Source organism: Flavobacterium sp. Arc3, assembly GCF_041431375.1.
Classification (GTDB): domain Bacteria; phylum Bacteroidota; class Bacteroidia; order Flavobacteriales; family Flavobacteriaceae; genus Flavobacterium.
On record NZ_JASMRI010000006.1, the window covers coordinates 121,490 to 179,160 of the forward strand.

Annotated in this window: 52 protein-coding genes (2 of these 52 running past the window's edge); 23 read left to right on the plus strand and 29 right to left on the minus strand. The window is 35.3% G+C overall.

The window, feature by feature from the left end; genetic code table 11:
* Positions 1-143, plus strand: partial view of a DUF6503 family protein gene (locus QO200_RS05990; protein WP_371537645.1) — the 3' end only. 610 nt of this gene lie to the left of the window's left edge; 143 of the gene's 753 nt are visible here — the last part of the coding sequence; its start codon lies off the left edge, out of view; it ends in the stop codon at positions 141-143.
* Positions 144-265: 122 nt separating this feature from the next.
* Here the strand turns inward: QO200_RS05990 and QO200_RS05995 are convergent, their stop codons facing one another.
* The 3 genes from QO200_RS05995 to QO200_RS06005 form a co-directional block, all read right to left on the minus strand.
* Positions 266-673: a hypothetical protein gene (locus QO200_RS05995; protein ID WP_371537648.1), complete on the minus strand. Its 408-nt coding sequence runs from the start codon at positions 671-673 to the stop codon at positions 266-268.
* Between the two features lie 156 nt (positions 674-829).
* Positions 830-1,849, minus strand: a complete 1,020-nt coding sequence (gene pheS, locus QO200_RS06000) for a phenylalanine--tRNA ligase subunit alpha (RefSeq protein ID WP_371537651.1) — start codon at positions 1,847-1,849, stop codon at positions 830-832.
* Positions 1,850-1,962: 113 nt separating this feature from the next.
* A complete protein-coding gene (locus QO200_RS06005) occupies positions 1,963-2,319 on the minus strand; it encodes a hypothetical protein (RefSeq protein ID WP_371537653.1) in 357 nt (118 codons plus the stop codon).
* A gap of 227 nt (positions 2,320-2,546) precedes the next feature.
* On the opposite strand from QO200_RS06005, the gene QO200_RS06010 reads away from it, so the two are divergent.
* Positions 2,547-3,062: a CvpA family protein gene (locus tag QO200_RS06010; protein ID WP_371537656.1), complete on the plus strand. Its 516-nt coding sequence runs from the start codon at positions 2,547-2,549 to the stop codon at positions 3,060-3,062.
* A gap of 36 nt (positions 3,063-3,098) precedes the next feature.
* Here the strand turns inward: QO200_RS06010 and QO200_RS06015 are convergent, their stop codons facing one another.
* From QO200_RS06015 to QO200_RS06055, 9 genes are all read right to left on the minus strand, one after another.
* Positions 3,099-3,842, minus strand: coding sequence for a tetratricopeptide repeat protein (locus QO200_RS06015; RefSeq protein ID WP_371537659.1), 744 nt, complete (start codon positions 3,840-3,842; stop codon positions 3,099-3,101).
* Positions 3,843-3,880: 38 nt separating this feature from the next.
* Positions 3,881-5,629: a BatD family protein gene (locus QO200_RS06020; protein ID WP_371537661.1), complete on the minus strand. Its 1,749-nt coding sequence runs from the start codon at positions 5,627-5,629 to the stop codon at positions 3,881-3,883.
* 87 nt (positions 5,630-5,716) lie between these two features.
* Positions 5,717-6,490, minus strand: a complete 774-nt coding sequence (locus tag QO200_RS06025) for a tetratricopeptide repeat protein (protein WP_371537663.1) — start codon at positions 6,488-6,490, stop codon at positions 5,717-5,719.
* Between the two features lie 53 nt (positions 6,491-6,543).
* The gene (locus tag QO200_RS06030) at positions 6,544-7,578 is read right to left on the minus strand and encodes a VWA domain-containing protein (protein WP_371537666.1); all 1,035 of its coding nucleotides are present in this window, start codon (positions 7,576-7,578) and stop codon (positions 6,544-6,546) included.
* Between the two features lie 112 nt (positions 7,579-7,690).
* Positions 7,691-8,692 (minus strand): VWA domain-containing protein, encoded by a 1,002-nt coding sequence (locus QO200_RS06035; protein ID WP_371537668.1) that lies wholly within the window; start codon positions 8,690-8,692, stop codon positions 7,691-7,693.
* A complete protein-coding gene (locus QO200_RS06040) occupies positions 8,692-10,320 on the minus strand; it encodes a hypothetical protein (protein WP_371537671.1) in 1,629 nt (542 codons plus the stop codon). The genes QO200_RS06035 and QO200_RS06040 overlap by 1 nt, the downstream gene beginning before the upstream one ends.
* A 22-nt stretch (positions 10,321-10,342) precedes the next feature.
* Positions 10,343-10,486: a four helix bundle protein gene (locus tag QO200_RS06045; RefSeq protein ID WP_371537674.1), complete on the minus strand. Its 144-nt coding sequence runs from the start codon at positions 10,484-10,486 to the stop codon at positions 10,343-10,345.
* A 59-nt stretch (positions 10,487-10,545) separates the two neighbouring features.
* Positions 10,546-11,409 carry a DUF58 domain-containing protein gene (locus tag QO200_RS06050; RefSeq protein WP_371537677.1) on the minus strand — a complete coding sequence of 288 codons (864 nt, stop codon included), beginning with the start codon at positions 11,407-11,409 and terminating at the stop codon, positions 10,546-10,548.
* An 82-nt stretch (positions 11,410-11,491) separates the two neighbouring features.
* Complete coding sequence (locus QO200_RS06055; protein ID WP_371537680.1) at positions 11,492-12,496, minus strand: AAA family ATPase; 1,005 nt, start codon at positions 12,494-12,496, stop codon at positions 11,492-11,494.
* 212 nt (positions 12,497-12,708) lie between these two features.
* Here QO200_RS06055 and QO200_RS06060 point away from each other — a divergent pair, with 212 nt between their 5' ends.
* The 5 genes from QO200_RS06060 (at position 12,709) to QO200_RS06080 (ending at position 17,622) form a co-directional block, all read left to right on the plus strand.
* Complete coding sequence (locus tag QO200_RS06060) at positions 12,709-13,581, plus strand: aldo/keto reductase family oxidoreductase (protein WP_371537683.1); 873 nt, start codon at positions 12,709-12,711, stop codon at positions 13,579-13,581.
* 73 nt (positions 13,582-13,654) lie between these two features.
* The gene (locus QO200_RS06065) at positions 13,655-14,407 is read left to right on the plus strand and encodes an SDR family NAD(P)-dependent oxidoreductase (protein WP_371537686.1); all 753 of its coding nucleotides are present in this window, start codon (positions 13,655-13,657) and stop codon (positions 14,405-14,407) included.
* Between the two features lie 74 nt (positions 14,408-14,481).
* Positions 14,482-15,621, plus strand: a complete 1,140-nt coding sequence (locus QO200_RS06070) for an ATP-binding protein (RefSeq protein WP_371537688.1) — start codon at positions 14,482-14,484, stop codon at positions 15,619-15,621.
* A gap of 729 nt (positions 15,622-16,350) precedes the next feature.
* The gene (locus QO200_RS06075) at positions 16,351-17,076 is read left to right on the plus strand and encodes a metallophosphoesterase family protein (protein ID WP_371537690.1); all 726 of its coding nucleotides are present in this window, start codon (positions 16,351-16,353) and stop codon (positions 17,074-17,076) included.
* A 48-nt stretch (positions 17,077-17,124) separates the two neighbouring features.
* Positions 17,125-17,622 (plus strand): DUF6646 family protein, encoded by a 498-nt coding sequence (locus QO200_RS06080; protein ID WP_371537692.1) that lies wholly within the window; start codon positions 17,125-17,127, stop codon positions 17,620-17,622.
* Between the two features lie 90 nt (positions 17,623-17,712).
* On the opposite strand, the gene QO200_RS06085 is transcribed toward QO200_RS06080, so the two are convergent.
* From QO200_RS06085 to QO200_RS06095, 3 genes are all read right to left on the minus strand, one after another.
* Positions 17,713-19,266 carry an aldehyde dehydrogenase family protein gene (locus tag QO200_RS06085; protein WP_091091289.1) on the minus strand — a complete coding sequence of 518 codons (1,554 nt, stop codon included), beginning with the start codon at positions 19,264-19,266 and terminating at the stop codon, positions 17,713-17,715.
* Positions 19,267-19,572: 306 nt separating this feature from the next.
* Complete coding sequence (locus QO200_RS06090) at positions 19,573-20,112, minus strand: 3-hydroxyanthranilate 3,4-dioxygenase (protein WP_371537694.1); 540 nt, start codon at positions 20,110-20,112, stop codon at positions 19,573-19,575.
* 177 nt (positions 20,113-20,289) lie between these two features.
* Entirely contained in the window at positions 20,290-21,399 is a 1,110-nt protein-coding gene (locus QO200_RS06095; RefSeq protein ID WP_371537696.1) for an endonuclease/exonuclease/phosphatase family protein, read from the minus strand.
* A gap of 166 nt (positions 21,400-21,565) precedes the next feature.
* Here QO200_RS06095 and QO200_RS06100 point away from each other — a divergent pair, with 166 nt between their 5' ends.
* The 3 genes from QO200_RS06100 to QO200_RS06110 all read left to right on the plus strand — a co-directional run bounded on the left by QO200_RS06100 (position 21,566) and on the right by QO200_RS06110 (position 23,738).
* Positions 21,566-22,567: an LD-carboxypeptidase gene (locus QO200_RS06100; protein WP_371537698.1), complete on the plus strand. Its 1,002-nt coding sequence runs from the start codon at positions 21,566-21,568 to the stop codon at positions 22,565-22,567.
* A 35-nt stretch (positions 22,568-22,602) separates the two neighbouring features.
* Entirely contained in the window at positions 22,603-22,962 is a 360-nt protein-coding gene (locus tag QO200_RS06105) for a YraN family protein (RefSeq protein WP_371537701.1), read from the plus strand.
* A 119-nt stretch (positions 22,963-23,081) separates the two neighbouring features.
* Positions 23,082-23,738, plus strand: coding sequence for an aspartate kinase (locus tag QO200_RS06110; RefSeq protein ID WP_371537704.1), 657 nt, complete (start codon positions 23,082-23,084; stop codon positions 23,736-23,738).
* A gap of 205 nt (positions 23,739-23,943) precedes the next feature.
* On the opposite strand, the gene mfd is transcribed toward QO200_RS06110, so the two are convergent.
* Positions 23,944-27,315 (minus strand): transcription-repair coupling factor, encoded by a 3,372-nt coding sequence (gene mfd / locus QO200_RS06115; RefSeq protein WP_371537706.1) that lies wholly within the window; start codon positions 27,313-27,315, stop codon positions 23,944-23,946.
* A complete protein-coding gene (locus QO200_RS06120) occupies positions 27,308-27,919 on the minus strand; it encodes a hypothetical protein (protein WP_371537710.1) in 612 nt (203 codons plus the stop codon). The genes mfd and QO200_RS06120 overlap by 8 nt, the downstream gene beginning before the upstream one ends.
* Positions 27,920-28,233: 314 nt before the next feature.
* Between QO200_RS06120 and QO200_RS06125 the strand changes: the two genes are divergently transcribed.
* Positions 28,234-29,172 carry an L-threonine 3-dehydrogenase gene (locus tag QO200_RS06125; protein WP_371537712.1) on the plus strand — a complete coding sequence of 313 codons (939 nt, stop codon included), beginning with the start codon at positions 28,234-28,236 and terminating at the stop codon, positions 29,170-29,172.
* Positions 29,173-29,974: 802 nt separating this feature from the next.
* Here the strand turns inward: QO200_RS06125 and QO200_RS06130 are convergent.
* The 5 genes from QO200_RS06130 to QO200_RS06150 all read right to left on the minus strand — a co-directional run bounded on the left by QO200_RS06130 (position 29,975) and on the right by QO200_RS06150 (position 36,714).
* Positions 29,975-31,228, minus strand: a complete 1,254-nt coding sequence (locus QO200_RS06130) for an NAD(P)/FAD-dependent oxidoreductase (RefSeq protein WP_371537714.1) — start codon at positions 31,226-31,228, stop codon at positions 29,975-29,977.
* Between the two features lie 116 nt (positions 31,229-31,344).
* Complete coding sequence (locus QO200_RS06135; RefSeq protein WP_371537716.1) at positions 31,345-31,743, minus strand: hypothetical protein; 399 nt, start codon at positions 31,741-31,743, stop codon at positions 31,345-31,347.
* A 29-nt stretch (positions 31,744-31,772) separates the two neighbouring features.
* Positions 31,773-33,644 (minus strand): M1 family metallopeptidase, encoded by a 1,872-nt coding sequence (locus tag QO200_RS06140; protein ID WP_371537719.1) that lies wholly within the window; start codon positions 33,642-33,644, stop codon positions 31,773-31,775.
* A gap of 60 nt (positions 33,645-33,704) precedes the next feature.
* Complete coding sequence (locus tag QO200_RS06145; protein ID WP_371537721.1) at positions 33,705-35,330, minus strand: S8 family peptidase; 1,626 nt, start codon at positions 35,328-35,330, stop codon at positions 33,705-33,707.
* A 526-nt stretch (positions 35,331-35,856) separates the two neighbouring features.
* A complete protein-coding gene (locus QO200_RS06150; protein ID WP_371537724.1) occupies positions 35,857-36,714 on the minus strand; it encodes an MBL fold metallo-hydrolase in 858 nt (285 codons plus the stop codon).
* A gap of 260 nt (positions 36,715-36,974) precedes the next feature.
* On the opposite strand from QO200_RS06150, the gene QO200_RS06155 reads away from it, so the two are divergent.
* The 4 genes from QO200_RS06155 to sufD all read left to right on the plus strand — a co-directional run bounded on the left by QO200_RS06155 (position 36,975) and on the right by sufD (position 41,082).
* Entirely contained in the window at positions 36,975-37,304 is a 330-nt protein-coding gene (locus tag QO200_RS06155) for an iron-sulfur cluster assembly accessory protein (protein WP_339919192.1), read from the plus strand.
* 113 nt (positions 37,305-37,417) lie between these two features.
* Positions 37,418-38,866: a Fe-S cluster assembly protein SufB gene (sufB, locus tag QO200_RS06160; RefSeq protein ID WP_371537726.1), complete on the plus strand. Its 1,449-nt coding sequence runs from the start codon at positions 37,418-37,420 to the stop codon at positions 38,864-38,866.
* A 64-nt stretch (positions 38,867-38,930) separates the two neighbouring features.
* Positions 38,931-39,683 (plus strand): Fe-S cluster assembly ATPase SufC, encoded by a 753-nt coding sequence (sufC, locus tag QO200_RS06165; protein WP_371537728.1) that lies wholly within the window; start codon positions 38,931-38,933, stop codon positions 39,681-39,683.
* An 82-nt stretch (positions 39,684-39,765) separates the two neighbouring features.
* The gene (gene sufD, locus QO200_RS06170; protein ID WP_371537731.1) at positions 39,766-41,082 is read left to right on the plus strand and encodes a Fe-S cluster assembly protein SufD; all 1,317 of its coding nucleotides are present in this window, start codon (positions 39,766-39,768) and stop codon (positions 41,080-41,082) included.
* 232 nt (positions 41,083-41,314) lie between these two features.
* On the opposite strand, the gene QO200_RS06175 is transcribed toward sufD, so the two are convergent.
* Entirely contained in the window at positions 41,315-42,661 is a 1,347-nt protein-coding gene (locus QO200_RS06175) for a serine hydrolase domain-containing protein (RefSeq protein ID WP_371537734.1), read from the minus strand.
* Positions 42,662-42,818: 157 nt separating this feature from the next.
* Between QO200_RS06175 and QO200_RS06180 the strand changes: the two genes are divergently transcribed.
* The 6 genes from QO200_RS06180 (at position 42,819) to QO200_RS06205 (ending at position 46,759) form a co-directional block, all read left to right on the plus strand.
* Positions 42,819-44,033 carry an aminotransferase class V-fold PLP-dependent enzyme gene (locus tag QO200_RS06180; protein ID WP_371537737.1) on the plus strand — a complete coding sequence of 405 codons (1,215 nt, stop codon included), beginning with the start codon at positions 42,819-42,821 and terminating at the stop codon, positions 44,031-44,033.
* Between the two features lie 11 nt (positions 44,034-44,044).
* Entirely contained in the window at positions 44,045-44,488 is a 444-nt protein-coding gene (locus QO200_RS06185) for a hypothetical protein (protein WP_371537741.1), read from the plus strand.
* Positions 44,478-44,897, plus strand: a complete 420-nt coding sequence (locus tag QO200_RS06190) for a SufE family protein (RefSeq protein WP_371537744.1) — start codon at positions 44,478-44,480, stop codon at positions 44,895-44,897. The genes QO200_RS06185 and QO200_RS06190 overlap by 11 nt, the downstream gene beginning before the upstream one ends.
* 79 nt (positions 44,898-44,976) lie before the next feature.
* Complete coding sequence (locus QO200_RS06195) at positions 44,977-45,300, plus strand: SUF system Fe-S cluster assembly protein (RefSeq protein ID WP_339919201.1); 324 nt, start codon at positions 44,977-44,979, stop codon at positions 45,298-45,300.
* 81 nt (positions 45,301-45,381) lie between these two features.
* On the plus strand, positions 45,382-45,888 hold the full coding sequence (locus QO200_RS06200; RefSeq protein WP_371537747.1) for a DUF2480 family protein: 507 nt from the start codon (positions 45,382-45,384) through the stop codon (positions 45,886-45,888).
* Positions 45,889-45,910: 22 nt separating this feature from the next.
* Positions 45,911-46,759: a DUF3078 domain-containing protein gene (locus QO200_RS06205; protein ID WP_371537750.1), complete on the plus strand. Its 849-nt coding sequence runs from the start codon at positions 45,911-45,913 to the stop codon at positions 46,757-46,759.
* A 197-nt stretch (positions 46,760-46,956) separates the two neighbouring features.
* Here QO200_RS06205 and QO200_RS06210 read toward each other — a convergent pair whose 3' ends face one another.
* The 6 genes from QO200_RS06210 to hflX form a co-directional block, all read right to left on the minus strand.
* The gene (locus QO200_RS06210; protein WP_371537753.1) at positions 46,957-47,847 is read right to left on the minus strand and encodes an SDR family oxidoreductase; all 891 of its coding nucleotides are present in this window, start codon (positions 47,845-47,847) and stop codon (positions 46,957-46,959) included.
* A gap of 487 nt (positions 47,848-48,334) precedes the next feature.
* Entirely contained in the window at positions 48,335-49,294 is a 960-nt protein-coding gene (locus QO200_RS06215) for a Fic family protein (RefSeq protein WP_371537755.1), read from the minus strand.
* Positions 49,295-49,785: 491 nt separating this feature from the next.
* Positions 49,786-52,482: a fibronectin type III domain-containing protein gene (locus QO200_RS06220; protein WP_371537757.1), complete on the minus strand. Its 2,697-nt coding sequence runs from the start codon at positions 52,480-52,482 to the stop codon at positions 49,786-49,788.
* Positions 52,483-52,528: 46 nt separating this feature from the next.
* The gene (locus QO200_RS06225; protein ID WP_371537759.1) at positions 52,529-53,155 is read right to left on the minus strand and encodes an outer membrane protein; all 627 of its coding nucleotides are present in this window, start codon (positions 53,153-53,155) and stop codon (positions 52,529-52,531) included.
* Positions 53,156-53,232: 77 nt separating this feature from the next.
* Positions 53,233-53,754 (minus strand): T9SS type A sorting domain-containing protein, encoded by a 522-nt coding sequence (locus QO200_RS06230; protein ID WP_371537762.1) that lies wholly within the window; start codon positions 53,752-53,754, stop codon positions 53,233-53,235.
* Between the two features lie 353 nt (positions 53,755-54,107).
* Positions 54,108-55,367: a GTPase HflX gene (gene hflX / locus QO200_RS06235; RefSeq protein WP_371537766.1), complete on the minus strand. Its 1,260-nt coding sequence runs from the start codon at positions 55,365-55,367 to the stop codon at positions 54,108-54,110.
* 256 nt (positions 55,368-55,623) lie between these two features.
* Here hflX and QO200_RS06240 point away from each other — a divergent pair, with 256 nt between their 5' ends.
* Together QO200_RS06240 and QO200_RS06245 are read left to right on the plus strand one after the other, a co-directional pair.
* Positions 55,624-57,270 (plus strand): DUF6377 domain-containing protein, encoded by a 1,647-nt coding sequence (locus QO200_RS06240; protein ID WP_371537769.1) that lies wholly within the window; start codon positions 55,624-55,626, stop codon positions 57,268-57,270.
* A 270-nt stretch (positions 57,271-57,540) separates the two neighbouring features.
* Positions 57,541-57,671 carry the start of a glycoside hydrolase family 97 protein gene (locus QO200_RS06245; RefSeq protein WP_371537772.1) on the plus strand. Its footprint extends 1,984 nt past the window's final position, so only the first 131 of its 2,115 coding nucleotides appear in the window; the start codon lies at positions 57,541-57,543; the stop codon falls past the right edge of the window.

The window sequence follows — 57,671 nt, forward strand, 5'->3', positions numbered from 1 at the left end:
CTAAAAAGGACGGAGAATATATTCTACTAAGTGATGAAGAGGAATTTTCTGGAATCAAAATCCCTAAAGTTAGGGCTTGGTATCTTAACAAAGACGGAAGCTATTTAGCAACAGATACCTTAACAAAGGTTAGTAAATTATAAAAAATTGAGCTGCTATTTTTACTAGTACAGCTTTTATAGGTATTAATTTTTCAAAACTAAAAAGCAGCTATCTCCTTTAAACAAGGGCATAGCTGCTTTTTTTATTGACGTTTGAGAAATACTTACCTCACAATAACACCATCTACAAATAAAAGAGGAACTTCTTCCACATCCTTTTCATTAATAGAATTGGCTTTAAATATAAATTTCTTGTCGTACAATTTATTCCCAATGAAAAAAGTTACCATGAACTCATTATTTAGTACTAAAACACTTTTTTCTAGCATTTCAATTTTCACCACCGAAACCGGAGGGACTTCCACAAAAGCATGACGCAACAATGATGTTTTTTTCATTTCGCCATCGATAGTTCCAAATGCTTTAGAAACGACCATAACACTTTCGATAAGAAAGTCACTGTCATTTACTAAATAAGCATACCAAACCTTTTCCATAAAGTCGTCACTCCATTCTTGGACTGCGGCCACGAAAACGTTCTCTACTTCAGGGATTATAATGTCTTTTTTCATTGCTTATTTTTTACGTCGATATCTCGAAGCACTTATATTGTATAATTCACTATTCCTAGCCCAGATAGAAGTGAAAATCATTTTCTTGTTTTTCTTTAAAACAAGAAAAGATTGTAACGAATAGCTGGAAATAGCTCCAAATTTTTCTTTTAATTTTTAAATAGTGGCTTTAAATTGCTCTAAGAAACGTACGTCATTTTCATAAAACATGCGAATATCACCTATTTGATAGTTCAACATAGCGATTCTTTCAATTCCCATTCCAAAAGCGAAACCAGTGTACTCTTCTGGATCAATACCGCAATTTTTAAGAACATTAGGATCTACCATACCACAACCACCAATTTCTAACCAACCAGTTCCTTTGGTAATTCTATAATCCGTTTCGGTTTTTAGACCCCAATAAATATCAATTTCGGCGCTAGGTTCCGTAAACGGAAAATAAGACGGACGCAAGCGTATTTTTGATTTCCCAAACATCTCTTTAGTGAAATGCAATAAAGTTTGTTTCAAGTCGGCAAAAGAAACATCTTTATCGATGTACAAACCTTCTACTTGGTGAAAAATACAGTGAGAGCGAGATGAAACTGCCTCGTTACGAAAAACTCTTCCTGGAGAAATCGTTCTAATAGGCGGTTTGTTTTCTTCCATGTAACGTACCTGTACAGACGACGTATGCGTACGCAACAAAATATCTGGATCAGTCTGAATGAAAAAAGTATCTTGCATGTCACGTGCCGGATGGTATTCTGGAAGGTTTAATGCAGTAAAATTATGCCAGTCATCTTCAATTTCAGGTCCTTCAGAAACATTGAAACCAATATTAGAAAAAATATCAATAATCTGGTTTTTTACCAATGAAATAGGGTGACGGGAACCAATAGTTATCGGTTCAGCCGAACGCGTTAAATCACCATAAAAACCTTTAGTTTCCTCTTTACTTTCGAATGCTTCCTGAATGCTTTTTACTTTTTCTTCTGCGGAAGTTTTAAGTAAATTGATTACTTGTCCAAATTCCTTTTTTTGGTCATTAGGAACATTCTTGAACTCAGCAAAAAGCTCTTTCAACAGTCCTTTGCTTCCAAGAAATTTAATTCTAAATGTCTCTAATTCTGCTTTATCTTGTGTTGAGAATGCTTGCGCTTCCCCAATATATTCTTTTATCTTATCTATCATTTTCATCCAATAATTGAGAGTGCAAATTTACAAAAATTTGTTTCAGGTTTAAAGTTTAAATTTCAAAGTTTAGCCAGTAGCCTATTAATTCATGAGTGTTTACCGAAAAATGATTATTCAATCAACTCTCTTTCGATAAAATAATTCACAATAGCTTCTTTCATTAAAACGGATTGTTCCCCTGCTTTAAGCGTTGGCAACTCCTCTTTAACGCGATAATGCGGCCAGCCTTCTTCATCGAAGAATTCAAATTCATAGAATCCGTAAGGTTCTAATAAACGGCAAATCGCAATATGCATCAGGTTTAATTTTTCGTCTTTCTTATATTCACGGTGTACTTTCCCGAGTTCTTGAACCCCAATCAGGTATATGATGGCATCTAAATCTAGGTCTTCTCCTTGTGAAAATTGATTGGAAAGTATATCTACAAGCTGTTCCCAGCGTTCTTTAAGTTGGTTGTCTCTTGACATTTTTTTAGAAAATAAAATAAAGAATAAAGACAAAAGTCCTCATTCTTTGCGTTTGAAAAAATTGATTTTGGCAAAGATAGGAACTACGTTTTTGACTTCGGTATTTTCTATTCTCTATTTTTCTTTATTCTTTTAATGACTTTTCTCTTTTGCTTTCTTTTCTCTCTGTTCTTCCCTCTATTTTCTTTATTCTTCTATCTTTGTTCTAATCTCTTTATTCTTAAACTATGAGTTTTTTAGATATTGTTTTGGGTGCATTACTTCTATATGCTTTATTCAAAGGCATGAAAAATGGGCTTTTTATTGAACTGGCTTCCTTGATTTCACTTATTCTAGGAATCTATATGGCTATAAAATTCTCTTACATGATAAGAGCAATGCTTGCCAATCACGTTTCCTGGTCTCCAAAATATATCGAAATAATCGCTTTTGGGCTCACGTTTATCGGAGTAGCTTTGGCCGTTCATATATTAGCAAAAGTACTAACGGGAATTATGGACTTTGCCTTCTTAGGAATATTCAATAAACTGGCAGGAGGTGTTTTTAGTGTTCTAAAAACCATTTTGCTTTTAAGCGTTGTAATTAATCTTTTTCAGAAAATCAATATAAACAATATGATTGCAAAAGAAGAGACACTTAATAAATCCATGTTTTACAACCCCATTCAAGAAGTTTCAAAATATATTTATCCTTCCTTAGAAAAGTGGTATACTGATTTTAGAGAAACCAAGAAAACAGAATAATGTTTGATTTCACAGTGTTTGAGTAGTGAAGAAAAACTACTTCACTTCCTTGATAGCACTGTTTTCGATCCAACCTTCTGTACCGTCCGTTAATTGGACTTTTTTCCAACTGTCTACTTCTTCTTCAACATAGACTTTTGTCCCTTCATGAAGCACAAAAATAACGGCACTTCCTTTTTGCGGCTCGCTTCTTACCTCTGCAATTTCTACAAAAACAATAGCTGGTTTTTCATTATCGTAATGGCTTTTTTCAAAGACGGCAGCTGCAATTACAATAAATATGGAAATAATAAGTGCAAACATGACAAAAAACGAAATCCTTTTGACTACTGTGGTTTCTGAAAAGTAATACCCTAAAAAAGCCAGTAAAAATGAAACTGCTAATCCTACGGCAATCCATGCCCAAGTATTGTAATGGTAAATTGCGGTGAAATCACGAAGCAACTTGGCAAACCCAACTTTAGGAACTACTTTTACTTCATCAATGGTACGTTTTTGGGCAAACTTAAGGTTATTTGCGGCCTCACGGTCATTTGGACTCAACACTAAGGCCTTTTCGTAGCTATAAATAGCTGGTGCCACTTTATTTAACTTATAATAGCAATTCCCAAGGTTAAAATACAATTCTGCAGATTGCTTGTTTGATTTCAACACAGTTCCATAAGCATCAATCGCTTCGTCGTACTTTCCTGCTTTATACAAATCATTTCCCGTTTCAAAGCCATTTTGAGCAAAGAAAACTTGAGTTGTCAGTAATAATATATAAAAAATATTCTTCATTTTTCGGATGGTCAATTATAAATTATTTATTGTCAATTTTAGATTTGTTTTTCCAAATCAGAAATTATCGACACTGCTTTATCATAATCTTTTTGGATGGTCGCACTAGATGAAGGAGCGTATCTCGCAACTTCACAATTCTCAGTTAGCGCAATAAAGTCATCTACTGCCACAGGATTTGCATTCCTGGTCAACAAAAGTTCTTTGATATTATCTTTACTCATCTCTGAAGTTTCAATATGCAATTTAGCTTTCAAAAAGTTATGCATTGCTTTCTCAAGGGCAACATAAAACGGCTCTTTATTATTAATCTGCTTTTTGGCTTGCGATAAATATTTCTTTGCCAGTTTATTATTTCTTCTTATCCTATTCCCTATTACATCTCCATCAATCGCTTCTTTTTTCTTCTTCAGCAACACTATTATTGGCAGCAACAAAAAAGGAAAAAACAATAAACCATAGAACAATTTGGAACCAAAGAAATCATCTTTATTAATCGCCACAAAATTTGTTTTCAATTTGATAAATTTGAACTGCTCTGTAGCAGAAATTTTATTTTTACCATTTCCTGAATTGGAAGCTACTGCATCAGAAGCAGTGGGACCATCTAAAATAGTAATCATTATCTCAGGAGAGCTTATCGTTTTGTATTTACCTGATCCAGGGTCAAAATAAGAGAATTGCATTGGTTTTACAGGATAATTACCTTTGTATTGTGGTATTATTGTATAACTGTCTGAAATTTTCCCTGACATTCCTGCTAACGACGTATTCACATCTTCACCGTGAACCGCATCATACATTTCTAAAGCATTAGGAACAACCGGCTTTGGTAAATTGAATAACTTCATATTCCCTTTTCCGGTAACACTCACTACCAAGTCAAGGCTTTCCCCGTTTTTCAAACTCGTTTTTGTAGGCGTCACTTTGAAACCAAAATTTCCTACAGCACCTGAAAAATCATCTGGTTTTCCTGCTTCAGGAAGTGGTTTTACATTGATCGTTTTCGCACCTGCAGATACTCTTTTACTATCATCAGCTATAACAACACGACCAAAAACGTCCCTACGGTTTGTGGGCAATTGCACATCGATATCCAATGACAGTGGCTCAATAGTTAAATTACCTGATTTTTGTGGGTATAAAACTGCTTTTTTAAGTACGATATAACGATAACGTTCCCCTTTGAACATTCCTTCTTCGGCAACTAATTGTTTAATCTCAATGTTTTGACTCCAAAAATCATTGTATTTTGGCTTATTGAGTTCTTTAAAATTGCTTATCCCAATATTATTACTGAAATACAATTTGTAAACAACCGTTATAGGTTCATTTACATAAGGATTTGTCTTAGAAATATCAGCAATTAAATACAAATTATTGTCTGCAGAAATACTGGTATCATTAGGATCTCTAGGTTGTTCAACCGCGGCGGTTACATTTATTTTTACCGGACTAGTTTTATAAACCTGCCCATTGTATTCAATAGTCGCCTGCTTGATTGTTAGATTCCCTTTTTGGTTGGGTAGAAGGTAGTAAGAGTACACTTTTTCAAAAGTACTACGTCCATTTATCCAAGACTGACTCACTTGTTGACTTGGTCCTGCAATAACTCTAAATCCGTCAAAAGAAGGCTCAGTAAAATTATCCCCATCGATGTTCATCGCAAAATCAACTCGCAACCTTTCGTTTAGTCCGAGCGTGGTTTTACTCACTTTAGTCTCAAATTGTACCTGAGCCAAAAGTCCTTGAAAACTTAACAGTATTAAAATTAAATATCTTTTCATCTTTTATTCAACACTTATCTTTCCTTTCGGATTTATTTTGTTCTCTGTTTTAGCACTTTGTTTTATTCTTCCCGCAAAAAATCTCAATTACCAATCTTTTTCTGTTTTTGTTGGTTTTCCTTTTACTTTAGTGGCGTTTACTTTATCTTGAATTTTCTTTTCTTCATTGTTTACAGCATCCAAAAGATTTTCTAATCGTTGTTTCGAAATTCCACCAGGTTGTGGTTTCGGTTTCTCTTGATCTTTGGGTTTATCATCCTTGTTCTTCCCATCTTTTTTATCCTTATCCTTGTCATCGCCCTTATCGTCCTTCTTATCTTTGTCTTTGTCTTTCTTGTCCTGATCTTTCTTGTCCTGATCTTTTTTGTCTTTGTCCTTTTTATCCTTGTCTTTTTTGTCTTTGTCGTCTTTAGGCGGATTTTCTTTTAGCATCTTTTTTGCCAATGCATAATTGTACCTTGTTTCCTCATCAGTAGGGTCATTGCGTAACGCATTTTTATATGCTTCAACGGCCTCTGTGTAATTTTTTTCCTTCATAAACACATTCCCTAAGTTATGAAAGCCCTTGTGCTTCTCAGATCTTGATTTAGTGCTTTTAATTGCTTTGGCGTAAGCAAACTTAGCCTCAGAAGCTTGATTTTGTTTGTAGATCGCATTTCCCAAATTATAAGGAGCAGCAGTTCCATTTGGAAATTTTGAACTTGAAATCCTATAATCAGCTTCTGCATCAACAAATTTATTGTCTGCATATTCCTCATTTGCTTTAGGCAAACTTTTATTTTTCTCTTGTGCCAATACTCCCCCCAGCCCTAAAAAAAGAAGCGCGAAAGTCGTAAATATGTATTTTTTAAAATTCTTCATTTTTCTTAAATTATGCTATTCCTTAGAAGCTAAACCTCTTAAAGAATAGACATTTATTTTTCTTCGTTAAATAAATTCAACTTCTTCACCCAGTTTGTTTTCTTTTCCAGCAAAAATAGATCCAAAAACAACAACACAAAAGCGAATCCTAGGAACCATTGAAACTGTGATTGAAAGTCGGCCATTTGCGTAGATTCAAATTCGGTTTTTTGAATTTTATCTAATGTATTCTTAATGTACGCCACGACTTCTTTAGTATTATTCCCATCGATATAGCCACCTTTGGTCGCTTTAGCAATCGTCTCTAAACTAGCACGGTTTAATTTTGTAACAACAACTTCATCATTGTTGTCTCTTTGATAACTTTCTACAACACCATTTTTCTTTAAAGGAATCGTTCCTCCTTTTTCGGTTCCTAACCCTATCGTAATAATTCTCATTCCCTGCTTATTCGCTTCTTCTGCGGCAGCTTGAGCACCGTCAGAATGATCTTCTCCATCAGAAATCAAAATAAGCAACTTCGAAGTTTTACTCTTATCGTCAAAATAAGTGGAAGATAGCTTTATGGCTTCATCTAACGACGTTCCTTGCGATGATACCATTTCGGTATTCATGCTTTGCAGAAACATTTTTGCCACACTGTAATCTGAAGTAATGGGCAATACCGGAAAAGCACTACCTGCATAGGCCAAAATCCCTATTCTATCACTTCCTAATTCATTGATAATTTGGGAAACAATCTGCTTACTTTTTTCTAATCGACTTGGAGCAACATCTTCGGCCAACATACTTTTGGATACATCCATCGCAAAAACGATATCAATTCCTTCTCGTTTTACTGTTTCCATTTTAGTTCCAATTTTTGGATTTACCAACCCAAAAATCAATCCCGTCAAAGCTAAAACAATGACAACAAGTTTAAAAACAGGCTTAAAAACAGAAGATTCTGGACTCAATTTTTTTACTAATTCCAGATCACCAAATTCCTTTTTCTTTTTTCTTTTCCAATATAAATTGTATAGGAATAGTACCACCACTGCTGGCAGTATAAAAAGTAAGTATAAATATTTTATTTCGTCTAATTCCATAATTTTCTAAATTCCAATCCCGAATAATCGGGACAAATTCCAAATTCCAAAAGTCAAATCCCATTTTTCACGTCCAATTTCCACATCCTTCGTAGGAGCTGGGCGAAGGATTCTATATAAAGCTTTTGTAAACCGTATTTCTTAATCCTATCTCAGCTAATAATAAGAAACCGGCAAGCCAAACAAAAGGCCTGTATTTCTCATCATAATCATAGAATTTTAATTCTTCAATTTCAGTCGTTTCCAGTTTATTGATTTCGCCATAAATTTCAGCCAATTTGCTGTTACTTGTTGCTCTAAAATAGCGTCCATCAGTTTTTGTGGCAATACTTTTCATTAGCTTTTCATCAATTTCGACTTTCATCATTTTGAATAAAAAATCACCGTTGGCAGCTACCGCGTATGGAAATTCTGCCATACCGTTTGTTCCAATCCCGATTGTATATACTTTAATCCCATATTGTTTTGCGATGTCTGCCGCCGTTTCCGGTTCAATAAAACCCGCATTGTTCACACCGTCTGTTAAAAGGATAATCACTTTACTCTTGGCTTTACTATCTTTTAAACGATTTACAGCCGTTGCTAATCCCATTCCTATTCCAGTTCCATCCTGTAAAACATTATCATATTTTATACTCTTGATGGCCTCCAGAACAACGGCTTTATCGCTGGTAACTGGAGTTTTCGTATAAGCTTCAGAAGCATAAACCACAAGTCCTATTCTGTCATTAGGTCTTTCATCTGCAAAATCAGCGGCTACTCTTTTTAAAGCTTCCATTCTATTCGGCTTCAAATCTTTGGCGAGCATACTTCCTGACACATCGACTGCCATAACGATGTCTATCCCTTTTGTCGTTTTTGTTTTATTACTGATGTCGACCGTTCTAGGTCTAGCCATAGCTACAATCAAAGAACTTAATGCAGCTAATCTTAATACGCTCAAATAAGGCTTTAGCTTCGCCAATAAAGATTCTGAAGATTTAAATCCCTTAATTGAACTTATTTTTAAAGTTGCTGACTGATCGTTTCTCTTCACAAATAGCCACACTATGGCTATTGGAATCAAAAGAAACAACCAGAAAAACTCAGGATTTAAAAATGTGATATTTCCCATTATTTACTTACTTGTATTAATTCGACAGAGCTCAAGACTCGGTCTGATATTTCATTGGCGTACGAATCCCCTTCTTCATGGAAAATCATGATTTGTTGCAATCCGCCTTCTTGACTAAATAGCACTATTTCATAATACAGCTTTTCGCTGCTATTAGAATCGACATTGAATCTTGAAAACGTTCCATATGATTTTAAACCACTAGCCCCTTCTTTAGTGTCAAAATCTTCTTGTTTCACTATCATATTTTGTGCTCCCTGAGATTCTAATGTCTGTAAGGTAACTTCCATCGATTTCTTCAAATCAATTTCGGCTTCTTGCTTGTATTTAATTGTAGAAACCATCAAGTAAAAATTATCACCAAAACTACCATAGGCAAAAGATTGCATTTCTTTAACTAGCTGCAAACCATTTTTTGGAAGCGATTTTGTTAAATCAATTCTTCGTAGCACTTTTGGCGTTTCAATAGCAACTCCCGGGTTTCCGTACGTACTTCTTATCCATTCTCCTTCAAGCAATTCTTTGGTAGGATGCCCGATAATTGTATCTTTTACATAATCAAATCCTTTAGTAGCGATAAAATAAGTGGTAGTTGCTAACAATAAGAAAACAACCGAAGCTACTGCAATTAGTATGCGTTTGCTTCTCTTTTTCTTTAATTGAATTTGGATCTGTTTTTGTTTTTGTGCTTCATTCAATAAAGTATCCTCTTCAATTTCGACTTCTACAGGAATAGAACTGTCTAGTGTAAGAATTGCTTTTTGTATTTTATTACGATCCTCGGTAATTTCGTACTCTACTGGTTTAGATTTGGCAAATTTAACCAAATCGGCTTGTTTTAAAACACGTTCCAAGTTCTCTATTGTCTCTTGCGAAACTGTCATTTTCTTTCTTACAGAAGCAGCTCTAAGACCCAAAATCAACTCTGAAGTTGTGCTTTCCATAGCTGGAATATCAATTGCTTCTTCAATATAATTACGAGCAATATCTGTCAATTCACTATAATAAGCTTTCACTTCTCCTTTTTGCCAAAGTTCTTTTTGCTCTAAGGTATTCAGTAAGCTGGTTGCTTTTTCTATTGGTGTTTTGTACACCTCTTCTTCAATCTTTTTCTTTTGTTGTCTTTTAACAATCCAATAAACTAATGCTCCTATCCCAAGAATTAAAGCTATAATCAATAAGTATTTCCACCAGTCACCTATCGAACTCTTTGCCGGAACAATGTCTTTAATATCATACATCTTCTGTTTTAAAGTATCCACCTCAACATTTGCCACGTCAACAGAAATCGAGTCCGTTAAATATGGTTTACTGTTAATAAGAATCTTTATACTTGGAATCGTATATTTCCCAGAATCAAACTGTGTTAACCCATATTTTTTGATTAATTCATAACGGTCATTATTTTTAATCGTGTCTATAGGATAAGACCGAATTACTTCGAGAGCTCCGATATTTTTAAGTTTTGGAAAATCAACTTTAGATAAAGTATCCACTGACGCTTTTACCGTCAATTTAAACTCGGCGCCAATTTTGTTCTTAGTCGTATCTATACTGGTTACCACTCGTTTTTGCTGGGCAAAAATAGCAGTGGAAAAAAGCAGTACTAGTAGGTAAAATTTATTCATTTTTTATGTTCAATTTGAGGCACTAATTTTTGATTGACGATGTTCCTGAACGAATTATTTGGCCTGCAAGGTGATTTCCTGCATAATTTTCCTCAAAATTATTGGCAACATTAATAATTAAAGCTGCAAAATCTATCAATCGGTCTTCTAAAATCTGTTTGTTCATCTTTTAAACATTCTATTAAAATCTTAGATCAAAAATCGTTAATCTTCAATCGTTAATCATTACCTCGATTTAAAATAGCCTAATAATTTGGTCACATAACTTTCATCAACCCTAGTATTTACTACACCAGCGCCTGACTTACTGAATGTTTCCTTGAAATAAATTAATTGGTCATTATAATATTTCTCATAATTGAATCGAACTGTCTTCGAACTAGTGTCAACTAATTGTGTTTCTCCTGTTTCGGCATCAGTCATTGGCACCATACCTATATTTGGCATTTTTTGTTCTCTAATATCGTACACCCTAATTCCCGTGATGTCATGTTTCTTAGACGCGATTTTCAACGGATGCTCATAATTTTCAGACATGAAATCAGAAATAACAAATACTATCGCTTTCTTTTTCTGAGTGCTGGATAAAAATTTTAATGCTTGACCTATATCTGTTTTATGGCTTTTGGGTTCAAACTCTATCAATTCACGAATGATACGCAAGACGTGTGACCTTCCTTTTTTTGGCGGAATGTATAATTCAATTTGGTCAGAAAATAAAATCAACCCAATTTTGTCATTATTCTGTGTTGCCGAAAAAGCCATGGTTGCAGCAATTTCCGTAACAATGTCTTTTTTGAATTGGTTTTTAGAACCAAAACTTTCCGATCCTGAGATATCAACCATCAACATCATCGTTAATTCACGCTCCTCTTCAAAGACTTTTACGTGAGCTTCATTGTAACGCGCTGTAACATTCCAGTCAATCGCACGAATGTCATCCCCATATTGGTACTGACGTACTTCACTGAAAGTCATTCCGCGCCCCTTGAATGAAGTGTGGTATTCCCCCGAAAAGATATGATCGCTCAATCTACGGGTTTTAATCTCTATTTTTCGTACTTTTTTTAAAAGCTCTTTTGTATCCATTCTATAATTTGTTTAAAGTTTAAAAGTTTAATGTTTCAAAGTTGCCATTTAACAACCTGAAAATTTAAACATTAAACAAACTTTAAGGTACTTCAACTTCGTTTATAATTTTATTGATAATATCAACAGAGGTAACGTTTTCAGCTTCTGCTTCATAAGTAACCCCAATTCTATGACGCAATACATCATGAACAACGGCACGAACGTCTTCTGGAATTACATAACCACGACGTTTTATAAAAGCATAACATTTGGCTGCATTAGCTAAATTGATACTTCCACGCGGCGAAGCTCCAAAACTGATTAATGGTTTCAAGTCAGCTAGTTTGTATTTCTCTGGATAACGAGTAGCAAAAATAATATCAAGAATATATTTTTCGATTTTTTCGTCCATATACACTTCGCGTACCGCTTCTTGTGCACGTAGAATTTGTTCTACAGAAACAACTTGGTTCACTTTCTCGTAACTTCCTTTTAAGTTTTGACGAACAACCATACGCTCTTCATCCATTTTAGGATAGTCAATAACCGTTTTTAACATAAAACGATCGACTTGCGCTTCTGGAAGTTGGTATGTTCCTTCTTGTTCAATTGGGTTTTGAGTTGCCAATACCAAGAAAGGTCTGTCCAATTTAAAAGTAGTGTCTCCAATGGTCACTTGCTTTTCCTGCATCGCTTCTAATAATGCCGATTGCACTTTAGCTGGCGCACGATTAATCTCATCTGCTAAAACGAAATTAGCAAAAATAGGTCCTTTTTTTATAGAGAATTCATTTTGCTTAATGTTGTATATCATTGTTCCCACAACATCTGCCGGCAATAAATCCGGTGTAAACTGTATCCTGCTAAAAGATCCGTGTACCGCTTGGGAAAGGGTGTTTATAGCTAACGTTTTTGCTAATCCAGGAACACCTTCTAATAAAATATGTCCCTGACCCAAAAGTCCGATTAATAATCTTTCAATCATGTGCTTTTGACCCACAATCACTTTATTCATTTCCATTGTCAAGAGGTCGATAAATGCGCTCTCTCTTTCGATTTTTTCATTGATTGCTCTAATGTCTAAAGTCGATGTATTTTCTTCCATATTGATGTATTTAAAACCTTGAATTTAATGCCTTATATTTGAGAGTGCAAATTGAATTATTTTTTAGAGGTAAGATGTTAAAAAATGGTTAAAACTTCGAATAAAGTCCTAATTTTAAGGACTAATTATGATACAATTTTTATATTTTTAAGAACTTTGAAAAATATACTTTGAATTACAAAAATTACGGGTTTCAGTAAAAAATAAAAACCATGAGCAAAACGATATTATCGCCTATTATAGCAGGCACAATGAATTGGGGGATTTGGGATAAAAACCTAACTCCAAAGGAAATGGAAAACATGATCCATGTCTGTTTAGAAAACAAAATTACCACCTTTGACCATGCCGATATTTATGGTTCTTACACTACCGAAGCTGCCTTCGGAAAAGCATTTACTTCAAGCAAAGTAGCGAGAGAAAAAATGCAGCTGATTTCTAAATGTGGAATCCAAATGCTGGCTGAAAACCGGGACAACAAAATCAAACATTACGACTACTCTAAGTCACACATTATCTGGTCAGTTGAACAATCGTTAAAGAATTTACAAACTGATTATTTAGATGTATTTTTGCTGCACAGACCCAGTCCGTTGATGCAAGCAGATGATATTGCCGAAGCCGTAGAAAAACTAAAATCTGAAGGAAAAATACTTAACTTCGGACTTTCTAATTTTACTAGTTCTCAAACCGAATTAATTCGTCAAAAAACAGAAGTTAGCTACAATCAGGTACAATTCTCGGCAACAAATTTTGAACCTATGGTTGACGGAAGTTTTGATTACATGCAATTGAACAACATTCGTCCGATGTCTTGGAACCCGTTAGGATTTGTTTTTAGAAACGATATCCCGCAAACGCATCGACTGAAAAAAATATTGGCTAAATTGGTCTCAAAATACCATCTTGGTGCTGATACACTTTTACTTGCTTGGGTTTTAAAACACCCAGCCAAAGTTCTTCCTATTGCCGGAACGGTAAATGTCGCCAGAATACAATCGTTAATGAAAGCGGTCGAATTAGACCTTGAAAAAGAAGATTGGTTTGCCATCTGGGCAGAAAGCATGGGGGAAGATGTCTTATAATTCATCGCAGATTTTCCATCTAAAAAAATAAAAATAACTTCAACAATAGTGATTTCAATAGAAATAATAAACCATGAGTAAAACAGCCTTAATAACCGGTGCAACTAGCGGAATTGGTAAAGCAACCGCACAAATATTAGCAAAAAACAATTATAAAATTATCCTATGCGGCAGGCGCGAGGACCGAATGGCCGAACTTGAAAAAGAACTTTCAAAACTGACAGCGGTACATACTTTACTATTTGATGTACGCGATAAAAAAGCCGTATCAGAAAGCATCGCTTCTTTACCCGCTGACTTTTCTACCATCGACATTCTTATTAATAATGCCGGTAACGCACACGGATTAGATCCTATTCAAACAGGTAATTTAGACGATTGGGATGCCATGATCGATATAAATGTAAAAGGGTTATTATATGTTTCGAAAGCCATAATTCCCCAAATGATTGAAAGAAAATCAGGTCATATTATCAATATTGGTTCTACTGCCGCCAAAGAAGTATATCCAAACGGGAACGTATATTGTGCCACAAAACATGCAGTTGATGCACTAAATCAAGGCATGCGAATGGATTTAAATCCATTTGGAATACGAGTGGGTGCTATTCACCCCGGAATGGTGCAAACTGAATTCAGTGAAGTGCGTTTTAAAGGAGATACAGATAGAGCCGAAAAAGTGTACCAAGGATTCACACCCTTACAACCAGAAGATATTGCTGATATTATTCACTTTGTTGTATCTAGACCGTACCATGTTAATATTGCCGATTTAGTAGTGATGAGTACTGCACAAGCTTCTTCAACAATCGTAAAAAAGGATTAAAGCAAAACGCTAAAGGCACTCAGTTTTTTAAATATTTTTATCCAACGGAGTAATCAACAATAATGGTAATCTAAATGATCAACAAGCGCCTTTTAATTAAAAACCTGCTCGCCCAAAATGACGAGAGTAGCTTTTATGACAAAAAGCGCCAATTGAACCTGCACACTCGTGAAGGAAAAGCAAAGTTTTTAAAACATATTTGCGCTTTATCTAATTCCAACCCTGCAAACAATTCTTATATTGTGGTAGGCGTCGAAGATCAAGATAATGAAATCGTAGGGGTGGATTTTTTTGATGACAGCCACATTCAAAATTTAGTGAATGCTTATTTAGAAAACCCTCCTAAGATTCAATATGAAAATGTCCCTTTCCCGAATTTACCAAAAGACAAAGTGATTGGTTTAGTGACCGTAAAACCAAAAAACAACACCTCTTATTTTAAAAAAGGAATCCATACTATTCTAGTCAATAGTGTCTTTATCAGACACGGCAGCAACACGATGCCAACGGAAGAAAAAATAAAAAAGAATTTTCAAAACTCGGAAACCGTAATCGGAATTGAGAATAATGCCAGAAACAATATCGAATATACTTTAGACGGCGTATTTGATTTTATGAGTTTTCGCCACAAAGACATGGCGCCTAAATACAAAGTATTCAAAGAATTATTTGTGATTTGCTGGGCTGGAATTCCAAAAAGAGTGCGTGACAAAACGTTTTTGTCCCGCGTTGATATAGAGCTGATAAATGAGCAAATTAAATTGTTTTATTCTGCTCAAGATGTGGTTACGATCACTTATGATGACGATACTTTTACAATCATTGAATACCTTTCTTTGGGCCTGAATGATAAAACGAGTTATTATCCCTTAGAGAAACAAACCATCTATTTTTATGAAAATGGTTATTACAAAATAGAAAATAAAATGCTCTTCCAACCTCCAGAATTCAGCCGGAAAATGCTTTATCACATTTACAATTCTAATCTTGCTGTGTTAGAAAAACTAAAAAAGGGAGTCACATTAACCGCAAGTGAGCGCAAAGACCTGGAAAATTTACCCTCTACCTTCATGATTTGTTACCTCAACGGATTTGATGATGCTAAAGAAAAACTAGAAGAAGCAAAGTCTCTTTTAAAACCTTTCCCCCACATCTATCTGTCTTTTAAAGAAGCGATGCGAATTTTGAGAAAGATGAAGTACGATGTGAAATAAAAAAATTAAGTCACTATAAGAAAACTAATATACGAAATGCTGTTTAGAAACTTGCAACCTCAATTTATTAGTGCTTTAAGTTTCTGACAAAATTTACAAAAATTTAGACAAGGGTTTGTGAGAAAGCATCTGCAGTGGCGATACTTCCTTTAAAAAAAATTATTTTCTACTAATAGCTCTTAAAAGTGACAAGCAGCAGTAAAAAGGTCATTAATGAAATTGGCGACCATTCGAATAATTAAAAGCGATAAGACGATAAGTGTATTCATTACAGAAAGTTTTTTTGTAAAGTTACTTCAAAATACCACAGTAAACAATCACCAAAAATAGTGATATTTTGGTAGTTGAAAAATAGGAGTTTTATTTCATAATCAACACATTAAATAAAAAAAAATTTAAATATCCACCTATGACCGCAATCTAATTCGCACAAAATTTCAATTATCCTACTTTCCCCAATCTAACCTTCCTTCCTAACAATTAGTATATAGTTTGCCAGAATTAATGATCGGGTCTTTCTCATAGAAGTTGAATTACTAATGTTCAAAAAAACTACTTTAAACACAATCGGACTGCTTTTACTTGGTATGCTATTTTTGGTTCCATTTTCTTTTTAGATAAAAAAAAAGCATAAAAATTCTCACTTCCCAACTCTTTTCCTTAATTTTATAGATTAGAAAAAAAAACATTATTGTTGTTTTTTTATAATCGCGATTGACCAAACACAAAATGAGAACATTAGTTATAGGAGATATACACGGAGGCTTACGTGCACTACACCAAATCATGGAAAGAGCCAAGGTTACTAAGGAAGATTCTTTGATTTTTTTAGGAGATTATGTAGATGGCTGGAGCCAATCTCCACAAGTCCTCGATTACTTAATTGAATTGAATACTACAAACAACTGCATCTTTATTCGGGGTAATCATGACGAATTATTATTGCATTGGCTAAAAGACAGCAAAGACAACCTTATGTGGTACAAGCATGGTGGCGAGGCAACTGTACTTGCTTATGAAAAAGTAGATGTTAGTACAAAACAATTACATGTTGACTTTTTACTTTCGTTAAAGGACTATTATCTTGATGATAAGAAACGCCTTTTTGTTCATGCCGGATTTACAAATATGAATGGGGTTACTTATGAATTTTACCCAAAATTATTTTATTGGGATAGAACCTTGTGGGAAACGGCCTTGTCATTAGACCGAAGTATTAAACCCAATGATTTGACTTATCCAAAACGATTGACACTTTATGACGAAATCTACATAGGACATACCCCCGTCACCCGCATCGGTAAAACGGAACCTACACAAATGGCTTGTGTCTGGAATGTAGACACGGGAGCCGCTTTTAAAGGCCCTTTGACTATAATGGATATCGACACTAAAGAATTCTGGCAAAGTGAACCCTTGAACACTTTGTATTTTGATGAAAAGGGACGAAATTAAATTATAAAAGGTTAATTTTGTAGCGATTTTATTAAAAAAAACACAATTATGAAAAAGGTAATTACATTATTATTGCTATGTACCGTAGGTCTTATTAACGCACAAGCTTTCAAAGGAAACGGAGATGTAAAAGGTCAAGTAGGTTTTAACATACAAGATGGAGGGACAGGAATTTTCATTTCTTCTGATTTTGGAATTGGAGAAAACATGTCCTTGGGGCTTACCTCAAATTACTTATTATCAGTAAATACCAATGCACTTGGAGAAACCCCATCATTTGGAGATCGTATCGACCTTAAAGCACGTTTCAATGCTAACCTAGGAAGTGTAATGCAATTAGATCCTAAAATGGATGTTTATCCTGGTTTAGATTTAGGTTTGAAAAATTTTGGAGCTCATTTAGGCTTCCGTTATTTCTTTACCGAAGGTTTTGGATTATTCGGAGAAGCTGGAGTGCCGATTGCTAAATATGATAAAAACGTAAATGGATTCGACCATTTAAACAATCAGTTTGTTTTTAATATTGGAGCATCATTTAATTTGTAGCCTGAACCAACAATCATTACATTTTTACAATAAAACAAAGGCAATTTGAAAATTTCAAATTGCCTTTTTTATTTTCTATTTTTTTATTGACTATAAATCAAATTTAATTCCTTGTGCCAAAGGCAAAGAAGTTCCATAATTGATTGTATTGGTTTGACGACGCATATACACTTTCCATGCATCTGAACCAGACTCACGTCCACCACCTGTTTCTTTTTCTCCTCCAAAAGCACCACCGATTTCAGCACCAGAAGTTCCAATGTTTACATTAGCAATACCACAATCAGATCCTGCAACAGATAAGAAATGCTCTGCTTCTCTCAGGTTGTTCGTCATAATCGCAGATGATAATCCTTGAGCTACTCCGTTTTGAACGTCAAGCGCATTTTCAACAGTTCCAGAATATTTCAATAAATACAATACTGGAGCAAACGTTTCATGTTGTACGATTTCAAATGAATTGTCAGCTTCTGCAATTGCAGGTTTCACATAACACCCACTTTCATACCCTTCTCCCGAAAGAACACCACCTTCAACAAGAATTTTACCACCTTGTTCTACTACTTTAGTTAACGCTCTATTGTACATTTCAACCGCATGCGTATCGATTAGCGGCCCAACGTGATTGTTTTCGTCTAATGGATTCCCAATGCTCAATTGCTTGTAAGCAGCCACAACAGCGTCTTTTACTGTATCGTAAATACTTTCATGAATAATTAAACGACGTGTTGAAGTACACCTTTGTCCTGCAGTTCCTACAGCTCCAAAAACAGCTCCAATAACAGTCATTTTAATATCAGCATCTGGCGTAACGATGATTGCATTGTTTCCACCTAATTCCAATAATGATCTTCCCAAACGACCTGCTACTGTTTGCGCAACGATTTTCCCCATACGAGTAGAACCTGTTGCAGAAATTAACGGTACACGTTTGTCATTAGTCATCATTTCCCCCACTTTATAATCTCCGTTTATTAAACAAGAAATTCCTTCTGGAAGATTATTTTCTTTAATTACCTCAGCAATTATATTTTGACAGGCAATTCCACACAGTGGCGTTTTCTCTGATGGTTTCCAAACACAAACATCACCAGCGATCCAAGCTAATGCTGTGTTCCAAGCCCAAACTGCTACTGGAAAGTTAAACGCTGAGATAATCCCAACAACTCCCAATGGGTGGTATTGCTCATACATTCTATGTTGCGGACGCTCAGAATGCATTGTTAATCCATGCAATTGACGAGAAAGACCTACTGCAAAATCACAGATATCAATCATCTCCTGAACCTCACCATATCCTTCTTGTAATGATTTCCCCATTTCGTAAGAAACCAATTTACCTAAAGCGTCTTTATTTTCACGTAATTTTTCTCCAAACTGACGCACGATTTCACCACGTTGCGGTGCTGGCATCAATCTGAATGTTTTGAAAGCTTCCGTAGCAGACTGCATTACTTTTTCGTAATCTGCAGCTGTAGAAGTTTTAACTTTCGCTATCAATTGGCCATCTACAGGAGAATAACTTTCAAGGATTTCTCCATTTGAAAAATGATTTAACCCCGTTGATGTTCCTTCATTTATGTCCTTTATGCCCAATTGTGCCAAAGCCTCTTTCATTCCGAATTGATTTGCTATTGTTATCATTGTAACTTTTTTGGTTTAAATTGTTATATTTTTATGTAAAGATATTGTTTAAAGACCTATTATACAAAAATCATCTTATAAAATATTGGTAAGAACAAGACGTTCTTTTTCAAAACCAAGTCCTTTATGCGATTCATCTTAATTAAAAAAAAGATAGAATTGTGCGCTGGCGATTTTATAGCCCCGGTAGAAGCGGCATCTCCCGATTTAGAAAAACAAGGCTTTTTTCAAGCCGTAGTTTTTATTTATCGGGAATACAGCGAATGACGGGAAATAGCTCCTAAAAAAAATAATTCAGTATAGACTTTACTCTTTGGCCATAAATCGAGGATCGGACTCCATAACTGTTCCGCATTTTTCACAAGTTCTCAATGCTTCCGACTTATAAAAATCTTCAAAATGCGGTATAAAGTCTTTTTCTATATCGTTTAGTTCAAAATAGACTTCATGTAATTTATGATTGCAGTTCTCACAGAACCAAAGCAAGCCATCTTTATAGCCTTGTCTAGCCCTTTTTCGTTCAATAACCAAACCGATTGAGCCCTCTGAACGCAATGGGGAATGAGGAACTTTTGCTGGGTGTAGGTACATATCGCCAGCATGGAGCTCTAACACATTGCGCTCGCCATCCTGTTGTGTAATCACTTTTATAGAACCCTCTAATTGATAAAACAATTCTTCAGTCTCATTATAATGAAAATCTTTTCGAGCATTAGGACCCGCAACAATCATAACAATATAATCACCGGAATCCATATATAAATTTTTATTCCCCACCGGTGGTTTCAACAATTGACGATTTTCATCAATCCATTTAGTAAGGTTGAAAGGTTTTGAAATTGCCATTTTATTTTAGTTGTTAAATTAATGTTGCGCTAAGTTACTAAAAAGTCTGAAGCGGTAAAGTTTATAAAATCATAAACTATTTCAATAAGGTTCTAATGAATTTACCAATTAGAAGCGCAACAAAACACCATCCCCAAATTCATTGTAAATTTCTAACCTACCAACCCATCTGACTTTCTATTTCACCTCTTTTATCAAGTAAATATAAACTGGAAAATGATCACTGAAACCAACTTCTGTCTCTGAATGTCGTTTTGGATATCCTTTATATTGGCCGGAAGTTTGTATTAAAAAAGACTTGTTGTAAATCCCTGCTTTCCAATAGTTAAAAGAGGAAAAATTATTCTGAATCAGCGATTGCGAAACCATGATTTGGTCAAAAATATCCCAGGAATCCCGGAAGGCAATCGTACCCAAACCTTTTCTTGCCATATCCTCAAAGGGATTGTATATGCCTAATGGAAGAACATCGGCTTTATTGGCTCTAGCGCCAAGGGCAATTTTTACACTTTTATTGTAAGGCCCATCATTTAAATCCCCCATGGTTAGCACTTTTGCGTTTGGGTTTATGCGCTGCAAAGAATCTATTATTCTTCTATTTAATTCCCCTGCCGCTTCTCGAAAGGGACTTGATTTTTTCTCTCCGCCGGAGCGCGAAGGCCAATGATTGACAATAATATTAATTTCTTCGCCATCTAGAAAACCAGTTACTAAAAGCTGATCTCTCGTAAAGACACGGTTATTATAATTACTTATTTGTAAGGTATCGTCCGTTTTTTCTTCCGCTTCTATTTTGGAATACGCCTTTTTCACAACTTCTTTTCGGTATACTATTAAAGGAATATTGGTATAAGTTGTAGGTCGAAAATATTGTTTTTGATACAACAAAGCCACATCAATTCCTCTCTTATCAGGAGAATCAAAATGGATGATTCCATACTCTTTGTTGGCCATTTTTGATTCCTTGACTAAATCTTCCAGAACGCCTCTGTTCTCGATTTCAGAACAACCAATGAATGTAGGGGAATTTGTGTTTTCAGCCGAACCAATTTCAAGTAATACTCGGGAAAGATTTTGTAGTTTTTGATTGTATTTTTTGGACGTCCACCGTTGTGCTCCTTTTGGCGTCCACTCATCATCATTTGTAGCGGGGTCATTTATAGTATCAAAAAGATTTTCAAAATTATAAAATGCAACTGTATGAATCGCATATTTTTTTTGCTGGCTAAATCCATTTATTATTGGCATAATAAAAAACAACACTAAAAACCACCGTTTAAATCTCATATTTGATTTATAAAAATTAATTATAACCCTCAATACCAGCAACTATTTGAGTAAAAATACTCCATTTTAAGAACAAAGTTCAAATTATTTTTGAAATTCCTTATCTTTGGTTTTTAGTCTATTTGAATGACTTAACTTATTTTAAATATCCCCTAAAAACAAAAACATGCGTACTACCCGATTTTGGCCTATAAACAGTAGTTTCGGTTTTTATAAAGCCTTACTTTTATTTTTTATTTTACAATCTTTCAACAGTCAAGCCCATACACTAATGACAACACCACCCATTTTACAAAAAGGAGATACTATTGCAATTTTGGCAACAGCCAGAAAAAACCTTGATAATAACCTGCAACCTGCTATAGATTTAATACACAGCTGGGGACTAGAAGTTGTTATTGGCAGCACAATTGGTTTAGATGACAATCAGTTAGCGGGTACTGATACCCAAAGAGCAGCCGATTTTCAGAAGCAATTAGACAACCCAAATATTAAAGCGATTTGGTGTGTAAAAGGAGGTTATGGTACGGTACGAATCATTGATTTATTGGATTTTACCAAATTCAAACAAAACCCAAAATGGATTGTTGGTTTTAGTGACATCACTGTTTTACACAATCACCTCAACACAATGGGTTTTAAAACCATTCACGGTGTTATGCCTGTTACAGTTGCTAGAGCAACTCCACAAGCGATTGAAAGCTTACGTGTTTCTCTATTTGGCGAAAAATTGAGTTATACTATTACGTCTGACTTAAAAAACAGAATAGGTAGTGCATCAGGGGAATTAGTAGGTGGGAATTTATCTATTCTATACAGTTTACTAGGATCACCATCGGCAATTGACTGCACAGACAAAATATTGTTCCTTGAAGATTTAGATGAATATTTATATCATATAGACCGTATGATGATGAATTTAAAACGTAACGGTTGCCTGGAAAGCGTTAAAGGAATCATTGTGGGCTCTATGACAGAAATGAAAGACAATGATATTCCATGGGGCAAAAATGCCGTTGAAATTATAGAAGATGTTACTAAAAAATACAATATTCCTGTTATCTATAACTTTCCGGCAGGTCATATTAGAGACAACCGTGCACTTGTTTTAGGCGAAACTGTTCAGATGAAAGTGACTCCACAAAGTGCATCAGTCACTTTCAATTAAAAAAATTAGAATTCAAATGGTTTAAAATTAATAAAATGGCTGAACACAATGATTTAGGGAAGCTGGGTGAGGAAATGGCGGTAGAATTTCTTAGGAAAGAAGGCTATATTATTTTAAATACCAATTGGACTTTTCAAAAAGCAGAAATTGATATCATTGCTAAAAAAGAAAATATCCTTGCTATTGTTGAAGTAAAAACACGTTCCTCACTAGAATTTGGATTGCCTCAGGATTTTGTAAAACCTAAAAAAATTCAACTACTTGTAAAAGCCGTTGACGCCTATGTCAATGAAAAAGAGATCGATGTTGATGTCCGTTTTGACATCATTGCCATCCATAAAGAAGGCAAATCTTTTGTTATTGAACACCTTATAGATGCCTTTTATCATTTTTAATTGATTATTTTTGATGTTATATTTGTAACAAAATGTTTTTTATTTATATTTGCATACGTTTTTAACACAACCAATAAATCAATTAACTACTAGATCTAAGTAAAAACATCTAATATATTATGAAAACTGTTTCATCAATTGTCGAAAATTACATCAAAACAAAGCCTTTTTTATTAAACGCACTCTCTCTTGGAATTATTAATCTGACGTCATTATCAAGAAATATAATGTCAGAATTAGAAAATGAGTTTGGCAAAGAAGTAAAACAAGGCGCGGTTGTAATGTCGTTAAAGAGACTAACGGAAGAACTTGATTTTAGATTAAATCATAAAATTAATAAGGTAATAAAAAATATAGGCGAGATAACCGTACGCTCTGCTTTGACGGATTATACATTCTCTGTTTCTGAAACGGTTTTCAACAAACAAGCCCAACTAATATCAGACATCAATGCCTTAGCTGATGTTTTTTACACCTCATCCAGAGGAGTAAATGAAATCAATCTGGTAGTGAGCAATAGTGTAAACCACCTAGTTGAAAAGCATTTTGTAAGTGAAAAACTGATCCAAAAACTAGACAACCTGGCGTCCATCACCGTTAAATTACCAAAAGAAAATATTGTTGTTCCCGGTATATATTATTTCATCTTTCAGCGTTTAGCCTGGGAAGGGATTATCATTAATGAAGTTATCTCGACCTCTAATGAATTCACTATTTTAGTAAGTGAAGAACAAGTAGATGTTGCTTTTAAAGTAATCAAAGATTTGAAAAATTAGGAATCCTCCCCCCGGCCCCCTCCGAGGGAGGGGGAGCCTATGTGGAAATGGAGGGATTTAAATATACTGTAAACGGTAGATTATATACTCTGTAGAAAACTTAGAGTGTAGGGCTAAAAAAGATGTCTTCCCAGCACTGAAAACTAAAGTACTGAACACTGATTACTTGCTGCAATTCCATTAGACTATCCGTTTTGAACTTAAATTAATCTCTTTTTCCCAACATCTCCATCAACTCTAAAGCTTTTCTTGTTGATTTTGCATTATCGAAAGTGATTAGCAGACGCAAGCCATTTGGCGTTTGTTTCTCTTTCATTTTACAAAGGTCAGTGTGCTTTTGAACAAACTGTAGCACCGCTCTAAAACGTTGCGATTGATAATAATCAGATTGTTGATCAGATACAAAATAACAAATCATCTTGCCTTGTTTCATCACTAGTTTCTCAATTCCTACTTGAGTCGCAATCCACTTGATTCGAATACTATTCATTAAAGCAATTGCTCGTGGAGGCATTGGCCCAAAACGGTCAATCAGTTTTGTCTGGAAGATTTGTAATTCTTCTTCATTTTTTACAGCCGCTAATTCACCATATAAACTCAATCGTTCACTAATGTTATTGATGTATTCATCAGAGAATAACAACTCAAAATCAGTATCGATTTGCAGGTCTTTTACGTACTCTTTGGTTTCAATATTATTCTCTGTAGGATATAAATCCTTGAATTCATTTTCTTTTAATTCCTCTATGGCCTCATTCATGATTTTCTGATAAGTGTCAAAACCTATTTCGTTGATAAAACCACTTTGTTCACCTCCCAATAAATCTCCAGCGCCACGAATCTCTAAATCTTTCATCGCGATATTAAATCCGCTTCCCAGATCACTGAATTGCTCTAATGCCTGAATTCTTTTTCTGGCATCGTCTGTCATTGCTGAATACGGCGGACAGATAAAATAACAAAAAGCCTTCTTGTTGCTTCGTCCCACACGACCGCGCATCTGATGCAAGTCAGATAAACCAAAATTATTGGCATTATTGATGAAAATTGTATTGGCATTGGGAACATCTAACCCGCTTTCAATAATGGTAGTAGCTACCAAAACATCAAATTCCCCGTTCATGAAAGCCAACATCAATTCTTCCAGTTTCTTCCCTTCCATCTGTCCGTGCCCAATTCCAACTCTAGCATTGGGTACCAAACGCTGAATCATTCCCGCGACTTCTTTTATGTTTTCAATTCGGTTATTGATAAAAAACACCTGTCCGTTACGTTGAATCTCATATGAAATCGCATCCCGAATTAACTCTTCGCTAAAACCGACTACATTGGTGTCAATGGGGTACCGATTTGGCGGCGGAGTCGTAATAACCGATAAATCGCGCGCTGCCATCAAAGAAAACTGCAAGGTTCTCGGTATTGGCGTGGCGGTCAATGTCAGCGTATCGACGTTAGCGGCAATAGTCTTTAATTTGTCTTTGACATTAACCCCAAACTTCTGCTCTTCATCAACAATCAACAAGCCAAGATCTTTAAAAACCACATTTTTGTTCACCAATTGATGGGTTCCAATAACGATATCTAGTCTTCCTTCTGCCAAATCCTTTAAAGTTTCGGCTTTTTGTTTGGCTGTTCTAAATCGGTTTAAATAACCAATGGTTACCGGCATGTCTTTCAATCGCTCCGTAAACGTTCGGTAATGTTGGTACGCCAAAATAGTTGTAGGAACTAGAATTGCGACTTGTTTACTGTTATCCACTGCTTTAAAAGCAGCACGAATGGCAACTTCTGTTTTTCCAAAACCTACATCACCACACACTAATCGATCCATCGGACGATCGCTTTCCATATCCGCTTTTACTTCCTGCGTAGATTTAGTTTGATCCGGAGTATCCTCATAAATAAAGGAACTTTCTAATTCGTTTTGCAAATAGCTGTCAGGTGCAAACTGAAATCCTTTATCTAATCTTCTTTTGGCGTACAACTGAATCAAATTGAACGCTATGTGTTTAACTCTTGCCTTAGTTTTTTGTTTTAAAACTTTCCAAGCATTCGATCCCAACTTATAAATTTTGGGCGGTGTCCCGTCTTTACCCGTATATTTTGAGATTTTGTGTAGTGAATGTATGCTCACATACACAATATCATTGTCAGCATAAACCAGTTTTATAGCTTCCTGAGTTTTGTTTTCGACCTGTATTTTTTGCAAACCTCCAAAACGTCCAATTCCGTGATCGATGTGTGTTACATAATCACCAACGGACAGCGTTGTTAATTCTTTTAAAGTGATATTTTGCTTTTTCGAATAGCTACTCTTAATGTTGAATTTATGGTAGCGTTCAAAAATCTGGTGATCGGTATAACAGGTAATTTGGTTTTCTTCATCAATAAAACCTTGGTACAAAGGCATAACAATCGTATTGTATTGTTTTCGGATATTCTCGGAGTTGGATTCGTCTAAACTTGTAAAAATATCATGAAATCGTTTTGCCTGTCCTTCATTTGAACAAAATAAATAATTTTTATAACCGTTAAACTGATTTTCACTCAGGTTGTTCAACAACAAATCAAATTGCTTGTTGAATGACGGTTGTGGCTGAATGTGGAATTCGAATTTCTTAGCGATTTTAAAAATTGGCGTTGGACTCAATTCTACTATCGAAAAGTCTAAGGCTCTTTTTATAAAAGTCTTTTGGTTCAAAAACAATTGATCCGGCGTAGCATGTTTAATGTCTTTTGACAATTTTTCAAAAGCTTCTTCTGCCCTAGCAAATTGCTTGTCTAATTGAGAAAAAAGGTCTTCGGTATTTTGAATAAACAGCACTGTTTTCTCTGAAATATAGTCCAGGAAGCTTTCTCTGTTCTCCTGAAAAACTTTGTTCTCCACGTTTGGGATTATCGTAATTTTATTCTGTTTTTCAAGTGACAACTGGGTCGATACATCAAAGCTACGAATGCTTTCGACTTCATCTCCAAAAAATTCGATTCGGTACGGATTATCATTTGAAAAAGAAAACACATCGACGATACCTCCACGAACAGAAAACTCTCCAGGTTCTGTAATGAAATCGACTCTTTTGAATTCATATTCGAATAAAACCTCGTTGATAAAATCTATCGATATCTTATCGCCTACGGACACTTTTAATGTGTTTTTATCTAAATCTCTACGAGTCACTACTTTTTCAAATAGCGCTTCGGGATATGTTACGATTACAGCCGGTTTCTTGCGGGAATTTATTCTGTTGAGCACTTCGGCGCGCAACAAAACATTGGCGTTATCAGTATCTTCAATTTGGTACGGACGACGATAAGAGCCTGGATAAAACAACACATCCTTATCACCAATCATTTGTTCTAAATCATTCAAATAGTAGGCTGCTTCCTCTTTATTGTTTAAAACGATAAGGAAAGGAGCATCTGCTTTTTTAAATAACGCTCGTATGACAAAAGATGTTGCTGATCCCAGCAAGCCATCAAGATGTAATTTTGGTTGATTATTTTCCTGTAAACGTTCAACGATTTGTTGAATTTTAGGCGAATTATCAAAGATGTTATATAGGGCAGCTTTACTCAATTTGAGGGAGATTTGGATCGTTTATTGTTGGACTACTATTGGGAATGGCTCTGGAGGCATCCATCATTTTCATTAAATCAGATTCCCCTTCTTCCACGGGAATTTTACTTTTTTCAACGATTTTATCCATCTGTCTCTGTAACGACGCCAGCTCATTGTTGATTTCAGCAATCAAATGCACCACTTTTTTATCCGGAATATTATCTAAATGAATGTACAAATCTAACAATCGTACTTTAGTGATTAAGGTTGAAATTCTGCTTTTAATTTGTGGTTTATCAAATTGAATCGGCAAATTCTCATTCAATGCCATTGCTTTTTTAGAGATGGCTGTCGCTTTTTGTTGAAATGCTCCAATAGTCCTTTTCGGTTTTTGAGCCAGTTCAGTCAAAAACAGACGAAGCTCATTCCAGGTGGCCACACTTTCTTCTGCAGTGGTGTTTATAGGAGTGTCATAAAAAACCCAACCTTTTTTAATATTTGAAAAAATGACTTCCTTTTTTTTGGCGTCTTTTTCGTTTTCTGCTATCCTTTTTTGGTTATCATCTTTACAGGAAGTAAGGCTAATAATCAGAAAAAGAAAGGGTATTATTTTATATTTCATAGGAATGCTGTCTGTTGTTTTTAGAGTCCTGTGTAATTAGCAAAGCCTCTTTCGTCTCGCCGTCGAAATTCTTTTACGCTCATTTCATTGCGATTACAAGGAAGCACAAAGTTACAAAGTAAATTTATAATTACAGATTCGAATATGTAAATTCCAATGCGATGCCAAACACTACGTTTATGGCATCAAAAACGCTAAAATAACGAACAGAAAAGTATCATTTCAGGTGTTTTTATATCGGATTTATAATCCTGAAAGAACACGGCAAAAATATTTACGAAAACGTTACCTTTGCGATTCAAAAAATAATCAATATGAGTACGAAAATATTAATTATAGGCGCTTGTGGACAAATAGGTACCGAGTTAACCCATTCTCTGAGAAAAATATACGGAGCTGATAATGTTATCGCTTCTGATATTCGAAAACTAAATAACGATGTTGTTAATTCAGGTAAATTTGAAGTAATAAACGCATTGGATTTCAATCAGATTGAGCATCTTGTGGAAGTTCATAAAATCGATGAAATCTATTTGATGGCAGCATTACTGTCAGCAACAGCGGAAAAAAACCCTGCTTTCGCCTGGGATTTAAATATGAATTCTTTATTTCACGTTTTGAATTTGGCTAAAGCCAAAAAAATAAAAAAAATATTCTGGCCATCGAGTATTGCTGTTTTTGGTCCAACAACACCAAAAGAAAACACGCCTCAATATACCATCATGGAGCCGTCCACGGTATACGGAATCAGCAAGCAATCTGGTGAAAGATGGTGTGAATACTACCATAATATTTTTGGTGTGGATGTGAGAAGCATCCGTTACCCAGGATTAATCAGTTATTCTTCCCCTCCTGGTGGTGGAACGACGGATTATGCCGTAGATATTTTCCACAAAGCATTGGCCGATAAAAAATACGAGTGCTTTTTATCTTCAGAAACTAAAATGCCGATGATGTATATGGATGATGCCATTGCCGCAACAATCCAAATTATGCAAGCGCCGGCTGAACAGATTAAGATACGTTCTTCGTATAACTTGGCCGCGATGAGCTTTACGCCAACAGAAATCGCAGCGGAGATCAAAAAACACATTCCTGAATTTAAGATTACCTACGAACCGGACTTTCGTCAAAAAATAGCCGACAGCTGGCCAGCAAGTATTGATGACAATCACGCGAGAACAGACTGGAACTGGGATCATAAATACGACTTGGAAACCATGACAGTAGATATGATAGAACATTTAAAATAATGCAGAAAAAAGAACATAAAAAAAGTCTAGCTTGAAAACTAGACTTTTTTGATTTGAGATCAATTGATTTACAAAATATGTGTCAGTTATATTACCAATGTTTCTAATTAGTGGTAAAGAATCATTACCGAAGGAAATGTATGAGAAAGGAACATTAGTAAATTATTGTATAAATCGATAATACGTCATACTCATTGTTTCTTAAACAGCATTGATGTTGGGTTTCCATTAAACTCTATTGATAAATATGTATCATTACCATCTTGAGTAATACCATTTATTGCATAGCAATTTATTTTCCCTATACTTGTTATCAACTTTAAGTACTCATATTCCGAATCAATTTTATTTCCACAAGATGTGTTTGTGATGGTAAAATCAGATGTGTTCAAAAACTTACTTGCATAGTATCTATTACATTTACCATCTAATGAAAAGATCCAAATCCTATTAGAATCACCATCCGCAACCCATGAACCAACAATTCTCGCCTTAGTAGATTGTTGGTTGAAAGAATCTTTTATTGTGAAAGAAAATATAATTACCGGGATAAGTATAAATACAATTTTAGCTAAAATGTTTTTTGTGCTTTTTTTCTTGATTTTTTTGTCAGTAGTTTATCTTGTTTTTGGCTCAACTAAAGCCGCTATCAAACAATGAAAATTATTCTTTTTATTGGGCTTTTCTGAGTTACAGAATGAAAAGCCAGATGACCTTAGCTCAGCAGCTAAAGTGTGTAGGATTAGTCAAATAGCTTAAGAGATATTGCCACAATACTACCGTAGTGATAATAATCACTAGTTTATTTTTTATTACCCTCTAAAATGATTAATTCAGCCAGCAAACGCCCTGATTTCATAGCAGCATTTATAGAACCGTTTAACAAATGGTCGCCACAGCAATATAAATTGTCGCTGATTTTCATATCAGTAATTGTCAAATCATCTTTAAGAACAGTTAGATTTGGCAATGCGTATTTAACTTTATAGGTCTTCAAATGCGACCACTCTTCTACTTGTTTTCCAAACCAAGGTTCTAGTTCCTCTTTAATTTTTTCGGCTAATTCCTGGTCCTCAAAATCTAAGATCCCATTACAAGATACTGAAATTAAAACTTTCCCCGCGGGAGCATAGGCAGTGCTGACGTTTGTCATGACAGTCAAGTTGTTTACCAGTTTTTCCTTTTCAGAAGCGTTTAAAATTACAACTGCTTTGTTTGAAGGTGCAATCGTGGTTTGAAAGTAGACATTAGTAACAGAACGATATCCGGTTTCAACATTACTTTTTAATTTCGAAACAAGATCATTCGCCTCGGTCGCAACTATAATAATATCCGATTTTATTTCAGCCGCCGAGCTGGTGAAAATGCTGTTTTCATGAATGTCGACGACTTTTGTATTGTACAAAAAAGTATCGGCAGGCAATTGAATAGCTAGTTGTTTTGGGATTTCTTCCATACCTAATGCGGGAAGTGCGGCGTCACCTTCTGAAAACATTTTCATAACAAAATCAAACATCCTGTTTGGGGTTTCCAATTTGTTCTCTAGAAAAATACCCGAGAAAAAGGGTTTAAAAAAACGATTAATCATTTTTGAACTGAATCCGTAACTTTTCAATTGCTCCAAGCTTGATTTTTGCTCTTGCAAAAAGATGCCCTTAATCGATTTCCTTATTAATTTTTGTTTCAATACAAAAGTATTGAATTTATCTTTCAACGAACCCACTGGGGCAAAAACGGTTCCTAATAATGCTGACGGTCTTCTAAACGGGTCGGCAATTTCAAATTGACCTCCATCATAAAGGACAGTTGCGCCGGGTAAAAATTTTTTAAGTTCTAATGCCTCGTAATCCAAAAGCATTTTCGCTTCAGGATAAGAGGTTAGCAAAACCTGAAAACCGCGATCTAGCCTAAATCCATCTACTACATCAGTCTTAATTCTCCCACCTACCCTGTCACTAGCCTCTATAATTTTTACAGAAAAGCCCTCGCGATGCAAATATAACCCTACTGAAAGTCCTGAAATTCCTGCGCCAATAATTGTTATACTTGGTTTCATGTCTTTTTATAAAATCGTTTGATACAAATTTAGTGTTTCCTTTCGTTGAACACAATACTCTCCTTTTCCTAAATACAAAAAAGGTCGCAAAATATAAATTTTGCGACCTTTTGTTTTTATTGTAGAATTCCATTTTTTGTAAACATCTTACTCAGTTTGGTAAATTCTAATTCTGATTTCACTTCTAATAAATCACGGGTTTTCCCATTCTTTAATTCTATAAAATATTTTTTCCTTCCTAAAAAAATCCGCTTATTCAATCCTTTTATTTGATCAGCAGGTATTTTCTCTCTTGTTGATTTTTTAAAAATAGCATTATAAAGTATCACAATCGAAACAACTCCTAATACCAACCATATTATTTTCATGAAACCAAAGCTTGCTTTTACATCTGATAAATTTAGAATCGCATTCAGTAGATTTAAAACCATCAAAAAGTTTATTAAAAAGGCATAGTTTTTAAGCCCATCCCTAATCTCTATTGATTTATTAGATTCGTTATATTTAATGTTCATGAACCAAAACTTAAGTTTAGAAATACAATTTATTGTTTAAAAACGTTATTCTCTTGTTTTACATCAGCCATTAATCCGCTTGGATCGATAGTGATTTTTTTGATTGTGCTTTTTGCTTTCCCAATTGTAAAATCGTAGTTAGAAGCAGCCCAAGTCCAGTCATTCAAAATCGTTCTTTTTACTTCCGGATTAGGATTCTCTTTTTCAAAACTCATCATACGCAATGGAACATAAAAGCTTTCCATAGTTCCATCAGTATACTCCACTAATAGGTCAATAGGCATTGGCATTCTGCCAATTCTTTCTAAACTTACAGTAGTTGTGTCACCGTTATCAGTTACCGCTTTGACTCCATAATCAATCGTATTCAACGTTTCTGTCCAGTCCACTAAATACCAGTCTAAATTAGCGCCTGAAACACGTTCAGCGGTTCTTTTGATGTCATTAGGTGTAGGATGTTTGAATTTAAAATCATAAAAATACCTTTTGATGGTTTCTGCTGTTTTATCTTCTCCTATCAGGTAATTTAATTGAGACAAAAATAAACTCCCTTTTACATAAGACGAAATACTGTACGGTCTGTTTTCATCATAACGATCTCCATGAGTAGTTTGCGGTTGCTCTTTCCCTGAATTCACTAAACTATAATAAGCCTTGTAATTTCCTTCAAAAGGGTTTTCAACTTTAGTAGTTCCTAATTCATTTTGCGCCCAGTCTTCAACATAAGTTGTAAAACCTTCATCCATCCATGGATGCTTTGACTCATTTGAAGCCAAAATATGTTGGAACCAAGAGTGTCCTAATTCATGCGTTGCGGTACCATAAATACCTTCAAGAGTTCCGTTTCCTAGCATCAAAGTACACATGGCATATTCCATTCCACCATCGCCACCTTGAATAAATGAATATTGTTTGTATGGATAATTCCCAATATTTTTATTGTAAAAATCCATTACTTTAACCATCATCGGCTCTACCTTTTTCCAGTTTTCAATAGTCTTTGGATAATTTTTATAAAGGAAATGTAAGTCAACATCATTTGGTCCTTTTACTACATCATGAATGTAGTTTTTATCGGCAGCCCAAGTAAAATCATGGACCATAGGTGCTACAAAATGCCAAGTCAACATTTTTAGTTTCTTAGGATAGTTTACGTTAACACCAGCGTCTTCGTATCCGTGTCCAATTTCGTTTTGATTTTGTAAATATCCTGAACCTCCTAAAGTATATTCTTTATCAATAGTAATGTTTACGTCAAAATCTCCCCAGACACCGTGAAATTCTCTGGCGATATAAGGATCAGCATGCCAACCTTCAAAATCAAATTCGGCCATTTTTGGATACCATTGCGACATTGATAATTCAACACCTTCTGAATTGTTTCTACCAGAACGACGAATTTGTACTGGAACCTGTCCGTCAAAATTTAATGTGAAAGTAGTTTTGCTGTTCGGTAGTATTGGCTTAGCCAAAGTAACCTCAAGAATTGTACCCACTGTTTTTGCTTCGGCGGCAACACCGTCTTGTTTAAAATCAGTAATCTTTAAGTAGCCTATTTCGTTTGGTTTTAAGCTTTCGATACGACTTACTTTAACGTCTTTACCATCTACTTTAACCTTGTTTACCATTCTTCCATCAGGATATTTGATGCTGTGTAATCTCGCATCCATTTCGCTGCCTGGTTGAAAAGCATTATTGAACAAATGATAATACACTTTTCTCAAAGTGTCTGGCGAATTATTAGTATAAATTAATTCTTGCGTCCCCTTGTATTGATAATTTTTAACGTCCATAGCAACGTCCATCTTGTAGTCAACATGTTGTTGCCAATAAGCCGAACTTTGGGCAGAGACGGCTGCTAAATTAAAAGTAATAAAAGAAATTAAAAGCAGTTTTTTCATGGTATTTAAATAAAAAATGGAAGGACAGTTGTCCTTCCATTGGATTTATAACTATTCTCTTTATTTTTTTGACATTTTATCCGCCATTAACAAGGCGTTGTATGCGTTTACTATCTTTCCTGATTGAGATAAAGTTGTAAAAGAACGGCTGTCTTTTGGATTCCCTCCTACAACAACATTTTCAGCAATCGCAACACCTGAATCCATCAAAATGTGTTTTACTTGTGATGCTGATAATTTTGGATAATAAGAACGAATTAAAGCCGCAACTCCAGCAACATTTGGCGAAGCCATTGAAGTACCTTGCAAGTATTTATAAGTGTTATTTGGCGTTGTAGCATAAATTTTTACACCTGGTGCAAAAACATCAACATTCACTTTCCCAATATTAGAGAAACGCGCCACTACTTTATCACCATACTCAAAATTCAGTGCACCAATAGTAATCATGTTGTCAGCAAATTCTGTTTTTTTATCATCAGAATCGTTAGGGTAGTTATTGTATGAATCAATGTCTTTTGAATCATTTCCAGCAGCATGAACAATTAATACATCTTTCTTTTCAGCATATTTAATAGCGTCATATACCCATTGTTTGTGAGGAGAAAAACTTTTTCCAAAACTACCGTTGATTACTTTCGCTCCGTTATCAACTGCATAACGAATTCCAAGTGCGATATCTTTATCATACTCATCTCCGTCTGGCACCGCACGAACAGTCAAAATTTCAACATTATTAGCAATTCCATCCCCTCCTATATTGTTATATCTAACCTGAGCAACGATTCCTGCAACGTGAGTTCCGTGAAGAATTTCTTCCTTATCTGGACCCATAACATTATTATTTCCGTATTTTGTATCAGTGATATCGTTTGGATTGTCTCCCAATACTGCTCTATAATCTTGTTTTAGATTATCCCCATTAAGAAGAGCAGTCATTTCGTCAATATCACCTTGAATCGCTTTTTGCAAATCAACTATGCTCATACCATAAGATAGCATTCTTTGCATTGTTACTTTACTTTCTAATATTGTCGTGTCTTTTGAGTCAATCGCATTTACTTCGTCACTAGTATAAATAGGCTTCGCTAAATTCTTACCTACAATTGCATCCGCACTTGCCATTACAGTTAATAGTTCCTGTAAACGAGTTTTCCCTGCTTCTGCTTTAGCTATTTTTTCATCATTGATTTTCTTCGCTTCCTGATAAGTTACCTCATCTACTAAATTTTTATCTTTGATAATTCTTTCATATTCAAGATTTTCTTTGGTGATGTCTCCAAGGAAATTCCAACCATGAATATCATCAACGTATCCATTTTTATCATCATCAATTCCGTTTCCAGGAATCTCTTTTGTATTAGTCCAAACCACATCTTTTAAATCCTCATGTTCGATATCCACACCTGAATCTACAATTCCAACAATGACTTTTACTCCTTTTTTATCTTTTAAAAGTTCTGCATAAGCTCTGTCAACACTCATTCCAGGAATAGTGTCATTTACGATGTCTAAATGACTCCAACGTTTTAATTCATTTTCTTGTAAAGCAGCAGTTTTTTTAACATTTAAAGGGGCGGTAATTGCCGTTAAAGAACTAAAACTTGAAACTTGTTTTTGAGCTCCACATCCAGCCAAAACCAAAACGGCAAAGGCAGAAAGGCAAATCGGTTTAATACTATTCATTGATTATTTTCTTTATGAGTTGTAAATATTGGTCTAAAATAATTTATTTTGTTACAAAAATAATGAGATTAACACTAATTTATGAGTTTATAACTGCTTCTCAAGGGCATCCTGATTAATCCCATAATAGTGTCGTATCAAAAAAAGAGCTATCCTTTCAGACAGCTCTTTTTGTATTTTAATTCAAAAAATTTTATACTTAATTAGTAAACTGTTTAAAATAATCATCAAACATTTTAATGTAAGTCTCTTTGTTTTCAAAATCGTAAGAACCTTTGTCTATGTTCTCAATCATTTTTGAACAATCAGAAAAATATGCTCTTAACGCTTTTCTTCTTCCCAGGAATGCTGGTAGGCTAAGAAACTCCTATTCGATTTGTTTTTTCAACACCTAATCATCCTGAGGGAAGAATTCGTGATGTAGAGATACTTTAGATCCCATTTTAACTTCTTCAAAATTTTGCAACAAATTCAAAACTTACCTATTTACGTAGCTTTTTTCTAAACCATACTATCACCCTTTTCTTTATAAAACGGCTTCACAAGAGAAAACTTCCTTCAATCGCACTCCTTTTTCGGTATGTTGCACGGTAATAATCTCATTGTGCGCATCATGTTCTAGGAACAAATAGTAATCATTGTCGGCAGCAGCATTAAGGAATTTGGTTTTCTCCGGCATCGTTAACAACGGTCTTGTGTCATACCCCATTACGTAGGCAACTGGTATGTGTCCAGCTGTAGCCAATAGATCAGCACAAAAAACGATCGTCTTACCTTTATATTGAATGTGAGGAATCATTTGCTTTTCGGTATGACCGTCTGCAAAGAAAATCCCAAATCCCAATTCTGATTTTTCGAGAAAATCACCTTCAGGCTTTTTGATGAAATTCAGCTGTCCGCTTTCTTGCATTGGCAAAATATTTTCAGATAAGAAAGAAGCCTTCTCTCTAGGATTAGGTTTTGTCGCCCATTCCCAATGATTCTCGTTCGACCAAAATTTAGCGTTTTTAAAAGCTGGCTCATAGCCTGTCTTCTCCTTGTTCCATTGCACACTTCCGCCACAATGGTCAAAATGCAAATGTGTCATAAAAACATCGGTAATGTCATCACGACTAAAACCATGTTTCGCCAACGATTTATCCATAGAGTGAGAACCCCAAAGCGAATAGTAACCAAAGAATTTCTCTGATTGCTTATCACCCATTCCGGTGTCAATTAATATTAATCGTTTGCCATCTTCAATAAGCAGACATCTTGCTGCGATATCGATCAAATTATTAGCATCTGCAGGATTGGTTCGGCTCCAAATAGTTTTTGGAACAACTCCAAACATTGCACCACCATCTAATTTAAAATTCCCTGTTTCTATAGGATATAATTTCATTTTTTTTTGAATTGAAAGATTAAAAATTGAAGAATTAAAAGATTCTAATTAGATCACCCGATCCTTTAACAAAAAGGAGATTTTTATTTGAATCCTTATCTTTTTCATAAAGATATTGCAATTTATGAAAATTGATCTGCTTTAAATGAAATCCCATCGACTTTTTCTATTTTACAATTAGTTATAAAAATGTTATCGGTTATGGAAAAAGGTTTTTATATAGTACCTTTGTAGTTAATTTAGACAAAATCAATATAACAATGATAAAGGTTTCAGATACTGCCAAAAAGAAAATCATCGATTTGATGAAAGAGGACGGTTTTGATGCTGCTACAGACTACGTAAGAGTAGGCGTGAAAAGTGGCGGATGCTCCGGTTTGTCTTATGATTTGAAATTTGACAAAGCCAAAAGCGAAGACGATAAAATATTCATAGACAACGAAATAACAATTGCAGTGGAGAAAAAATCTTTTCTTTATTTAGCTGGAACAATTTTAGAGTTCTCTGGCGGAATAAACGGAAAAGGATTCATTTTCAACAATCCTAATGCAAATAGAACATGTGGATGTGGGGAAAGTTTCTCACTTTAATAACACATCGACTTAAAAAACATAAATTTCACACTATTTAGAAATTAAGAAAATGAAGCGCATACAACGCTCAAATCAACTTAATTCCTAAATGGTTCTAATTAGAAGAAAAAATGTCAAAATACACAGAAGACGATTTAAAACTCGAACTCGAAACTAAAGAATATGAGTACGGATTTTACACCGAATTAGAATCGGACACATTTCCTATTGGCTTAAATGAAGATATCGTTCGCGCTATCTCGCTTAGAAAAGAAGAACCAGAATGGATGACTGAATGGCGTCTTGAGGCTTTTCGTGCTTGGCAGGAAATGATCGAACCAGAGTGGGCTAACGTACATTATACAAAACCAGATTTTCAGGCTATTTCTTATTATTCTGCGCCAAAAGCGGTAGATCCTAATAAAACATTAGATGATGTAGATCCGGAACTTTTAGAAATGTATAAAAAGTTAGGTATCTCTGTCGATGAGCAAAAGATGATGAATAATGTGGCTATGGATATTGTGGTTGACTCTGTTTCAGTCGCTACAACATTCAAGAAAACATTAGGAGAGAAAGGAATAATCTTCATGAGTATTTCTGAAGCCATTAAAGAACATCCTGAATTAGTTCGTAAATATCTAGGAACTGTTGTTCCACAAAAAGATAATTTTTACGCAGCATTGAATTCAGCTGTATTCTCTGACGGTTCATTCTGCTATATTCCTAAAGGCGTTCGTTGCCCAATGGAACTTTCAACCTACTTTAGAATAAATCAAGCTGGAACAGGCCAATTTGAAAGAACATTACTAATTGCCGATGAAGGTAGTTATGTAAGTTACCTTGAAGGTTGTACTGCACCGAGTCGTGATGAAAATCAATTGCACGCTGCCGTAGTAGAATTAGTTGCTATGGACGATGCAGAAATTAAATATTCTACAGTACAAAACTGGTATCCTGGAAACAAAGAAGGTAAAGGTGGAGTTTTCAATTTTGTGACTAAAAGAGGAATCTGCGAGAAGAATGCAAAAATCTCCTGGACACAAGTAGAAACTGGTTCTGCCGTAACTTGGAAATATCCATCTGTTATATTAAAAGGAGACAATTCAGTAGGAGAGTTTTATTCGATTGCTGTTACCAATAATTTTCAACAAGCAGATACGGGAACAAAAATGATCCATTTAGGTAAAAATACTAAATCGACTATTATTTCTAAAGGAATTTCAGCGGGACAATCACAAAACAGTTATAGAGGCTTAGTTCGTATTTCGCCAAATGCTGATAACGCCAGAAACTTTTCACAATGTGATTCGTTATTAATGGGTAACAACTGTGGAGCGCATACTTTCCCTTATATCGAAAGCAAAAATCCATCAGCAAAAATTGAACATGAGGCTACAACAAGTAAAATTGGCGAAGACCAAGTTTTCTATTGCAACCAACGTGGAATCCCAACTGAGAAGGCAATTGCTTTAATCGTGAATGGTTTCAGTAAAGATGTACTAAACAAGTTACCAATGGAGTTTGCTGTGGAAGCACAAAAATTATTGGAAATATCTCTTGAAGGTTCGGTAGGATAATTTTCCTGCTGCAAAAGAGAACTAAATGAATCTTAATACCTTAATGGTTTAAAATAAAAAACGAATGTTAAGCATAAAAAATTTACACGCCTCAATAGGTGACAAAGAAATATTAAAAGGAATTAATCTTGAAGTAAAAGCAGGAGAAATTCATGCCATAATGGGGCCAAACGGTGCTGGAAAAAGTACGCTTGCGTCAATCATTGCAGGAAATGAAAACTACGAGGTAACCGAAGGAGAAATCACTTTAGAAGGAGAAGACCTTAGTGAATTAGCTCCAGAAGAAAGAGCACACAAAGGAGTGTTTCTTTCGTTTCAATATCCAGTAGAGATTCCCGGAGTTTCAGTAACGAATTTTATCAGAACAGCAATCAACGAGACTCGTAAAGCAAACGGACACGAAGAAATGCCTGCTAACGAAATGCTAAAAGTGATTCGTGAAAAATCAGAATTATTAGAAATTGACAGAAAATTTTTGTCTCGTTCTCTTAACGAAGGATTTTCAGGTGGAGAGAAAAAACGTAACGAGATTTTCCAAATGGCAATGTTAGAGCCAAAATTAGCTATCCTTGATGAAACTGATTCTGGATTAGATATCGATGCGTTACGTATCGTAGCTAACGGAGTTAATAAATTAAAAAGCGACAAAAACGCAATTGTAGTAATTACGCACTACCAACGTTTATTAGATTATATTGTTCCTGATTTCGTTCATGTTTTACTTAACGGTAAAATTGTAAAATCTGGAGACGCTTCTTTAGCTTTAGAGCTAGAAGAAAGAGGATACGACTGGATCAAACAAGAACAAGAAGCATAAAATTTTGTTTGAAGTTTAAAGTTTAAAGTTGCCGCGAGCTAACTTTAAATTTTTAAACCTTAAACTTTAAACAATAAAAAAAATGGATTTGAAAGAAAAATTAATCTCGTCTTTTATGGCTTTCGAAGAGCGCATCGATGTTCACACTGAACTTCACGATGTAAGAACTTCGGCTATGAAAAACTTTGAAAATAAAGGGTTCCCAACAAAGAAAGATGAAGCTTGGAAATATACTTCGCTAAATGCTCTCTTAAAAAACGACTTTACCGTTTTCCCTAAAAAAGAAAACAGTATTCAATATTCTGATGTAAAAAAATATTTTTTACATGAAGTAGATACTTATAAAGTAGTATTTATTGATGGTATTTTCAGTTCGTACTTATCGTCTACAACCCACGAAGGAATCGATGTTTGCTTAATGTCTTCGGCATTGAATAAACCAAAATACAAAATGATTATTGACAACTACTATAATCAAATTGCTAACAAAGAAGAAAGTTTAACTTCATTGAATACGGCTTTTGCTACTGAAGGAGCTTACATCAATATTCCAAAAAGCAAAGTCGCTGACAAACCTATTGAAATCATGTATTTCTCTACGGGAAATGAGTCTGCGCTTATGGTGCAACCACGAAACTTGGTGATTGTAGGTGAAAATTCACATGTTCAAATTATTGAGCGTCACCAGAGTTTGACTGAAAATCCAGTATTAACCAATTCGGTTACTGAGATTTTTGCTCAAAAACGCGCCATAGTGGATTTCTATAAAATTCAAAATGACAACCTAACCGCTAACTTGATTGACAATACTTACGTGTCGCAAAAACAAGAAAGTAGTGTTGCGGTTAATACTTTTTCTTTTGGTGGAAACCTAACTAGAAACAACTTGAACTTCTACCATTTTGGAGAAAGAATAGTAAGTTACTTAAACGGAATTACGATTATTGGAGAAAAACAGCACGTAGACCATTACACATTGGTACAACATGCTACTCCAAATTGTGAAAGCCACCAAGATTACAAAGGAATCTTTTCTGACCGTTCGACCGGTGTTTTCAACGGGAAAATCTACGTAGAGAAAGAAGCTCAAAAAACAAACGCATTCCAAAAAAACAATAATATCCTATTGAGTGATAAAGCAACAATAAACGCTAAACCACAATTAGAGATTTTTGCTGATGATGTAAAATGTTCACACGGTTGTACCATCGGGCAACTAGATGAAACAGCTATGTTCTACATGCGTCAACGTGGAATTCCACAAAAAGAAGCCAAAGCTTTATTAATGTACGCATTCTCGAATGCCGTTATCGAAAGCATCAAAATACCAGAATTAAAACAAAGAATCACTAAAATTATCGCCACCAAATTAGGTGTTAAAATTGGATTTGATTTGTAATAATTTATAACCGCAATCCCGATAGCTATCGGGACGCTAAGTTTTACGCAAAGGGCGCAGAGTTTTTAATGAACTTTGCGCCCTTTGCCTTTTTACATTTGTTATAAACTCTTCTGTTTTTTGGGAGCTATTCCCGCTTTTCATTTCAATCTTTTTTCGGTGAAAAACCTCAAAAAGGATTTCCATTACTATCGGGGCTATAAAAACGTGCTTTTACATCTTTACATTTTGTTTACCTCTTCAAACTCCCAATCACTCCTCTCAAAAACCCATTAAAATCAAACTCTGGATTCTCTTTTAAGCCCATGCGCACGATAACCAAATCCATTGACGGGATAATCGCTACCATCTGTCCTTGAAAACCGCTGCAATAAAACATATCTCTAGGCACATCTGGAAATTTCCCACCAGCATTTAACCAAAAGTGGGCTCCATAATCTCCTTTTGATCCTTTGGTTGGTCCTGCCACATATTCAGCCCAACCAGCATCAAACAACTGCTCACCATTCCAGTTTCCTTTGTGCAAGTACAACAAACCAAATTTTGACCAATCTCTCGTAGTAGCCCAAGAATAGGATGATCCTACAAAATTTCCTGCCATATCCGTTTCAACCACCATCGATTTCATTCCTATTTTATCAATCAACGCCGAATACCAAAAATCTAAATATTCTTGATGGGTCTTAAACTGATTTCTCAAAATATAAGATAGCAAGTTTGTTGTTCCTGAGGAATAATTCCAATGTGTATTGGGTTCAAACACGGATGGTTTTTCGAGTTGTACCCTTCCCATGTTCTCCGCTTGAAATAGCATTTTAGTTGCATCACAAATCGTGCTGTAATTCTCCTCCCATTCCAATCCTGAATTCATATGAAGCAAGTCGTTTGTAGTAATATTTTTGCGTTTGTCTTTCTGCCATTCCACAATCGGAGCTGGTTTGTAGATATCGTATTTTCCCTGTTTTTCAAGTATCCCAAAAATAGTAGCCGTAATACTTTTGGTCATCGACCAACCCAGAATCTTACTGTCTTTATCGAAACCCGTATCGTATTTCTCTGCAATAATTCGGTCTTTGTGTATTACAATAACAGAGCGCGTTCTTTTGTCTTTTTTACCTGTCGAGTCAAAAGCATTGCTTACAGCCGCATTCAGCTTAGCATAATCCACTGAACTGAAAACCGTATCTTTCGCCTCCTGATTTCCGTAGGGAAAAAGCTTGTCAGAAACTAACTTGGTTCTTTTGGGAACCTCGTATGGCGCGCTTATGTCAAAATCAGCATCTATTAATGTTGCACCTAAACCTTCGCGGTAAATTGCTTTTCTCTCTTTCAAACCATAAACAGAAGCGGTTGCAAATTGTCCGTTTTCGTCAATTGTGTTTGTAGCCAAATCAATCATCTTAATATCGTTGTCTCCTTTTTCAATCATTTCCATAGAACGATGATCTATAAAATGTCCCGAAGCAATACTTTTGGCTGAAAAGCCCGAAATCAAATCTAATTTGGGATAGGTTATAAATCCATAATAAAGAATCCCGATAAAAGAGGCAAAACCAACGAGTTTAAAGAATTTTTTCATTTGATACTATTTTACTGCAATTTAGTAAAATTTTTCATCATTAATTCAATAGTATATTTCTATCAAAGCATAAGAAACAAACATAAAAAACAGTGAATTAGCAGCGAAAACAATTAGGATTTTAGTACTTTTGTATTTAGAACTTTTCTAAATAATTATGCTAGACATTCAAAAAATAAGAGCCGATTTTCCGATACTTTCACAACAAGTAAACGGAAAGCCTTTAGTTTATTTCGACAACGGAGCCACATCGCAGAAACCACAAATAGTGATTGATGCCATTTCAAAATACTATCAGGAAATTAATGCCAATATCCATCGCGGCGTACATACTTTGAGTCAACTAGCCACCGATGCTTACGAAATTTCACGTGGTAAAATTCAAAATCATATTAACGCCAAGTTTTCTCATGAAGTACTATTTACTTCAGGAACTACTTTCGGAATCAATTTAGTAGCTAACGGATTTGCTGCTATTTTAAAACCCGGTGACGAAGTATTAGTTTCAGCATTGGAACACCACAGTAATATCGTGCCTTGGCAAATGTTGTGCGAGAAAACAGGCGCTATCCTAAAAGTCATCCCTATGAATGAAAAAGGGGAATTGATCATGGCCGAGTACGATAAATTACTATCTGAAAAAACTAAAATTGTCACGACAAATCATATATCAAATGCACTAGGGACAATCAACCCTATCAAGTACATGATTGATAAAGCACATGCCGTTGGCGCTGCTATTTTAATTGATGGAGCACAAGCCGTACCCCATTTAAAGCCTGATGTACAAGAATTAGATTGTGATTTCTATGTTTTTTCTGGACATAAAATATGCGGCCCAACGGGAATAGGAATTTTATACGGAAAAGAAGATTGGTTAAATAAACTACCTCCTTATCAAGGTGGTGGCGAAATGATCAAAGAGGTAACTTTCGAAAAAACAACTTATGCTGAACTACCCCATAAATTTGAAGCAGGAACACCAAATATTGCTGGCGGAATAGTTTTAGGAACTGCGATCGATTACATGAATGGGGTTGGTTTTGAAAATATTCAAAAACAAGAGTTAGAATTATTGGAATACGGAACAAAACGTTTATTAGAAATTGAAGGTTTGAAAATTTTTGGTACCTCAAAAGAAAAAACTTCCGTAATTTCGTTTAATATTGAAGGCATTCATCCATACGATATTGGTACCATAATTGACAAATTAGGAATAGCGGTTAGAACTGGGCATCATTGCGCGCAACCGATTATGACTTATTTTAATATTCCGGGGACAATACGAGCTTCATTCTCTTTTTACAATACAAAAGAAGAAATTGACGTTATGGTTGAAGCGGTAAAAAGAGCAACACTAATGTTATCTTAAGTTTATAAACAATGAGAATACTATCTTTACTATTATTGACTATTTTTCTTGGAAAGAGCTGTGAAGTTCAAAACAAGCAAAATCTAGAATCTGCAGTTATTGAGTACACTGCAAATTCAAGAGGATTTTACCAAAAAATAACGGTTCAAAATCAAATGGTCACCATTTCCATAGACAGACGTGGACTCGACAAAGCCGTGGCTACAAAGATTGCAGACAATGATTGGGAAGAGCTAGTAGACTTATTCAGTAAAATAGAACTAGATAGCTTATCAAAACTTAAGGCACCTACCGAAAAACGTTTTTATGACGGTGCGGCAATTGCAAATTTTAAAATCAAATTTCAAGATAAAACCTATGAAACAACTAGTTTTGACCATGGTTTTCCACCAAATGAGATTGAAAAGTTCGTAAATAAAATAAATTCATTTGCAAAACAAAACGATGAAAATTAAAGAGATACAAGACGAAATAGTAGACGAATTCTCCATGTTTGACGACTGGATGGAGCGATATGAATACATAATCGAATTAGGAAAAAAGCTTCCATTAATCAAAGAAGAATTCAAGACAGAAAGTAATTTGATAAAAGGATGCCAGTCGAAAGTGTGGTTGCAGGGTGAGAAAAATGATGACAAGGTAGTCTTCACCGCCGACAGTGATGCGATTTTGACAAAAGGAATTATTGCCATATTGATCCGTACTTTTTCAAATCAAACTGCCACAGACATTCTCGAATCCGATATGGATTTTATCGACGAAATAGGATTGAAAGAACATTTATCACCAACACGTGCTAACGGATTAGTGTCAATGATCAAGAATATAAAAATGTATGCTTTGGCATTCAACTCACAAAAATAATTTTAACATATAAGTCATATAAGCAAACTAGATTAAGAAGCTTATATGGTTCAAAAACTAAAATATAACTAAAATAAAAATGGAACAAGATATAGACACAAACGAATTAGGAGAAGCGATCGTAAAAAAGTTAAAAACAATTTATGACCCGGAGATTCCTGTAGATATTTATGAATTAGGATTGATTTATGACGTAATGGTAAATACTGATTACGAAGTAAAAATCCTAATGACACTAACCTCTCCTAACTGTCCCGTTGCGGAAAGTTTACCGAGAGAAGTTGAAGAAAAAGTAAAATCAATTGAGCATGTAAAGGATGCCGAAGTAGAAATTACTTTTGACCCACCTTGGAGCAAAGACTTAATGAGCGAAGAAGCAAAATTAGAACTAGGAATGCTTTAAAAATGAGTTTAGAATTTAAGGGTTTAAAGTTGTCAATCTAACTTTAAACCCTTAACTTTTTCTTACCTTTAAACTAAGAACATGGAAGAGATAATTAATAAAGTAGCAAATAGTGCGCTGGAAGTATTCGATTTAGAGGATTACTACCCAAAAGGCATTCGATCCCAGGTTGACATTTCACAATGGCTCTTGGAAGGATTTCTATTGAAAGAAAAGGATTTTAGGGAACACCTTAAAAATCATGATTGGACGCAGTATCAGGATCAGTTTGTAGCTGTCAATTGCAGTACGGACGCCATTGTTCCCGCATGGGCTTCCATCTTAGTGACGATTCAACTTGCCCCCTATGCCAAGAAAATAACAAATGGAAACATTGACGATTTAAATGCCGCTTTATATGAAGAGCTACTAGCTAAAATTGACTATTCAGCGTATGCTAATAAATCAATTATTATAAAAGGCTGTTCACAAAAACCAGTGCCTATGCGTGCCTATGTTTTGGCCGCACAGAATTTGCAACCCTTCGCCCGCAGCATTATGTATGGTGAAGCTTGCTCTGCCGTTCCCTTATATAAAGCAAAAAAATAGGATCAATTAAAAACACCGAAACATGAAAAAATCACTACTTTCCATTGTTTTTATTCTAACTGTACTTGTTGGAAGCGCTCAAGAAGTTCCAAAAGATACCACTAAGGTTTGGACAAAAAAAGGAAACCTCTCTCTGCTTTTTAACCAGTCAGCCTACAACAAACAATGGCTCGGTGGTGGAACTTCAAACATAGCAGGGAATTTTGGCATAAACTACGACTTCAACTATAAAAAAGGAGACGTTGTTTGGGATAATAAATTCATCCTTGCTTATGGTTTAACTAAAATTAAGGGCGATGACAAAACTGCTAAAACAGATGACCGTTTAGAGCTGAATTCCATTTGGGGTAAAAAAGCAAAAGGCGACTGGTACTATTCTATGTTTTTCAATTTTAAAACGCAGATGGACACTGGTTATGATAAAAACGATGTGAATATCTCCCATTTTTTCTCTCCGGCTTATTTCCAATTAGGACCTGGTATGCTTTGGAAAAAAAGCAATAACCTGAGTGTGAATTTTTCTCCGGCGACCTCAAAACTGATCTTGGTACACAATCACTATACAGAATTTGGCCCGTCATTTGGTGTTTTACAAGGAGACAACTCTCGATTTGAATTTGGAGCCAGCATTGCAGCTTACTACAAGTTCGTTATAATGGCGAACGTTTCTATAGAGAATCGTCTGAATTTATATTCTAATTATTTGGACAATCCACAAAATGTGGATATCGATTACCAAATGAATGTGGTAATGAAAATCAACAAATACCTATCCGCAAATGTCGCTTTGCAAACTATATACGATGACAATTCCGTGCAAGCGGTACAAGTAAAAGAAGTCTTTGGAATAGGGGTTAATTACGGTTTCTAGAAACCACCAATAAAAAACGTAATCAAAAGCCCTTTTGAAAATTTCAAAAGGGCTTTTGATTTGCAGATTCACTGTTGCGGAGGAAGTAGCAAATTCTTGTTTTTGTTAGCTAGGATGCCGAACTAATCTTATTAAACTAAATAGGTCCTTCTCGCAAACGAGAACCAGAGAGAATGATTAACTTCCATATCAGGATTTTAATACTCTAATTCTGTTTTATGTTTCTCGATAAAATCGATCCATTTTGTAGGCTGTTTACCTGTGATTTCATGAAAATTTTCAAATGTACTATCAGCACCAGGAATAGTCCCTGCAGCATACCGTTTCCAATGGTCATATACACATCCCATGTACGCCATTTCTGCACCTGAATCAATCATTGACTGAAGAAACACATCGGGGGAGAGCGGGTTATAACGAAAAGGCTTGCCAATAATGGAAGTCATCAGAGCAGCTATCTCACTAAAATTTTTAGCATCATAGCCAAGTCTATACGTTTTGCCAGCATGCAATTCCGGAAACGCTAAAGTGAGAGCAGCCACTTCCGCTACATTATCCACATCAACCCAACTCAGTCTGGCATCCGAAACATAATGATGAAGTACACCATCTGCTATTACTTTTTTGCCACCATAACTCAGTAGATTCTGCATAAAATCTTGAGGTCGCAAATGAGTAAAAGAAAAACCGGACCATTCTATATAACGTTCCACAAACTGGTGCCACGCCCAATGCCCAATAGTGGTGTCGTCTGGACCACAAGCACAAAGATGTACTATGTGTTTGACTCCTGCTTTTTTGGCATTATCCAATAGTGCTTTACTTTGGCGGAGCATGTCTACGGTATATCCAGTAATAATAAAGACCCGATCAATGTTTCTAAAAGCGGGGATATGTGTACTTTCATCATCAAAATCTAGAATAACTGTCTCGATTCCTTTATTGGTAAAGGGAACTGCTTTTTTAGCTGTTCTTACAGCGGCTACAATTTCTATGGAAGTATTTGATAAAAGAAAGTCGATTGTTTTGCCACCAACCTGACCGGTAGCTCCTGTAATAAGTATTCTTGGCTTTACTATGTTTGACATATAATTGGCTGGTTTCTGTAATTTATAAACTAAAATTAATTGAACACAAAGTTACCAACTATAAGATTTCAAACACTTGATTTAAGATAAGATATAACAAATCCTAAGTCTATAACCATTATTTCCAATGCCTACTATTCTTTTTAATGGGCTGAAGTTCGCCATAAAAACCACCAAGTATATTTTACAAACGTGGCGTTGAGAATAATAAACGATAACAACTCAATAAAAGCCATTCAGGTAAGTGAAGTTTTTGGAATAGGTGTAAATTATGGTTTCTAGAAACTAGCAATATAAAGCGTATTCAAAAGGGCTTTTGAAATTCATCAAGAGGGCTTTTTATTATCCGCGTTGCAAACGCTACGTTTTATCATTAAATTTAAGTAGATACTCGTCGCAAACGAGCACCAGATGGGATACTAGCGATAGCGAACTGCCGAAGCAATCTCATAAAGATTCTATTTTTAATAATCCAGCATTGCGAACCCTAGTTTTTATTTACAATATATTTAGTTTTATTAAGACTGCCTTCACTTTTAAATAAATTTAGTTGCATCCCTTTTTTTAAGTCTCTACTTGCTGTTGCCGATGACAAATCTTTAAAAATATTCATATAATCCTTTCTTGTGAATTCGTTTAAACCAAGATTTAAAAAATAGTCTAATCTATCAATATCTTTTAAAACTCTGTTATTATAAGAGAGTAAAGAACTCAGCGATTCATTAATCACCCCAAGCATGTACTCAATAAAAAAAGTTGATTTTCCTGATTTGTCACTCATAGCCAATGACTTGTAATATTCACTCTGAGTTTTACTAATTAGTGTTTCAAAAGGTAAAAACTCGAATACTGGGTATTCTGACATTAAAATTAAAGTTTGCCATAATCTACCCATCCTACCATTTCCATCTAGAAATGGATGAATAAACTCCATTTCATAATGAAAGACACAGCTTTTTATAAGAACCAATTCATCTGAATTCTTAAGATATTCAAATAAGTCATTCATTAAATAAGGAACATTTTCATAAGGCGGAGCAACATGCTCGACTTTAGTTCCTTTAACTATTCCTACTCCTTTTCTTCTATATTTCCCTGCGTTTTCTATTAAACCTGACATCAATTCCGAATGTGCTTTCAAAAAACTCTTATCAGATGAAAAGCTAAATTCTTCTAGTCTTTCATACACTTTAATTGCATTCAAAACCTCCAAAACATCTTTTTCAGGACCGATAACTCTTTTGTTTTCAATTAATGCAGTAATCTGTTCTTCTGTTAACGTATTACCCTCAATTTGCAAAGAAGAATGAATTGTTTTTATTCTATTTTGCTTTCTAAGTTGTGGAGATTGTCTGTTTAAAAAGTTTGCATTAACTTCCCCTAATTTCTCAGAAATAGCACTTATCAGTTTTAAAATATTTGGTGTAATCTCATACGGTGGTTTCATTGATAGCATCATTTGATACTATCAAAAGTAGTTTTGTTTGTCCATTCACACAAATTTAACTGTTACTAAATTTAACAACAACCTCAAATACCTCAACTTAGCCCAAAAACCTTTTAAGACCTTTACTGCTTTACCTATGTGTGGCAAAAAATAATATTGATTAATGATTGCTGATAGAGGAAACTAGCATACAAATTAAACTGAGGACACTTGAGGGATAGAAGCAATCCGCTGCGACGAAGTGGCTTTTGGAGTTGGTGTGAATTACGGTTTCTAGAAACCAACAAAAATAAGCATACTGTAAAGCCCTTTTGAAATTCATCAAAAGGGCTTTTTATTATCCGCGTTGCAAACGCTACGACTTATCTTTCAATTTAAGCAGGTACTCGTCGCAGAGGAGCACCAGGGGGGTTACGATAAAGGTATAGTATTTTTTCATTGGATTATTTTTATTATTGATGGCATTCATGAATACTATACCTTCACGTAAATTACCTAGTCTTTTGTTGGGCAAACAATTGGCTTATTTCCTCAGCAGTCATTTGATCATAAGCTTCACTTACATAAAAATCACTAGAACTTGAGTGTTCACTCTCTCCAATTGCATTCGTTGCTGTTACTGTGCATTCATATCTGTAACCAACAGAAAGACGATATATCGCAATTCCAGCATCTTCTAACTGTGTTGAAATCACAGATTGCTGCCTTCGGCTATCATCATAGTAAACTGTATAATAGACTATTGGTGAACCACCATCAAATGTCGGGACAGAATATCTTACAAATGCACTTGTTCCAATTAGGTCGATAACTCCTATTATTGGTGCTTCAGGAACTGTCAGAGGTGGTGAAGGCATTACTGAATTGGTAAATGCACTTGATGAACTATCACCAGCGGTATTGGTAGCTGTCACCGTGAATGTATATGTGGTCCCATTGGTAAGCCCCATAACGTTTATTGTACCACTTCCTGCCTGTGTCAAGGTACCACTAATATTACCTGGTGATGAAGTTGCCGTATATTCAGTTATTATTGAACCACCATTCCTTGCTGGAGCAGTATATGTTACACTTGCCTGACCATTTCCTCCAATAGCTGTTCCTATAATTGGTGCATCAGGAACTGTCGGAGGTGTTCCACCAACCCACGTTGGAACTCCGCTTATCATTTGCAGTGCAGCCCCTTCATTTACAGTAGTTGCTACTATTACCCATGCTGTACCGTTCCAGTATTGCATATCGCCTGCTGTTGTGCCTGAGGTCTGGCCTGTTGCGGGAGTAGTCCATTCAGGAGCAGTTGTGCCAGCATTCATAGTTAGCACCTGATTAGCTGTTCCTTTTGGTAAGACTGTGCCAGCTCCATTTGTTCCACCATAAACAATATCCCCTGTTGCATTCATTGGGCTTAAGGCATCAAAAGCTGTTGCTTTTGTAGTTGCTCCTGTACCTCCGTTTGCAATGGCAACTGTACCACTTACATTGTCAGCAGTACCTGTTGTATTTTGGTTGAGTGTTGGAAAATCAATTGCGATTGCAATAGAAGGAACTCCTGTTGTTGTCGTGTTTTTTAAAATTCCGGTTGTTAAACTAGCTAAAGAAGTGCCATTTATTGCAACCACTGTAAGAGCTGTAGCTCCTGTAGCATCACCTGTATGTGTTGCATTAGTTACTAAACTGCTATATTTAGTATTTACTGCATCGTCGCCTGTGTTAACACCTACTATTGCGGCGATTTTTGTTTTTTCAACTGTCGTGTAATCGTTGGTAGTTAATCCTTTACCTACTTCTTTATCGACTTTTGTTGCAATTGCATCTGCATTAGCCTTTTCTGCAGTTATTGCACGCGAGGTTTCTGCCGCAATTGCTGTTGAACTGGTCGCAATACCTGAAATATCCTGGTCGCCTGTGTTTATTCCGCTTGTATTGCTAATGGTTGTTGCCTGAGATGGTGTAATCCCAGCTTTTGCTGTATTTAATGCAATGGCAGTATTCTGAGTGCTTTGTTCCGTCTTTAATGTTGTAATACCAGCTGCATTTATGGCAATCCCTGAAATATCTTGGTCGCCCGGATAGGATATTTTTGCATTATTTGTAGCGATATCAATTGCTTGAGCTGGTGTAATTCCAGCTTTAGCAGTATTCAATGCAATAGCAGTATTCTGAGTGCTTTGCTCCGTTTTTAATGTTGTAATACCAGCTGCATTTATGGCAATCCCTGAAATATCCTGATCGCCTGTGTTTATGCCGCTTGTATTGCTAATGATTGTTGCCTGAGATGGTGTAATCCCAGCTTTTGCTGTATTTAATGCAATGGCAGTATTCTGAGTGCTTTGTTCCGTCTTTAATGTTGTAATACCAGCTGCATTTATTGCAATCCCTGAAATATCTTGGTCGCCCGGATAGGATACTTTTGCATTATTTGTAGCGATATCAATTGCTTGCGCTGGTGTAATTCCAGCTTTAGCAGTATTCAATGCAATAGCAGTATTCTGAGTGCTTTGCTCCGTTTTTAATGTTGTAATACCAGCTGCATTTATGGCAATCCCTGAAATATCCTGGTCGCCTGTGTTTATTCCGCTTGTATTGCTAATGGTTGTTGCCTGAGATGGTGTAATCCCAGCTTTTGCTGTATTTAATGCAATGGCAGTATTCTGAGTGCTTTGTTCCGTTTTCAATGTTGTAATACCAGTAGCATTAAATTGTTCAGCTTGTAATGCTCTTGCCTTTTCTGCAGCAATAGCTACCGAATTTTTTGTCATTTCAATAGTCACTTCTACCGTTGGTGGCTGTGGCATATAGGTCAAGTTTTGCTCACTTAAAGGGCTGAAATTACTGCCCCCTGTAAAATCAATCCCCACTTTTAATTTCTTTGTACTACCGTTCCAAACAATAGCCGCAAAATCAGTATTACTTGTTTGTGTTCCGGTTCCTATCAAAAGGTTGATCATACCATATCTGTCCGTTTTTGTAGTATGCTTTTCTTTGTATTCTTCAGTGCCTGATGCATTTACAACAGTAAATTCTATCGAAACAGAGGTGTTGGCCAATATATTATTTTGTGCATTTGCTCCTGGTATTTCCTGCGCTTTTGGATTTAATATAACCGCCTGGTAACTGATTCCTTTGGTTTGTGAAAAACCTTGGAATGCCGTCATTAATAAGAGCAATAAGAGTAGTAGTCTTTTCATAATCGTTTTTTTTATTCTAATTTGTATCGTATTCTTATTTTGCAGTTTACTGTTTCTTGGAAATGTCAATTAGCAGTCCAAAGCCTATATTGTTACTCTCAATTCTTAATTCTGCATTCCCTGAAGCCATATCTGAGCTTTTTCCATACAAGTATTGCACATAAAAAGAAAGGTTTTCTGAAATGGGATGTGAGAAACCTGCCCCTATTTGCATGGTTATTAAAGTGGAATTAAAGTCATCATTGTTTTTTAAGTCAATCACACTATTGTTAAGTGTTTGGCTGCCCTGAACAAAAAATGCGGCTGACATCCCTGCTTTTACAAAAACACTTGCTTTTTTAATGTTAAACAACTTATAATCCAGCCCTGCATTTAATCCTGCATAGTTTACATCCCATTCCATAAAGTTCCCTACAACATCATCGCTCCCTATCGCGCCATAACCCGCATAATTTGCGCCCAATGATAGCTTCAGGTTTTTTGTGAACAATTGCTCTGTGTACCCTATGGACATAAAACTGTGTGTGGTAGCTTGTAGATTGTCAAGGCTATTGCCTTGTGCGTTTTTGTAATCGAATGACGTTAATGATTTTCCGCCTTCTACATACAGCTGTTGTGCCACGGCAAAGTTTGTTGCTGCGATTAGCAGCAGTACTAAAGTAATTTTTTTCATGTTGTTTTGATGCGTTTTTTTAGTTGTTGTTTTTTGAGTAAAAAGAATCAATGGATAAATAAATCCTGGGTTGCGGCTTACTTTTTAAGTATGTTTTTTATGAATTGTTTGTTGTTGGCAGTGACCTTTAAAATATAACCCGTAACAGGAAGGTCGCTAAACTGAACCTTTAGCTCTTGATTGGCCGCATAGCTTTTTGAAAATACCTGTCGTCCCAACAGATCAAAAACAGCCACTTCTACTTTGCCGTTAATTTGTTCTGTAAAGGATATGGTGACACCTTCTACAAATGGATTTGGATAAACAATGGCTTCCAAGTTTAATGGAATGCCTAAATCTATAATTTTTGCCAATACATCGGGCTGTATAAAACCCTGGCGCACGGTGTACTCATTGCTATAAAATGTCCCTATTACACTCGCTTGTCCTATACTTTGCTGTACAACATATTGCTTGTTGTTTGCCGTTACATTTTCTGAAGATCCCGAAGTTCCCGTCGTGGCTCTTACCAAATAATCATTGGAGCTGTTTTGGGCTTGCGAAAGTTGACTGACCAATACTAAAAATAAGGCACTTATAAAAAGTAGTTTTTGCTTCATATGGAATCGATTTATTTATGAGCTAAGATAAAATCAACCCAAATGACTGGCGGAGAAAGTAAAAAAACTTTGTTAATTAAAATTATTTTAGCAAGTTAACGTTTTATTAACAATAACAAGCAGGTATTTATACCTGCTTTTACTAAATCTGCAATAAATAGCTGTTTGTAAGCCCTAAAAATACTTTTTTAGCATTTATTATTGGGTTTAAGTATGAAATAAGCTATGATGCAGCGCTGCAGATATCCTGACGCAGCTGCAACGCAGTGGAGGCTGGGGCATGCCCAAAAAAAAAATCCCTAATGAAATATCAAAAGGGATTGGGGTACTATATATTTTAAGGGAGTTGGGAACTACTCTATTGTTTCCTCTTCTTGATCTTCTTTGTCTTCTTTCTCGATGGCATCTTTATAATCAGGATATAAAAACTTATTGTAAGGAAAACGCGTAATGTGAATTTGTCTTACTGTTTCATAAAGACGTTCTCTTAATTCCTCGAAATTTTCTTTGTTTGTTGCCGAAATGAACAACGCATTCTCATCTCCTACGCGACTCATCCAAGTAGATTTCCACTCTTCTAGAGTATTGTGTCTTGGTGTTTTCTCCGTCATTAAGTCATCGTCATCAATCGTCAAATGCTTGTAGGCATCAATCTTATTGAAAACCATAATTACCGGTTTGTCGTTTGCTTTGATATCCATCAACGTTTGATTCACCGATGCAATATGATCTTCAAATTCAGGATGTGAAATATCAACGACATGCAACAATAGATCGGCCTCACGAACCTCATCCAGCGTACTCTTGAAAGAATCTACTAGTTGTGTAGGTAATTTTCGAATGAAACCTACCGTATCAGAAAGCAGGAAAGGCAAGTTCTTAATAACTACTTTTCGAACTGTGGTGTCCAAAGTGGCAAAAAGCTTGTTTTCGACAAAAACATCACTTTTCCCAATGGCATTCATCAAAGTTGATTTTCCTACATTGGTATATCCCACTAATGCCACACGAACCATAGCACCGCGATTACCGCGTTGTGTGCCCATTTGTTTGTCAATCGCTTTGATTTTATCTTTCAATAAGGCAATTCTATCACGGACAATACGTCTGTCTGTTTCAATTTCTGTTTCACCAGGCCCACGCATTCCAATTCCCCCTTTTTGACGCTCTAAGTGAGTCCACATTCCAGAAAGCCTAGGTAGAAGGTATTGGCATTGCGCCAATTCTACTTGAGTTCTGGCATAAGAAGTCTCTGCTCTTTGCGCAAATATATCCAGGATAAGGTGTGTCCTGTCGAGAATTTTGCATTCCTCTATTACTTTAGAAATATTTTTTTGTTGCGAAGGAGTCAATTCATCATCAAAAATCAATGTTGAAATTTCATTCTCTTTTACATACTGATGAATCTCTTCTATTTTTCCAGTTCCTACAAATGTTTTAGGATTTGGTCGTTCCATTTTTTGTGAAAAACGTTTGACCACTTGTCCACCTGCCGTAAAGGTTAGAAACTCTAATTCGTCAAGATATTCATTAAGCTTCTCTTCACTTTGATTTTGAGTTACAATCCCAACAATGGCTGTTTTTTCGAAATTTATTACTTCTTTTTCTAACATATCTTTGTATAAGCTACAAATTTAATGATTTGCGCGATACTTATGGAATATATGTCTTTATAAAAAGCGAAAGCCGTGAAAATTGATAGTATTTATAGGTTTAAAACTAATAATTGCATTTTACAATGTTTGCTAATCGTTTAAAAACTCGTGTTCCCTTTGATTATAACTAAGAACACCACTATTTATTTAGCCCTAGGAATCGTGAATTCCTTTGTATTTTTAGTTAATTTTACCCAATCTAAATTCCCTTTTAATGAATCGATTTTTGCCATTTTTCTTTGTTCTCTTTTTGCCGGCTTTGCTTTTGGCTCAAGAGAATTCAGCGTCTTTGCTGCGGGAATTGGATCAGACAATCGAGAATCATCAGTTCTATTCAAATCAAAAAGAGCATACCATTGACTCCCTTAAGCAACTTTTAAAACCTGCTTTGAGCGAACTTCAAAAACAGGAGGTTTATGACCAACTATACGAAGAATACAGAGTATATAAATCGGATTCCGCTTTGGTTTTTGCTCGAAAAAGTATGCAAATCGCAATTCGCCTAGACGATTCCAAAAGAAGTGATCAAGCCGCACTAAATCTCGCATCCATAATGGGTACTTTAGGAATGTACAAAGAGGCAACCGATATTCTTGCAAAAAATCCAGGTAATCGTTCTCCAGAATTAAAGGGTTCTTATTACGTTGTTAATAGGGTTCTCTATGGCTACATGTACGATTATGCTACTTCCACTTATGAAAAAGAAAAATATGCTGCCTTAACACAAAAATACCGTGATTCTTCTCTGCAGTATTTTCCCAAACAAGCGCGACAACACCTTATTATTCAAGCAGAGCTTTTAATAAAAAAAGGTAAAGAGGACCAATCGTTGCAACAACTCCTTAGTGTTTTTCCAAGTATTTCTCTTTCTGATCCTGATCGGGCGGTCTTTGCTTACATTATTTCTTATGCCTATCATCAAAAAAAAGATAGAGGAGCGGAGAAAAAATGGTTGGCCATTTCTGCAATTTCTGATTTAAAGTTGGCCAAAAAAGAAAATATTTCACTTCGCAATCTGGCCTTTTTATTATACGAAGAAGGCGACATAGACAGAGCCTACAAATACATACAACGTTCACTGGAAGACGCGCTCTTTTGCAATGCTCGTTTGAGAACCTACGAGATTTCTAAAATGATGCCCATCATCAGTGAAGCTTATGAACACCAGAATCAAAAGAACCAAAAACAACTCGTTTTATTTCTAGTTAGTATGAGTTTACTAACTGTAATCTTGTTAGTTGTACTGATTCTACTTTTCAAGCAAATGAAAAAATTAAAGACTGCACAAAAAGAGCTGAACGAAGCAAATTCTCAATTGCTAGAACTAAATGTTGCCTTACAAGCCATTAATTTAAAACTAAAAGAGACAAACAGTACATTAACAGAAGCTAATCTTGTAAAAGAGATTTACATTGGCAAATACATGGATCAATGTTCAGATTATATTGGGAAATTAGAAGGTTACCGTCGAAAACTGAATGTGATGGCAACCGCAGGTAAAATGAACAACCTCATCAGCGCAATCAAATCAAAACAGTTTATTGAATCTGAATTAAAAGAGTTTTACACGAATTTTGACAAAACCTTTTTATTACTCTTTCCTGACTTCATCAACGAATTTGAAGCTTTACTTGTTGACACAGATCTAACCCAACTGAAAGACGGAGAGCTTTTGAATACCGAACTAAGAATAATAGCACTGATCCGTTTAGGTATTAAGGATAGCGCTAAAATTGCTGTTTTCCTTCGCTATTCTGTTTCCACAATTTATAATTATCGTTCCCAAATCAAAAACAAAGCAGCAGGTCTGCGTGAGGAATTCGAGGCTAATGTCATGCGAATAGGAACGGGAATTAAATAAAGAAATCGACACGCTACAAGTACGTTTGGTTGTCAAACCAGTCTTACTGTTCCCTTTTTTGATTAAAAACCCACTACTTTTTTTTATTACAAAATATATACAAAAACTTGATTATTAGCAACTTGTAGTTCTTAAAACATTCCCTAATCTACTTTTTAAAAATCACAAAAACATTCGAGGTATAAAGGGCATATATTTACGATATCGAACTTACATAAGAACAGCATAGTACGACCCAACAAATAGTAATCATTAATTTATTCCAAAAAAATGAAACATTTATTTTTCACTTCCTTTATCTGGCTTGCCTTATTTAGTGGTGCCCATGCACAACAATTAAAATCCCCAAATGAAGCCTTGACAATGGAATTTTCGTTACAAAACGACGGAACTCCTACATA

Excerpts from the sequence above, each read along its gene's own strand:
- QO200_RS06120 (WP_371537710.1), bottom strand. The coding sequence starts at position 27,919 with ATGAAATATAAAATAATACCCTTTCTTTTTCTGATTATTAGCCTTACT.
- QO200_RS06045 (WP_371537674.1), bottom strand. The coding sequence starts at position 10,486 with ATGAACAAACAGATTTTAGAAGACCGATTGATAGATTTTGCAGCTTTA.
- QO200_RS06125 (WP_371537712.1), top strand. The coding sequence starts at position 28,234 with ATGAGTACGAAAATATTAATTATAGGCGCTTGTGGACAAATAGGTACC.
- QO200_RS06150 (WP_371537724.1), bottom strand. The coding sequence starts at position 36,714 with ATGAAATTATATCCTATAGAAACAGGGAATTTTAAATTAGATGGTGGT.
- QO200_RS06025 (WP_371537663.1), bottom strand. The coding sequence starts at position 6,490 with ATGAAGAATTTTAAAAAATACATATTTACGACTTTCGCGCTTCTTTTT.
- QO200_RS06100 (WP_371537698.1), top strand. The coding sequence starts at position 21,566 with ATGCGTACTACCCGATTTTGGCCTATAAACAGTAGTTTCGGTTTTTAT.
- QO200_RS06135 (WP_371537716.1), bottom strand. The coding sequence starts at position 31,743 with ATGAACATTAAATATAACGAATCTAATAAATCAATAGAGATTAGGGAT.
- QO200_RS06080 (WP_371537692.1), top strand. The coding sequence starts at position 17,125 with ATGAAAAAGGTAATTACATTATTATTGCTATGTACCGTAGGTCTTATT.
- QO200_RS06035 (WP_371537668.1), bottom strand. The coding sequence starts at position 8,692 with ATGGGAAATATCACATTTTTAAATCCTGAGTTTTTCTGGTTGTTTCTT.
- QO200_RS06220 (WP_371537757.1), bottom strand. The coding sequence starts at position 52,482 with ATGAAAAGACTACTACTCTTATTGCTCTTATTAATGACGGCATTCCAA.
- sufD (WP_371537731.1), top strand. The coding sequence starts at position 39,766 with ATGGATTTGAAAGAAAAATTAATCTCGTCTTTTATGGCTTTCGAAGAG.
- QO200_RS05995 (WP_371537648.1), bottom strand. The coding sequence starts at position 673 with ATGAAAAAAGACATTATAATCCCTGAAGTAGAGAACGTTTTCGTGGCC.
- QO200_RS06005 (WP_371537653.1), bottom strand. The coding sequence starts at position 2,319 with ATGTCAAGAGACAACCAACTTAAAGAACGCTGGGAACAGCTTGTAGAT.
- sufC (WP_371537728.1), top strand. The coding sequence starts at position 38,931 with ATGTTAAGCATAAAAAATTTACACGCCTCAATAGGTGACAAAGAAATA.
- QO200_RS06240 (WP_371537769.1), top strand. The coding sequence starts at position 55,624 with ATGAATCGATTTTTGCCATTTTTCTTTGTTCTCTTTTTGCCGGCTTTG.
- pheS (WP_371537651.1), bottom strand. The coding sequence starts at position 1,849 with ATGATAGATAAGATAAAAGAATATATTGGGGAAGCGCAAGCATTCTCA.
- QO200_RS06140 (WP_371537719.1), bottom strand. The coding sequence starts at position 33,644 with ATGAAAAAACTGCTTTTAATTTCTTTTATTACTTTTAATTTAGCAGCC.
- QO200_RS06075 (WP_371537690.1), top strand. The coding sequence starts at position 16,351 with ATGAGAACATTAGTTATAGGAGATATACACGGAGGCTTACGTGCACTA.
- QO200_RS06190 (WP_371537744.1), top strand. The coding sequence starts at position 44,478 with ATGAAAATTAAAGAGATACAAGACGAAATAGTAGACGAATTCTCCATG.
- QO200_RS06050 (WP_371537677.1), bottom strand. The coding sequence starts at position 11,409 with ATGGATACAAAAGAGCTTTTAAAAAAAGTACGAAAAATAGAGATTAAA.
- sufB (WP_371537726.1), top strand. The coding sequence starts at position 37,418 with ATGTCAAAATACACAGAAGACGATTTAAAACTCGAACTCGAAACTAAA.
- QO200_RS06110 (WP_371537704.1), top strand. The coding sequence starts at position 23,082 with ATGAAAACTGTTTCATCAATTGTCGAAAATTACATCAAAACAAAGCCT.
- QO200_RS06185 (WP_371537741.1), top strand. The coding sequence starts at position 44,045 with ATGAGAATACTATCTTTACTATTATTGACTATTTTTCTTGGAAAGAGC.
- QO200_RS06010 (WP_371537656.1), top strand. The coding sequence starts at position 2,547 with ATGAGTTTTTTAGATATTGTTTTGGGTGCATTACTTCTATATGCTTTA.
- QO200_RS06175 (WP_371537734.1), bottom strand. The coding sequence starts at position 42,661 with ATGAAAAAATTCTTTAAACTCGTTGGTTTTGCCTCTTTTATCGGGATT.
- QO200_RS06090 (WP_371537694.1), bottom strand. The coding sequence starts at position 20,112 with ATGGCAATTTCAAAACCTTTCAACCTTACTAAATGGATTGATGAAAAT.
- QO200_RS06180 (WP_371537737.1), top strand. The coding sequence starts at position 42,819 with ATGCTAGACATTCAAAAAATAAGAGCCGATTTTCCGATACTTTCACAA.
- QO200_RS06225 (WP_371537759.1), bottom strand. The coding sequence starts at position 53,155 with ATGAAAAAAATTACTTTAGTACTGCTGCTAATCGCAGCAACAAACTTT.
- QO200_RS06060 (WP_371537683.1), top strand. The coding sequence starts at position 12,709 with ATGAGCAAAACGATATTATCGCCTATTATAGCAGGCACAATGAATTGG.
- QO200_RS06085 (WP_091091289.1), bottom strand. The coding sequence starts at position 19,266 with ATGATAACAATAGCAAATCAATTCGGAATGAAAGAGGCTTTGGCACAA.
- QO200_RS06210 (WP_371537753.1), bottom strand. The coding sequence starts at position 47,847 with ATGTCAAACATAGTAAAGCCAAGAATACTTATTACAGGAGCTACCGGT.
- QO200_RS06040 (WP_371537671.1), bottom strand. The coding sequence starts at position 10,320 with ATGAATAAATTTTACCTACTAGTACTGCTTTTTTCCACTGCTATTTTT.
- QO200_RS06070 (WP_371537688.1), top strand. The coding sequence starts at position 14,482 with ATGATCAACAAGCGCCTTTTAATTAAAAACCTGCTCGCCCAAAATGAC.
- QO200_RS06055 (WP_371537680.1), bottom strand. The coding sequence starts at position 12,496 with ATGGAAGAAAATACATCGACTTTAGACATTAGAGCAATCAATGAAAAA.
- QO200_RS06105 (WP_371537701.1), top strand. The coding sequence starts at position 22,603 with ATGGCTGAACACAATGATTTAGGGAAGCTGGGTGAGGAAATGGCGGTA.
- QO200_RS06200 (WP_371537747.1), top strand. The coding sequence starts at position 45,382 with ATGGAAGAGATAATTAATAAAGTAGCAAATAGTGCGCTGGAAGTATTC.
- QO200_RS06130 (WP_371537714.1), bottom strand. The coding sequence starts at position 31,228 with ATGAAACCAAGTATAACAATTATTGGCGCAGGAATTTCAGGACTTTCA.
- QO200_RS06095 (WP_371537696.1), bottom strand. The coding sequence starts at position 21,399 with ATGAGATTTAAACGGTGGTTTTTAGTGTTGTTTTTTATTATGCCAATA.
- QO200_RS06145 (WP_371537721.1), bottom strand. The coding sequence starts at position 35,330 with ATGAATAGTATTAAACCGATTTGCCTTTCTGCCTTTGCCGTTTTGGTT.
- QO200_RS06020 (WP_371537661.1), bottom strand. The coding sequence starts at position 5,629 with ATGAAAAGATATTTAATTTTAATACTGTTAAGTTTTCAAGGACTTTTG.
- QO200_RS06030 (WP_371537666.1), bottom strand. The coding sequence starts at position 7,578 with ATGGAATTAGACGAAATAAAATATTTATACTTACTTTTTATACTGCCA.
- hflX (WP_371537766.1), bottom strand. The coding sequence starts at position 55,367 with ATGTTAGAAAAAGAAGTAATAAATTTCGAAAAAACAGCCATTGTTGGG.
- QO200_RS06215 (WP_371537755.1), bottom strand. The coding sequence starts at position 49,294 with ATGAAACCACCGTATGAGATTACACCAAATATTTTAAAACTGATAAGT.
- QO200_RS06015 (WP_371537659.1), bottom strand. The coding sequence starts at position 3,842 with ATGAAGAATATTTTTTATATATTATTACTGACAACTCAAGTTTTCTTT.
- QO200_RS06155 (WP_339919192.1), top strand. The coding sequence starts at position 36,975 with ATGATAAAGGTTTCAGATACTGCCAAAAAGAAAATCATCGATTTGATG.
- QO200_RS06195 (WP_339919201.1), top strand. The coding sequence starts at position 44,977 with ATGGAACAAGATATAGACACAAACGAATTAGGAGAAGCGATCGTAAAA.
- QO200_RS06230 (WP_371537762.1), bottom strand. The coding sequence starts at position 53,754 with ATGAAGCAAAAACTACTTTTTATAAGTGCCTTATTTTTAGTATTGGTC.
- QO200_RS06065 (WP_371537686.1), top strand. The coding sequence starts at position 13,655 with ATGAGTAAAACAGCCTTAATAACCGGTGCAACTAGCGGAATTGGTAAA.
- QO200_RS06205 (WP_371537750.1), top strand. The coding sequence starts at position 45,911 with ATGAAAAAATCACTACTTTCCATTGTTTTTATTCTAACTGTACTTGTT.